A 53,733-nucleotide genomic window follows, 5' to 3' on the forward strand; every position below is an offset into this window, starting at 1 on the left:
GTTGAGGTGGGATGCCATCCCGCCAGCCACCGACCCAGGCAAGCCGAGCAGACCAGGGCCAGGGTGACAAGGTCGTACGTCCGGTAGGGCGCTCCACCTTGTCACCCTGGCCCTGGCCCGCTCCACGATGTGTGGGTCGGCGGCAGACGGGATGGCCGAGGTGGGCCGGTGACTTGCCGTAACGGCTCCATTCGGTACTGTCTACGTATGACATGGGTGATCGCCGCCGCTGTGGGGTGTTTCGGGGCGTTCGCCGTTGAGGGCCTGCAGTTTGTTGGGGCCGTTCGTAGATGTAAGGGCTGGCCCTGGAGGCGCCGGGGTGAACCTCCACTGTCACCCTTCTTGGCATCAGTAGCGATTCGCCTCGTGATTAGCGGGGGAGTTGCGGCGATTGCCTTCGAGTCTGGAATGACCACCGAAGCATTCGGGGCCTTCGCTGTAGGCGTGGCAGCGCCATTGCTTGTTGAGCAATTGGCGCGGCAGGCGCCAGCAGTCGCCTCTACTGACGCCGCAAGCCAAGCATTCTCCATCCCGTCCCAGCCAGGGGAGCGGCTTCCCGAAACCGCGCCGGAAAGCGCGAAACCGCGTAGGTCAACGAGGAGGGTAGAGTGAACAGCTTCCTCCATAACCTCATTGCGGCTCTTGCGAGGGATACCCCGGCCTATTCTCTCGGACCAGCAACCTCTGACTCCGCCGGCTACGCCTTGCTGCGAGCGTTGGCTAGACCAGTTCCGCCCCGCATGCTTCCTGAGCGTATCAGCCCTGAAACAGCGTCTGAGGAAAGCGAAAGGGATCGCTCGCTTAAGGTGCCTCGGAAGATCGCTAAGGCGTTCCTAATTGTGGTAGGCGTCGTTTGGGCGCTAGTTATCGGAATAGCTGCGGTTAGAGTAAGTGCAACGATGGCTCTGTCGCTTCTATCGCTTACGGCTTCTTTGGTTGCCCTTGCAGTCTCATTGGCGCGGCGAAGAAGGGACAGGGCGGTAGACTGGATATTCGGCGGCGGCGGGGGTGTCGAATTCGTCAACGAGCTAAAAGTTGAGCAATCGAACGTTGGGTCGACCTCTAATGTCAGTGTCAATTCGCGCGCCGAAGAAGCTCCCCAAGTTGACGACCACATACGCGCGCATTCGGATTCGGATCTGAATGAACTAGCGAATCGTCTAGCTCTCGCTTTGCAGAGGGGCTTGAGTCTGCAGGAGCGAGCTGCTATCGCGGCATTCCAAGAGGCCGGTTTCGAAGTTGAGGTCGAGGGCGTAGATGGTCCAAGTGCATTGAGTAGGGAGTACAGGGAGGCGTTGGCATTCATCCTTAGTGGCGACGTCAATGAAGGCATTAGCATGATCGAGCGAATGAATGAATTTGCACTTGCTGAGGGTGTGCGTCCACCTGTGAGGGTGGTACGCCCCTTTAGGCGACGTGTTTCCTAATGGTCGGCTACCGGCGCGACACGAGGTCCGCCCGAGGCTGTGTCACGAGGGCGGAGACCCGGCGCTACACGTCAGCAAGAAGTCAGCGAGAGGCGCGAGACGGTCCGCTATCAGGCGAGCAGGGGCCGTAGTCGGTGTGCGCGAGACGACACCGGATGCCAAGGAACAGTGCTCAACTTCTTGTGGGATTGACGTTCACACCGAAGAGGTCACTGGTTCGATCCCAGTATCGCCCACGCAGGTCAAAGGCCACTTCCCGGCTTCGGGAGGTGGCCTTTCTGCTGCCCGTACAGCAGCGAAGTACAGCAGTTCGTCATCGCGTCAGGGATTCGCCGAGACGCTTGAGGGCGTCTCTCGTCGCCTGCGAGGACACCTGCGTGTAGATCTCCATCGTCACCGAGAAGCGGGCGTGCCGGAGGATCTGCATGGCCACTCGCGGGTGCACGTCGAGGTCGGCCAGGAGGGTGGCGCAGGTCCGCCGCGCGTCGTGGACGGTGATCGGCTTCGTTGCCGCCTTGTCGCAGCGGGTCTGCCAGGAGCGCTGGAAGTTGCGCGGCTCGATGGGCGTGCCGTAGCGGGTGGTGAACACCAGGTCGTTGTCGTGCCACGCCTTACCGGCGGCTGCCCGTGCCTCGTCGCGCTGCTCGTTCCTCAGCTTGAGTGCGGCCAGGCAGATGTCGGGCAGCGGGAGGGTGGCGTCGGACGCCTGGGTCTTGGTGTCGCGGTGCAGGAGCTTCCCGCGTACGCGTTGCAGTTGCCGCCCGATGGTCAGCTCTCCGGCGTCGAGGTCGACGTCCGCCCAAGTGAGGCCGAGGGCTTCGCCTTTGCGAAGGCCGGTGACGAGGACCAGGGCGTACGCGGCGTAGAGCGGATCGGCGTCGGCGCGGGCGGATTCGAGGAAGCGGCGTGCTTCGTCGCTGGACCAGGACTTGCCCCGTCGGCGGCGGACGGTGGCGAGGGTGACCGGTACGGCCGGGTTGCGGGTGATGAGGTCTTCGGCCTGGGCGTGGGTGAGGGCGGCGCGAAGTGCGGCCCGGATGTCGCTGACCGTGCGCGTCGACGGGACCGCCTGGCAGCACCGGCCGACCGCGCAGCAGCGTCGCTTCTCCTTGCGGCGGGCGGCGTCCTTGCCCTGGGCGCAGCACTGGCAGGTGCGGGCCACCTGGTTCAGCCAGGTCTGCACGTCGCGCGCCTGGAGCCGGTCGAGCCGCTTGGTGCCGAGGCCGGGGGAGAGGTAACGGCGGACGAACGTCTCGTAGGTGGCGTAGGTGAGCGGCGCCCGGTTCGGCTCGATGATCTCGGTCAGCCAGTAGGCGAGGAAGCTGCCCACGGTCGGCACACTGGTCGCCACGGGTCCGGCCTTGGCCTGTTGGTGCAGTTTGATCCACTTGTCGTGGACGGCGTCGCGGGTCTTGCCGTAGACGTACTTGCGGGTGCGCTTCCCGTCCGGCTTGGTGACCCAGACGTACGCGGCGAAGCCGTTGCGGTAGGGGAAGATGGAGCCTTCGCCGTTGGCGCGGGCACGGGCGGGCATCAGGCGGCCTCCTGCCGGTCGATCTGGTCGCGGATGTAGTCGTCGACCCATTCGGGGAGGATGCGGCGGTACTTGCCGTCCTTGATGGAGCGCAGCTCACCGGTGGCGATCTTCATCTTGACCTTGGAGATGCCGAAGCCGAGTAGGACGGCGACCTCGGCGGGGGAGTACCAGCGCGGGGTGAGGGGTCGGGTCACGCCGCCACCCCCGACCACAGCTCGTGGGCGAGTTCCTCCCGGCCGACGCGGCTGCGTTCCCGGTGCTGGGCGGCGGCGGTGTTGGCGAGCAGCGCGTCCCCGTCGGTGAGCCATCCGGAACCGACGAAGGCCAGGGTGCCGACGGTGACGGAGCTGTCATCGGCGCGGCGGTAGGTGGCGCGGGTGTCGCGGAGCAGCCCGAAGGTGACCGAGTACCGGCGAGCCTTGGTGAGGAAGTGACCGCCGTAGCCGAGCATGTGCGCCCACCGTCGCAGCCCGCCGTAGACATCGGGTGTGGTGTCAAGGACACCTTGACGGTCGTCGGCCTGAGCGGCGGTGTCGCTGGTGCGGTGCCGGGTGGGGCGGCCGAGTCGCCAGCAGGCGTCGATGAGCCGGGCTAGGTGGTCGCCCTCCGGGTCGGCGTAGGCGTCGACCGTGCCCGAGGTGAGCCGGGTGGAGCAGTGGCCCGTGACCTCGGTGGCCTTGGTGGCGTACTTGGCCAGGTAGGCGGCCACCCTGGCGTCGGTCACGTCCCCGTCACCGGTGCCGATACGGCGCACGTCCACCTGCTCACCCCAGGCGACCGCCCAACCCTGCGGCCGGTCGGGATGCGGCGCGGTGGCGAAGACGATCTGCCGGGCGGCGGCGTGCACGGCGGCGTCGAGGTCGTCCACGGTGATCCCGGCCGGTGGCGGGACCAGGGCGTGCCGGTCACCGGGGTCGACCCCGTCGAGACGCAGCAGGACGTGGAAGTGCACCGCGCCCCGGCGCTGCATCTCGGCGACCTTCCCGTGCGACACCCGCACCGGCGGCACCCGCCGAACCCGGCCCGAGTCGGTGACGACCTCGACCCTCGGGATGCCGCGCCGGTTGCAGAGGGCGGCGAGCTGGCGTTCGACGGCCTGTTTGGTGCGTCGCCACAGCTCACCGGCGAAGACGTTCCAGACGACCTGGTGATCGTGGTCGTAGCAGTCCAGGCAGAGCGGCCGACCGAGCTGCGGATCGGCGGAGTCGTGACGGACGAAGCAGGCCCCGGGCCGCCCGTGCGGGCAGGTGACGGCGTCACGGCGGGCGTGGCAGGGGGCCGGTCGGCAGTCGCAGCGCCGCCGGTCGGTGCAGGTGTGCCGGGGTAAGTGCCGGTGGTGGACCGGCCCGAACGACGGCGCGGTGAAGGTGGCGAAGACGACCGGGTGCCGGGCCACCGTGGCGGGGACGGTCTTGCCGCCGGTCAGGCCACAGCGGACGACTTGGAAGGCGTCACCGGCGTAGACCCAGGAGCAGTCCGGGCACTGGGCGGCACGCCGGTTGCCGCACGCCTTGTAGAGCACCCGATCGGGCAGCGCGTCGGTGTGCTGCTCGCCCAGGACCCGCCCGGTGTCCCGGTCGACGGCGGTCATGGTGCCGGTCAGCCGGATCGGACGGGCACAACCTCCGGCGGTCCGGGTGTGCTCCAACCAGCCGAAATAGTCGGGGGTGGCGGCCCGGTGCAGGGCCTGGGCGTCACGACCGGCGGCGACGCCGGGACGGTGCAGGGTGGACACGATCTCTCCTCAGGGCGGGTGGCAGGGACGGGCGACGAAACGCCACCGGTGGCCGGAACGCTGTCCGTCGGTGGTGTTCGTGGTGTCTCCTGGCACCGCCGTGGAGGGCGGCTGACGCCGGAGGGCGGGTGTGGCTGACCGCCGTGGGGGTGTGGTCCTTCCGGTTGCCGTGCTGGGTGAGGCCGGAACGGGTGGGGTGCCTGTGAGTCGGTGTCCGGCGGGTTGCCGCAGGCGGACCCCACCCGTCGAGGGAATGCGAATCCGGGCCATCGTGACGGCGGGAAGGCCGTGTTGGGCCACTCAGCGGATTCCGGGCCGACATCGCGGCCAACGTGATCGAGAACCGGCGGGATCTGGCCCGCATCAGCGGCAGGAAGGCCGCTCAGCATCTCCGTGGTCAAGCCCAGCGATCCGGCAGGAAGGCCGCACTGGCGTGCTCGACGACCGCCAGAGTAGCACCGGGTGCCGACGCGTCAACCCGTCGTGAACCTCGGTGCCGAGCGAGGGCGGACCGGCTACCGGCCATGTCGGGTATCAGGATCTCGGTTACAGATCGGTCTCAGGACGTCTGTGACACCTTCGGCTAGACGATCCTGTCCGCTAGGTGGCGTGTGAGAGGCGGCCTGCCGCAGAACTGGAGGGAGCGACGTGGGCGCGAAGACAGCCCTACTGGCGTTCGCCGACGGCGACATCCGTCCGGCGCTGCGCGGCGCGACGCGGTCGGAGCGAGCCGAGACCGAGGCGTTGGTACGACAAGTCCACCCCGGCTACTTGGTCGAACCCGCTGATGACAACACATTGTTCGAAGGCACCTACCCGCCAGATGACTTCATGTACGCCACGGTGCTGGCAGGGGCAGAGCTGTACTGCGACCGACGGCTCATGCTCGATCGCCCGTCTGAGCTACCGGAGCACCTGCGCGAAGCTGGAGCGGGCCGACGAATCATCATCCACGGGATGCACTCGGGCGTGGACTGGCTCGGCTTCGCGGTATGGGAGGACGGCGTGCTGGTCAGATCGCTGAGCCTGTCGCCTGATGGTGGCATCCAGGAGAACATCGGCAAGCCCTACGACTTCGAGTTGCCGTACTGGGCCGGTGAACATCCCGTCGAGCCCGTACCAGGCTGGCACAACCAGGACCCCTACCCGCTGCCGTTTCATCCCCTCGACCTCGGCGAGGAAGCGTTACGTGCGCTGTTTGGTTTCATCATCGAGGGCCGCCCTTCCCCCGACGACATCGACGCTGATGCCGTTCATTTACATGGCTTTCGCGTGACCGACCCGTCCGGCGAGGAACAGGCAGCCCGTGAGGCCGCATACGCGTGGGCACTACAGAACATGGGACCGCCTCGGAGGTACCGCATGGGACCAGACGGAACGATGCACGAGGTCAGCCCCGACAGCTACTGATTCGCCTACCCGCAGGCCAGCACGAGCGTCACGCAGGTCCTGATACCGATCTGTCACGCACGTCCTGAGACCCGACACCGGCTACCGGCCAATGTGGGAGAACTTTCTGTACGTCTATCAAGGCGGCCCGACAAGCGGGCCGCACGCGCCGCCGCCAGGGCGCGTGGCCCGGCCCCTCTGCGTTGCGGCAGGGCCGGACCACGCCGAACGCCCGGCGGCTGGCGCGGACAGCGGGGAGCCCGAGCGGGCCGCAGCAGAACCGCAGGCCGTTGACCGATGAGGGGTTGGGCCGGCAGCCGGCCGGGCCGCGCGGCCACGAGCCCGCGCGGCGTAGGCAAGCGCACGTCGGTCCCGTCGGCGAGCTGGCGGCAGTCGCAGGGTCGCGGTTACTGCGCCTCCGGCGGGGGCGCTCCGGCTCCAGGATGGCCGGGGCTCCGTCGGCGGGTCACGGTCCGTGGGTGGCTGCGGTAGGCCATCCCGCCTGCCACCGACCCGGGCAAGCCGAGCAGACCACCACCCGACCCGCCAGCGTCCGAACCTGCGTCAAGGCCGTCTTGACGTGGCGGGCCGGGCGGAGGCCCGCTCCCCAGGAGGGCGGGTCGATGGCACACGGGATGGCGACGGGCGCACCAGCTTACTCGGCGGCTGGCTTTACAAGAGGCTCCACTGCATTCCGGCCAGGGTGATGAATGGTCGACACCGTAGGCTGGTCATAATCGAAAACAATTTCGGAGAAACCCTGGCGGTACTCGTCCGGCAATTCATTGTCGGCGACAATGAACTGTACTTTGGCCTGATTCGCGTCCGATTGAGTGACAATCCGCCGGTAAAGTGCGGCGGCTAGACTCTCTGCGGTGTTGAGCGCGAGGCGAGGGCTATCAATCATCAGGAAGGCAGGATAGGGCGTATCGCGCTGCCGGAGGGCTACCGATAGGAGTGAGGTCCAGTACGCAACTTGGGTCGCCGTAACAATACCTCCACCCTTACTCACCGTGTCGAACCTCTGCCCGTTAAGAAGTGGCAAATAGTTCGTGCGATGGATACCAGCGGACTTCACACCTGGGATCCCCAGCTCGGTCACGGTCGTCGAGAACTCATCATTGAGGTCGTCGAGAATTTCGCCCCGTCGCGTAGCCATTTGGGCCTCGGCTCTTCCGATGGCCGCTTTGGTTCTATCCCTCTCCTCGCGTTTGCTATCTTCTACCGCCGTCAGATCATTTACTCGGTCCCATTGTCGCAGAACCAGCTCGAGATGCTGCTGTTCTGTGCGGGCGGAGGCAAGGCGGTCGGATGCGTCGGTAAATGCTTGAAGGCGAGGCGTAACCCGTTCAGATGTCCGGAGGTCTAGATCTTCGGAAAGCTTGCGCACCAAGTCCTCCCGATCTTCCACAGCCTGAATCGTCATGCCGACCTGCTGATCAATAATGCCGAGCTGCTCGACCATCTCATCAAGCTGTGCAGCTAGCTGCCTGATCTCATACTGATCTAGGTCCACGTCACCAGTCACAGGGTCTGGCTGTAGGCACAGTCTGCAACTTGAGGCGGGCACGTCCCGTTCCCGAAGAGACTGCATACAACGCGGGCACGCAACAAATTCAATCTCAGCCAGTCTTGCGCCGGCATCTCGCATGCGCATCAACCGGTCGATATCAGTCTGAACGCGGCGGCGCTCTAGCTGGTATTCCCGGTGCTGGCGCGTCAGGGACACGACGTCCGACCGGGCACTTGCAAGGCTGCGCTCCGCTTCTGATAGCAGGTCGCGGAGAACTTGCGTCTCACGGTCGGTGATCGGATCTATCTCTTGAAGTAGAGCGTCACGCTCCGCTTCGGCGGCGGCTTGTTCCGCTTGAGCGGATTCATATGCACGGATGGCCTCCTCCTGGCCTGTCGTGTTACTAGCCTGGAGGAACTCAAGAACCGTCTTCGTCTCTCTTTCAGCGTCTGCAAGTTCGCCTGACAAGGTGTTCAGTTTGGAACGCATTGCGAGGACCTCGGCGTCTGTCAGGCCGAACAAAAGTTCGAAAACCGCCTTTCGCTTAGGGTCCAGATACTGGTCCTTACTGCTTGCAATGTCTCGGTTAATTTCTGACTGAGGAATGTATAGGAAAGAGAAGATGTCGGCGAAGCTGATGCGGGCGCCGGCCTTCGTACTTGCGCCCCGAGCCGCAGCCTTCATGTCGTCGGGCAAGCCAAGGGTTGACATTAAGAGCGAATTGAGGCTTGGCGAACCCCCTGTGACCCGATGATCGGTGAGGCGCTCCTGAAGGACGAGATCGATCACGCGAACAACGTCACGCTTCTCGCTATCGATGCCCCTTGTCAATCGTAACCGAGACTGCCCGATAGTCACGTCGAGGCTGACGTCCTGTACGTATTCGGCCGCTACTGGCGCAATTAGAGCGTTCCCACCGAACCCGAACTTGATCATCTCAAGCAGGGTAGTCTTTCCCACCCCTGTGGGTCCGGCGAGAACTGTCAGATCGGAGGTGAAATCATAATGAACCTCGCCCTCGGTGGTAAAGAGCGTGACGGAATTGAGTCGGAATTTGGTAGTCATCTAATCACCTGTCGATGCGGGCGATCCATGAGATCTGCCAGACGCCCGTAAATGATTTCCTTCAAAGCGTTTCCCGTCAGCCCCGAGGACGCTTCCGCTACGGCGTGGCACCTATCGGCGATCTCGGACCATTGTTCGCTTGCCTGCATTTGGCGGGCGAGATGCTTTCCGGCAGTCGTGGTTGCGAGAGCCACGCTTCCCTTTCTGCCTCGTACATAACGGAGCAACCCTCGGCCCACGAGCGCTCCTATTATGGAGTAATACCTGTCATCCCATGGGCCATACTTGTAGCGGGTCATGGGAGACTCGACGTCTGTGGGGTCGGCTTGGTCTTCAAGAGATAAGTGCAATCGAGGGTCCGCAGTTCGGAGATTCGTCAAGACCTGTGGTGCTAGCGCAGGGTACCGGAGGAGGAAGTCTAGTTTGGCAAGTTTGGTGAGCCCGTCCAGCTTTCGCGCGTGACCTGGCGCAGCACATACTGCATCAACAAGCAGTAGTATGCGCGCCTGGTGGTATGCGAGGTCCTCTCGCAGGAGCGCGAGTTCGAATCCCGCATCGAGGTCAGCCATCATGCGGCACCTCGGCGAGCACGGAGACGGGCGATTTCTTCCTCTACATCAAAGCTGTTGCTAAACCAGATTTGACAGCGGTTGGCAAGGTCAGCAGCCCCGCCGAGGAGAAGATCTTCGTCCAGCTCGCCTGGCAAGGCCTCTACGGGCAGCTTGCTGAGTCGGTCCTGAAACTCCTCCCAGAATCGGCCACCCCAGGCACCGTTGGAGGTCCGTGAACTGCTGGTGGCGGCGTCACTTACCTTTAGCAGGAGGCGACGCAAGCGACTTTGCTCTACCCGGGAAGTTGGCTCATCATTCGTTTTAGACCGCCAGTAGTCCTGATAGTCAATCCGCAACTGCTCGGCTCGCTCAATACTATTGTCGGAGCATCCACCCACCGACATTTTTACGGCTAGCCTCGTAGAGCGTGGGAGTCGCGCGAGCGGGCGGTATCCGTCGGGATAGGCGACTGCTGTCCGTATTGCTACATCGATGTCGGCGAGCGTTACGATCCGGTCGGCTAAGCGACGCTCGGCCTCGGCGGCGGTAGGAGTCTGGCTATCTGCCCGAACTGAAATGACCTCCGGAAGTGCTCCGGTAGGTCTTGGCCCGGCCGCGCGCATCCGCGCCCTGAACAGCGACAGCACGGCCTCCCAAATCGAGTCCGCGGACACTTGTATTCCGAGTCGGATTAATACAGGAGCGACATACATGCTAGGGGCGGCGTAGGCGATGTAGGTTCGCGCGGGTTGTGAGCACTGTAAGGTTAGGCCGGAAAGAAACCTCGCTACCTCGTCCCTATCCTCGCCATTGGGCTCCGGGGCGGGAGAGGTTCCTTCCCTTTTCGACTTGGCTTGGCGTTTGAATACCTCGCGAGCGAAGTTCGTGACTATTTCTGCATGTTCGCCATCAGTGTCTAGCGGTGAGCCCGCGAGCCTTTGTGCCCTCATCGCTTCGGCTGCCGCGAGAAGACCTTGGGCCGGTCCTGGTGCCAGACCGCCGGTCGTTACGAGTCGGCACGCCGGCTTGCCATCCATCGACTTCCAGCGCTCGAAGAGATGTCCGATGCCACCTTCATTGACGAGCGCGTTCATCGTGGTATAGGCGCCGTACGATGTCCCCGGATGTTTTGCTGATACGAGCTCCGCATCCTCCTCATCGAGGGCCGCCCAGTCTTCATGATATTCACATAGGATCCGGCAATCCCGGGGTGCGAGTACACCGTTCTCGCTGAGATTGTCTAGGTACAGTCGAAGGCCGTCGGCGGACGCCATGGCCGCCTGCCAGTCGAACTGGTCGTAGGTGCGGGCTCCGGCGTCATCGGTAGGCTTGGTTGTCACGACAAGACCCGCTGCGGTCACGCCGGTTACCTCTGAGACCAAGGCGGCACCTGCTCTAGTCGTTCGGGCTGGATGCACTGCTCGCCGAGGAAGCGTCTCCTCGGCGAATCACCTACTGTGGCCCACCCAATGCGACCAGGTGACCGTTTGTCGTGTAGCCGACAGACCAGAGCTGGCTATGCCGAGCCTGGAGTCGGAGCCTATGACGGCCAACACGGACTCGGGCGGCGGCGTACAGCTCCCGGGATCCGGCGGGACGAATGACCACGATGACGAGAGACGCCGCGACGCGCGCGCACCCGCAGAGTATGCCGGCAGAGTCAGCCGGCGTGCGGCCCGTATCAGCCGACAGGATCGCAGCGGGGGGTAGCTGTCGACAGCAACGGCGACAGCAACCGGCCAGGACGAGGACGGTCGGCAGCGGCCGGACGCGGACAACCGTCCGAGGTCGCGAAGGCGGTCAGACGACTTCGGACGGTCCGCACAGAGCTTACAAGCGAGGGGTCGGGTGGCCGGGTAGTGCGGGAAGCAGGTGCTACCTGTCGAGCATGGTGAGGGGGCGCGTGCGGATACTGGCGGGATGGTGGAGAAGCAGTCGACGGAGTTGACCCGGTGGACCATTCACGGCGAGCGGGTCGTGGATGACACCAGGCGGGCGCGGCTGAGCATCGCCGAGGTCGAGCTGCCTGACGGGGTCCGCTTTGAGCAGTACGTGATCCGGGCTCCCCGGTCGGCCATGGTGGCCGTCCTCGACCACCAGGAGCGACTGCTGTTGATGCGACGGCACCGGTTCGTCTTCGACCGGTGGGTGTGGGAACTGCCCGGCGGCTATGTCGATGGCGAGGAGGAGCCGGCCGCGTGTGCGGTGCGGGAGGTCGAGGAGGAAACCGGTTGGCGCCCTGTGGGGGTCGAGCCGTTGCTGTCCTTCCAGCCATGGGTTGGTACTGCCGACGCCGAGAATCTGCTGTTCCTGGCCCGGCAGGCCGAGCACATCGGCACGCCGGTGGACGTGAACGAGGCTGAGCAGGTCGCCTGGATTCCGCTAGAAGAGGCGTACCGGCTTGCGACTCAGGGCGAGATCGTGGGTGCCGGCACTGTAATCGCGGTGCTGGAGCTGGTCGCGCGGAAGGCCAGGGGAGAGCTGCGACGGTTAGCGCCGTGGGCCGAGGGTGGCGTCGACGCGACCGGTGAAGTGCCGAACCGTGGGTAGCCGCCGGCGTGGGGCGAGATGGGTTTGCAGCTCGCGCAGGTAGCGGACCGCTCTGGCGGAGCGTAACTGGGTGGTCAGGCTGAGCGCCTCCGCACCGGTGGTGCAGGCCCGCTCGACTTCGCCCTGCTGGGCATGGATGTTGGCGAGCAGGGCGAGGTTGAAGGCTCTGCCGCGTACGTAGCGGTTGTCCATGCGCAGGGATCGGGCGGCGAAGCGTTCGGCGTGGGTGTTGCGGCCGAGGGCGTGGAAGCAGTGGCCGAACTTGGCCGACAGGTATGCCTCGTCGAAGTAGCTGAGCCATTGCGGTTCGGTGCTGCGGTCGGCCCGGTCGAGGGCTTGTTCCGCCTGGTGCAGGGCGGCGGCGCAGGCTCGTTCGTTACGGGCCTTGGCCAGGGCGTGAGCTTCCATGACGTGGGCTTCGGCGGCCAGGACGGGGACCCCGGCGCGGCGGGCGGCTTGGCCGGCGGCGCGGGCGAGGTCGAGGCCGGTGGTGGTGTGGCCGAGGTAGGTGGCCTGGTGGCTCATCGCGGCGAGGATCTCCGCGCCGAGGCCGTTGTCACCGGCGGCGTGGGCGAAGTCCAGGGCGAGGGTGAGGTACCGCTGGGCGATGCCGTGTTCGGCTGTGTCGTACGCCTGCCATCCGGCGAGTTGGGCCAGTTCGGCTGCGGCGCTGAGCAGCCGTTGACCGGTGCGATGGTCGTATCGGCCGTCGATGAGCAGTGGGGTCACCTCCTGGTGGAGGTAGCGGGCCACGGTGTCGCGGGCGTGTCCGCCGCCGTACTGGTTGTCCAGCCCGCGGTAGGTCGCGGTCATCGCGCGAATGGTGTCAATCTGCGGTTGACCGACGGTATTGCGGCCGGGCTGGGTCACCGGGGCCGGATCGGGGGCCGTGAACCAGCGTAACGCCGGCAGGGTGTAGCCGGCGGAAGTGAAGGCCACCTGCCGGAGTACGTCTCGACGGTTCACGTCACCTCGCCAAAGCTCTGTGGCACTGCGTACGTCGTCTTGCCAGGTCCGGTTGGCCGGTGGCTGGCTGGGCCGGCCGGAGGTGAGCCCGGCCGGTGCGGGCGGCAGTGTGGCCTGTCGGGGTGCCAGGCCCATCGCGATTCGCGCCTGGTCGGGCATCCGGCATCCGTCGGCGATCCGCTCCAGGACGTCGATCGAGTTGACCTTGCGTCCGGCCATGATCCGGCTGACGTAGCCCTGCTCCAGCCCGACGGCGGCTCCGATCCGGCTCTGACTCGCGCCAGTGAAGCTGGTGATCCAGCGGAACAGTCCGCCGACGTCGCGGGCGGCCAGGGCGGTCAGCACCTCGCCGTGTGACCATGCGTCCTCTGGTATTCGAAGCGGATCGAGCGGCACGGCGGCTCCCAGCGTCGCATTCCGACTACCCGTGGTGTTCGAGACACGAGCGTATGGCGGCCATTCGCGCTGGTCGAGTCGTCCCATGTCACGGTGACATGTCCGCTGGCCATGGGCCCGGTCCCTGGCCTTCCGTAGCTTCTCCGCCACCTGGGGTGACGGGAGGCGAGACATGGCGGGTAAGCGCGACAAGTCGGCGGTGAGCCGGGGCGAGCAGATCCAGGAGGCCGAGCGGGAGGCGGCGAAGCAGCGGCTTCTCGCCCAGGCGGAGGCGGATCGGATTCCGGTGGAGGAGACCACCCGGGCGGTGCCGGATCGGTGGTGGCGTCGTGGGCAGCGTTGAGGTGTTGCCGGTGGGGCGGCGGGTGGCGTATTGGCGGGGTCGGCGGAGGTTGTCGCAGCAGGTGTTCGCCGACCGGCTCGGTAAGTCGAAGAGTTGGGTGGACAAGGTCGAGCGCGGCGTGCGGCGGCTGGACAAGCTGTCGACGCTTCAGGAGATCGCCCGTGTGCTCCGCGTCGATACCGCTGCCCTTGTCGGCCAGGACGCCCCACCGGTCCAGGCCAAGGGTCGCGGCGACGGGGTCGACCGGATCAGAGCAGCGTTGTCCCGCTACGAAATCCCGTTGGACAGGCTGGCAGGCCGCCCGGTGGTGCCGGTGGATCGGATGCTGCGGGATGTGGGATACGCGTGGACCACCTTCCAGTACGCCCGCTATCCGCAGGTGGTCGACTTGGTGCCGGACCTGCTCATCAACGCCCAGCGTACTTATGTTGACGATCGGGGCTCGGGTCGGTTGCCGCTGGTCGAGGCGTACCGGGTCACCGCCGCTCTGCTGGTCAAGCTCGGTGACGCCGAGCTGGCGTGGCTGGCCGTGGATCGGGCAATGCTGGCCGCCACCGGCGACCGGGATCTGGTAGCCGGCGCAGCCGTCCAGCTCGGTCAGGTGTTGCGCGCGCTCGGTCGGGCGCGGGAGGCGAGGTCGGTGATGCTCAGTGCCGCGTACCGGATCGCTCCATCTGTGATCGAGTACGGCGCACCGGGGGAGTTGTCTCTGTGCGGGACGCTGCTCATCCAGGCCGGTCAGGCGGCGGCGCAGGACGGTGACGAGTCCGCCGCCGGTGAACTGCTCGACGAGGCCGCCGGTATGGCTGAGCAGGTCGGTGACGGGTGCGACCATCACCGCACCGGGTTCGGGCCCACCGCCGTTGACCTGGCCCGCGCCGCAGTGGCCGTCGAGGTCGGCGACGCTCGTGCGGCGATCGCCCGGCACGAGAAGGCCACGGCGCGTTCCGGCTGGCGGTGGCTACCCGCCGAACACCGTGCCGCGCACCTGCTCGACGTCGCCCGCGCCCACCTACACGCCGGGGACGTGGGCAACGCGGCTCGCCTGCTGACCGAGGCCGAGCGCACCGCGCCGGCCGAGATCATGTATCGGCCCGTCGCCCGGGACATCCTCGCCGAGATTACCCGCGACCCGTGCGCCCCGACCACGATCGCCAAGCTTGCTGCCACGCTCGGGGTCGGCTGAGCAGCGATACACGCGGACAAGAAGTACAGCAGCGAAGTACAGCAACCATGCCGGCCGAACCGAGCCGAGAAGCGCCTCATCAGGCTGGTTGACCTCGCATCGAGCCCGATCCGACCCGCTCGCCGAGAGTTCACACCGAAGAGGTCACTGGTTCGATCCCAGTATCGCCCACCTTGGATGTATGCAGGTCAAAAGTCCGTCGCCGGAACCGCCGGTAACGGGCTTTTGCCTTTTGGCCCCTTAAATTGGGAGCAGATTGGGAGCACCGCCCACTGGCTCACGATCCTGACCTCGGGAAACTCGGCTCTTCTCTACGCCCTGGCAACATGCTCGTCGATGCCTGTCAACGACGTCATGGCGGCGCAGCCGGTCGGCGACAGTTCCATTTGTCCAATCGGTCGATCACCGTCTCCTCCTACGGTCGGCCTAGCTCGGTTGGGCATCCCGGTCGTGTCGTCCACGATGGTCCCTCAGCTGTACCCCACGCGGGGCGGAGCCGCGGGGCCGACAGCTGCGGCGCGGGATCGACTCCGACGGCGAACAGTAGAGCTTGCCGTGTGTCAACGAGTTGGATGCCCGCCGAGGGCCGGTACCCGGGCCAGGGGCCCCACCGCCGCAGCGGCCCTGGCGAGGACGATCGAGCTGCGGCGGTGCGCCGTCGTCCGACTCTCGTCGTGCTGCGCCGCTGATTAGCGGCGTGGCGCCGGGCACTGTCGATGTCGATGCGTTCCCGCACGTCCGAGTCCGCGCAGCGTCCTGCGGACGGAAAGTCGTCGAGTGATTGCCGGCTCGGCGCAGACGGAGCCTCCTGGCGGTGTGCAGGCACGGTTCTACCGATCGCTGTTCATTCAGCCGCAGGCGTAAGACTTGCCGCAGTGCGAACGTGCTCCTGTTCAGCCGGTTCGCTGGTCTACGGCTGCGGCACCGTGCCGCAGCACGGCGAGTCTTCGCGCCGCGCGCCGGGTGTCCGGATGCTGAGGGCCGAGGGTCTTCTCACGCCCGTCCAGGGTCGCTTGATGCAAGGTTGCCGCCTCAGAGATCCGGCCGACGGCCTCGTAGGCGACCGCTAGGTTCGACATCGAGTGCAGCGTATCCGGGTGCTCCGGCCCGAGGATGCGGGTACGGATGGCGAGGGTCGACTCGTGCAGCGCGATCGCGTCGACGTGCTGGCCGACCGCCTGGTAGCCGCCCGCCAGGTTGTTGCACGACTGGAGAGTGTCGGGGTGGTCGTCGCCGAGGGTGCGCCGACGAGCGGTGAGGGTCCGCTCGTACAGCGTGATCGCCTCCGCGTGGCGGCCCACAGCGCGGTAGCAGCCAGCCAGGTTGTTGCAGGACTGGAGGGTGTCGGGGTGGTCCGGCCCGAGGACACGGCGCCGGACGGCCAGGGTCTCCTCGCTAAGGGCTATGGCCTCCTCGTGCCGGCCCATTTCCCGGTAGCCGACCGCGATGTTGCTCGCGTTCTGCAGCGTGTCCGGGTGTTCGACACCCAGTATGCGCCGGCGAGCGGCCAGGGTGGCCTCACCGATGCCGAGGCACTCGGCGTAACGGCCGATGGACCAGTAGCCGCCGCCGAGGCCGTACCACGAGGTGAGGGTGTCGGGGTGCTCCGGGCCGAGGTGGCAGTCGCGGATCGCCAAGGATTGTTCGAACAGGTACACGGCAGTGCGGTAGCGGCCCTGGCCGCGGTGGTAGATGGCGCAGCGGTCGAACAAGGCGGCTGCGGTCAGCAGCAGCCCAGTGTCCTGGCGGAGCGCGTCGATGGTGGTGAGATGTTCGGCGAGCGCTTCGATGTGCGGTGTCAACCGCGACCACTGTCGCCAGCCGGGCACGGAGGTTTCCGGGTCACCGTCAGGTGTCGCAGCGATGATCGCGGTCGCGGCCGCCAGGGCGTGCTCCGGGCCGGTGTGGCTGGCGCGAGTCATGGTTTGGACGAGCCGGTGCACGGCGATCCCGGACGCTTTCCGGCTCACCATGCTGTAGGACGCGACGAGCGCGATCGTATCCTCGACGTCCCACGGGTCGGTGTCCGGCGTGTGGAGCAGATCCAGGGAAATTTCATCGGGTGCCAGGTACGCGACCAGGTCGAGGAGCCGGCCGGCGGAGGGATCTTCATCGGTGAGCGTCTCCACGGTGACGTGCCAGGTGCGGGCGACCGGATGGTCGTATCCGTAGAGTCGGTTGTGTGTTTCGAGGACGCGCAGTGGCCGACGGGCAAGCCGGGCCCGGTAGTCGGCGAGCGAGACGGTCGGGCGTTCGAGCAGGTAGGCCGCAGCCTGCCGGAGCGCCAGCGGGAGATCGCCCATGTCCGAGGCCAGTCCGGTGGCGTCGGCTGGTTCAGCGGTACGCCCGGACCAGCGCCTCAGTAGATCGACGCTGGCGGGGCGGGTCAGAGGGCCGAGCGGCAGGGATGTGAGGCGGAGTGCGACCCAGTCGACGTCCCGGCGGCTGGTCACGAGTATCCGGCCATCCTTGGCGGCAGCCGCCAGGGTTTCGATGGTCGCCAGGTCGTTGACGTTGTCGAGGACGACCAGCCAGTCGGCGTGGGAGGCGAGCCACTGGGTGGCCCAGTCCGCGGCGTCGGACACTCCGGCCGTGGCCGGCCATCCTGGGTTGAGCGCCCGGGTGAGGGCCGCCAGACCCGCGGCCAGGTTGTCGCCGGTGTCGGCGGTGATCCACCAGGTCAACGTGAAGCGGTCCCGCGCTGTGTGCGTGAACTGCAGCGCCAACTCCGTCTTGCCGACGCCGCCGAGCCCGTGCAGGACGATGCCGAGTGACGAGCCGTCACTGGCTGGCTCCGGGTGCAAGTGCGCCCTCAGGAAGGCGAGTTCCGTGTCGCGTCCGCAGAAGATCGGTACCGGTGGTCGGGGCAGGTTCGCCAGTCCGGACACGGGGTCGGTGCGGGTGGCGGGTTCGGGCAGCGCTGTGCCGTCCCGTAGGTCCCGCAAGTGCTCCCAGGTGGACAGGAAGTCGTCGGGGTCGCCCCCGCAACAGGTGACGTACGCGGTGACGGTGTCCCAGGTCGGCAACTGTGTTCCACTGGCAGCGCCGGCGAGCGCGGTCTGAGAGCGCCCGGACCGGCGGGCCATCGCCGCGTACGTCGGGTTGCCCGCCGCGGTGCGCAGGTGCCGCAGTCGGGCCGCGAATGCGTGCAGGGGGTCGCGTTCCGGGTTGAGGGGACGCTCGGGTCGTGGCACGGCACACCTCCTGCTGTACTGGTACGGATTGCCTTGTTGAGGTGAGTGAAAACCGTCGTGAAGGCCCGATCCCTGAACGGCTTTCGTGCGTGGGTGACGATCGTCATCCGAATCAGGCCGGTGCGTAGCGCAGCGACCAGCGGTAAGCCTGGAGCAGCCCTGTATCGAACCCGACGCTCGATCCCCACAGGAAGATCCGGAAACGTCGATACAGCGGCTCGCCCCAGCGAGCGACGATCTCATCCCGCTGCGCATCCAACCGTTGTGCCCAGGAGCGGCAGGTCAGGTGATAGTTGTGCCGGTCGTCCTCGAGGTTGAGCAGTTCGAAAGGCGAGCGGGCCAGCTGCCGCAGGTACGAGTGCAGCAGCAGCGGTGCCGAGTTCCCGGGGTAGATGTGCTTCTTGAAGAAGGTGGATAGGTGCTGCTTGCGACGCATTGCGAGGGCATCGAGGTAAACCCGACCGCCGGGACGCAACAGGCGGGCGTACGCGCGGAGGGTGGCCCGATAGTCGGGCAGGTGTTCGGTGACGCCCATATTCACGATCGCGTCAAACGGCCTGGCGGCGGTGTAACGCAGGAGATGTTCCCGTACCACGGTGACCGGCAGACCCTCCCGAGCGAACAGCCGGGTGAGGAATCGCTCGGACTCGGCGGCCAGCGTGACAGTTGTCACGTTCACCCTCCGCCGCGCCGCGTGCTCCGCAAACGCGCCCCACCCACCGCCGACATCCAGCACACGATCACCGGGACCGACCTGGATAGCGTCCAGGGCGAGGTTCAGCTTCCGGGTCACGGCGTCCTCGAGCGGCTCGTCGTCATGCGCGAACACTCCCTCCGTGTAGCAGCGGTGCCGGGTGTCCAGGAAGGTCAGGAAGAACTCCGACTCCTCGTCGTAGTGCCGGGAAATCGACCGTCGGTCATGGTCGTGGCGCCCGTGCAGCAGGGCGGGGGCCCAGCGCGCGACGAAGGCGACCGGGTGCACGTCGGAGAAGAACCGCCGCATCGTCAGGGCGCTGGCCAGGTCGCCCTCAACGTCGAGGTGTCCGTGCAGGTAGGCCAGCGCGACCTGGAGTTGGTCGAGTGAGCGCAGCGCCCGGTGGCCGACGTCGTCACGGATCACCAAGCTGAACCTGGAAGGCGCGGTCGCGGTGGCCCCGAAGGTGTGAGTGACGCCGCCGCGGGTCACGATCTCAAACGGAACCGGCTCCCGGTCTCGGAAGTACCTTTCGTACCGTCGGGCGACTACATCGATCAGCGCCTTGCTCATCTGGTCATGCTCCCACGCTCGTCCCGCCCAGCACAGCTACCGCCCAGGCGGGGACTCTCCACATCTGACGGTGACCCATCACGGTCTGTCGATCGACGACGGAGAGAGGGGGCGGTCCGACGGATTCGCTCAGACGAGAGCGAGCGCTCGCCGTCGTGGCGGGCGGTAGATCGCCGCCCGGCCTGGACAACCGGGGCGGCGCAGAAACTGGCCATGCGAACCGGTTTCACCGGCTCGGATCCCATCATCGATCCACGTCTGGCAAGGAGTCCGCCATGCGAACACGCATCCACACACTCGTCGTCGCCACCCTGATCGCCTTCGCCGGCACCTCCGTCGCGTCTGCCGCCCCGGCCCAGGCCGCGTACTGCGACGGAGCCGGATGCTTCGGCAAGAACCCCGAGGGCAACTGCACCGGCGGCATCGTCGACGACCTGCTCAGTCGCGAGTACAAGGTGGATCAGAAGGCTAGCTTTCGAATCACCCTGCGCTACTCGCGCGTCTGTCGCGCCGGCTGGATGCGGCTGACCGTCTACCCAGGCATCGGCAGTCAGAGCTACTCCGGGTCGGCGTGGAACCCGAACGGCCCAAGCGTCGGCTTCGCCGGCCACCTCGCTCCGAACACCTGGACGTACATGATCGACGCCACCCCCGGTCACAGCGTCTGTGGTGGCACCCACCTGAGCATCGACGGCGTCTACAAGGGCTGGTACGACCCGGGCTGCGTGACCCGATGAGGACCCATGGGCTGTTGAGGACGACCGCCTCGCTGCTGGCGCTGGCCTTGGCCATTCCCATGGGCCACTCGCCAGTCGACGCAGCGTCCGCGCCGGCGCCCACTACGCCCGGCTCGGCGGCGGTACGGCCCGAACCGCCCCGCATTGCTCCCGCCGATCGCGACCGTCTGCTGCCCAAGGGGTGGGCCGCCAGCAGCGATCGGATCCTGCTCACCACAGGCGACGCCGCCGGACTGCACGTACTCTCCGCCGGCATGCGCGACGGATACACCTGGCGGACGGTCGCCACGCTGGCCGAACCCGGCTTCGACGCTGACCAGTGGATCGGCAACATGTGCGTCACCGGCTCCGGTCGGCGGGCCGTCGTGACCTACGCGCCCCGCACCTTTACCAACTCCGGCGACCTGTTCGACCGCGGCGGATTCACCGCCGTGCTCGATCTGCGCACCGGCGCGGTAACTAAGCTGCCGGTCAGATCCACTCTCGCGTACTTCAGCCCGGGCTGTGGTGCCGGCGAGACCGCAGTGCTTACCTCGCTGCGGGCCTCGGCCACCGGACCTGTCCAGACCCGGCTCGCCACGGTCGACGCGGCCCGCTCGCGCGTCACCGCCCAGCACGTCCTCGACGGCGAGCTCACCTCGGCGGTGCCCGTCCGCGACGGCATCGTGGCCGCCCACGGATCAGCCCTGGTCCTACTCACCGCCACCAGGTCGGGTTCGGGCATGCGACGCGCTGGCCTGATACGCGCCACCAACGTGCCGTTCAACCTGGCCGCCGATGGGCCGGACGCCGTCGTCTACGCCGACCGGGCCGGCAGTCGGGTCCGGCTGTCCCGCGCGGCGGCGCACCCTGGCCCGGCCGCTGCCACCCTCGCCGTCGGCCGCCTCGGTCAGCTCGGCACGGCTACCCCGGTCGGTGGTCGGGTCTTCCTCACCGGCCGGCCCGATCACGTCGGAAGGCTCCCCGTCAGCATCCGTGCGGTAGCGACCGCACGGGACGCGGTCCTGTCTTCCACCGGGCAGCTCGCTGTCACCGGCGTGGTACGCGCCGACCAGCCAGACCCCCGGACCCCCATCGCAGACCCGGTCGGGTCCCGGCGCATCCGCATCGACGGCACCGTCGTGCCCACGGCCCGGGCCGTGCGCTTCGGCGTCACCCCCGCTGGCGAGTCCGCGACCGGCCGGACCACGAGCCCCGTCCTCGCCAGCGACGGGCGGCGGCAGGGAATCGCCAGCGCCTCGAGCACCGACCCGGTCGAGGACGACCGGACCTGCTCGGTGCCCCGCAACGATGCCCGCACCCAGGTCTACCAGCCCACCCCGAGGCAGGTCGAGTGGGCCACCGACCAGGCAGTCACCGGGAACCTGACGATGACCCGGCCGGCCGACTGGCGGCGATCGAATCTGCCTGCCTGGTCCCCGCAGGGGATGTTCCCGCGGCCCGCGCTGGCCGGCGGCGGCCGGGTGCCGGCGCAGTTGATGCTCGGCATCCTCACACAGGAAAGCAACCTGTGGCAGGCGTCCCCCGTGGCCCTGCCGGGAGTCACCGCCAACCCTCTCATCGGCAACTACTACGGCCGGCGGATCTACGACGACAACGACACCGACGACTGGGACATCCACTGGGACGACGCCGACTGCGGGTACGGGGTCGCCCAGGTCACCGACGGGATGCGCCGCAGCGGCCACGCCCGCGAGGGCGAGATCCTGCTGGACCCGGTGAAGCAGCGGGCTGTCGCGCTCGACTACGCCACCAACATCGCCGCCGGACTCCAGATTCTCGTCGGAAAATGGAACCAGACCCGGCAGGCCGGAATGATCGTCAACAACGGCGACCCCTCCGCCCTGGAGAACTGGTTCTTCGCCCTCTGGGCATACAACACAGGGTTCTACCCCCAAGGCGCTTCAGGGCAGCCGTGGGGCGTGGGCTGGGCCAACAACCCCGCCAACCCCCGCTACCCCGCCGACCGGCTGCCCTTCCTCGAGTACGGCTACGGCGACGCGGCCCGGCCGCAGCGCTGGCCGTACCCGGAAAAGGTCCTCGGCTGGGCCGGCCACCCGATCGAGTCGGTGGTCGCCCCGGACACGCTGATCGCCGGCTACCGGCCCGCCTGGTGGACCAGCACCGCGAACCGAGAGACGGTCAAGCCGCCCGTGGACCAGTTCTGCGACGCCAGCAACGACTGCCACCCGGGCAGCGTCTTCGAACCCGGCGCCCCGGACGTCGTCGGCGAGCCCGCCGGGCCCTGCGCGCACCGCGACACCGCCGGGCGCTATGACCTGCGCTGTTGGTTCCACACCGGCACAACCTGGAAAGACTGCGCAGCCGGGGAGTGCGGATTCGAGCTGCTCCGCTTCGACGAAAGCTATCCCGAGCAGCCGGACGGCACCAGCTACTCGCCGAAGTGCGACCTGGCCGGGCTGCCGGCCGGGGCCTTGGTCATCGACGACGTTCCCGACTCCGTGCCGAGTGTTCGCCCGGGATGCGGACACCCGTGGACCAGCCAGGGCACGTTCTCCCTGGCGTTCGCCGGCGACGCCAACGGCACGTACCCCTCGAAGGTCGACTTCCATCAGGTTGGCGGCGGTTTCGGCGGACACTTCTGGTTTGGCCACACCCGCCGGTCAGACATGGCGAACAACGAGGGCAACAGGATGGCGATCACTGGTACCTGGACGCTGAACCGCCGCGTCGACGGATGGGCCCGGGTCATGGTGCATCTACCCGACCACGGCGCCCACACCCAGCAGGCCCGCTACGACATCGAGCTCGGTAATGGGACCAGGAGCCGGGTCATTCTCCAACGCACCATGCGGCATCGCTGGGTGTCGCTCGGCGCCTTCCCGTTCGCCGGGACGCCCCAGATCCGGCTCGGCAGCGCCACCAGGGACGGCGACGGCAGCGAGGACATCGCCTTCGACGCCGTCGCAATCCAGCCCTTGCCAGGGAAGCCACGCAACGTCGTGGTGTCACTCGGCGACTCTTACGCTTCGGGCGAGGGCGCCTCGGCGACGGGCGGCACGGACTACTACCCGGAGACCGACAACAACGGCGACGACCCCGACATCCGTAACGCCTGCCACCGGTCCCGATTCGCCTGGTCCCGCCAGGCCGTTCTCCCCGATGACACCGGCCGGTCCGTGGGCACACGCGCCGACAGCTGGGACCCGCAGCTCGACCACCACCTACTCGCCTGCTCGGGCGCGAGGACGGTCAACCTGCTGCCCGGCCACGACGGTGGCCAGGGACAGTACGGGGAGGTCTCCCAGCTCGACCGAGGGTTCCTGGATGAGTACACCACCCTGGTCACCCTCTCGATCGGCGGCAATGACGCCAGGTTCGGCGACATTGTGAAGGAGTGTCTATACAAAGCAGGCATCTACTCCTGTCCGGACGCGAAGCTCGACGGTGACGACGAGACCGTGGCGGTGGCCACCGCGCGGCGGATTGCCGGCCCTGTCGAGGACGACGTCGTCCGTGTGCTCAAGAAGATCGCCGAGAAGGCCCCGAACGCCAGGATCGTGCTGATGGGTTATCCGCAGCTGCTGGATGACCTGGGCAGTTGCCTGGACCCGGTGATTGACCCGTACGAGGCGGCCTGGCTCGACCACGCCGGCCTGCTGTTGAACAACCACCTCGACGAGGCGGTGCAGCGCGCCCAGCCCGCCCAGCCCCGGATCTGGTTCTCCGATCCAACCGACGAGTTTGCCGGCAAGGCACTCTGCGGCGACCCGGAGAGCATCCACCGGGTTGTCATGGACAAGACCCCGGGCGACGAATCCGGCCTTCTCGCGCCCTCCGCCCAGTCCTTTCATCCCACTACCTCCGGCGCCGCGCTCTACGCCACCGCGCTCACCACCACCCTGGCGTCCCTGCCTCCGCTGCCCTGACCCGCCAACCGAAAGGACCGCCATGACCCGCGTGATCCGTTGCGCCCTCGTCCTCCTGCTCATCGTCGCTGGCGGCGTCGCCGGCACTGCCAGCCCTTCCTGGGCCCGGTGCTACAGCTCCACCTGCACCGGTCAGGACCCGGTCGTGCAGGGCTGCGGCGCCGATGCCAGCACCATCGACACGATCTGGGTCGGCTACCAGGTCAACCTGCGCTACTCCGACGCCTGCCACGCGGCCTGGGCGCAGGCCAAGGGGACGGCCAGCAGCCGCTACGCCGCCTCCATCGAGGGATACGCCAGCCGCACAAGCACCACGCCGCTGGTGATCCACCACACCGGAACTCCTTCACCGGAGGGCTCGTACAGCCTCATGATCGGGTACACCTACTGGGTGCAGGCTTGCCAGATCTACCTGGCATCCGGCTGGAGCACGCAGGGCTGCACCGGCCGGCACTGATCCCCGAACCCACAGCAGCCCGAGGAAGCCGGTGGCGTGGCAACATCCGCCGCGTCACCGGCGCCGCTGTCCCAGGGCGGTGGGCCCCGACCGCCTGAAGCAACGAACCAGCAAACAACCCGGAGATGCCCGGCACCGTCGCCACGCCAAGATCGTGGAGGTGCCCGGGGGAGAGTGGACCGGGCCGCGAACAGGCCGATCGGGCAGGGTGAGCAGCCCTCACCCACAGCTATTGACATTCGCTCACGTTGTGTAACAGTAGGCCCCGCGAAGGGAGTCTCGTTGCCATCCTTCGAACTGTCGGATCTCACGCTGGATCTCTCGTGGAAGGCGGCCAGCTCGGGCTCCGTTGACGGCAATCATCCGGGCCGACGGTGACCCACGGGCCATCCGGCTCGCCGAACGTCTGAACAACGGGCAGCTGGTGCGGAATGACACCAGAAACTACTGGGAGTTGCACATGCCGTTCGATGGCTGGCCGCGGTCGGGCAGCGGATCGGGTCGTCTCAGGTGCGTGGGCGTGCTCCCGGGCATGACGGAAGTCCAGTCGATCTGCGGGAGGCCCGATGAGCGCTCATGACGTCCTCGGTCCGGGCCAGAAGGGCCTCTTCATCGGCGGTAGTTGGCGCGAAGCGGAGGGCGGCGAAACGTTCGCCGTCCACGACCCGGCCGACGGCTCGGTGCTCGCGCGCGTCGCGGACGCAACTGTCGGCGACGCGATGGATGCGCTCGACGCGGCCGTCGCTGCGCAGGCCGGCTGGGCGCGTACGGCGCCCCGCCATCGCAGTGAGATCCTGCGCCGAGCGTTCGAGCTGATCAATGCGCGCGCCCACGACCTGGCCGAACTGATGAGCCTCGAGATGGGCAAGACCATCGCGGAGGCGAAGGGCGAGGTGGCGTACGGCAACGAGTTCTTCCGGTGGTTCTCCGAGGAGGCCGTGCGGATCCACGGCCGGTGGATGCAGAACCCCGCTGGCGGCTCCCGCCTGCTGACCGTCAAGAAACCCGTCGGCCCGTGCCTCTTCGTCACGCCCTGGAACTTCCCGCTCGCCATGGGTACGCGCAAGATCGGTCCGGCCGTCGCGGCTGGCTGCACCATGGTCGTCAAGCCGGCCGAGCTCACCCCGCTGGCCATGTTGGCGCTGGCGGGCATCCTCGCCGAGGCCGGTCTGCCCGACGGCGTCCTCAACGTGATTCCGACGACCCGCGCAGCCGACATCTCGACGGCCCTCATGGCCGACGATCGGCTCCGGAAGGTGTCCTTCACCGGATCCACCGCGGTGGGCCGCCAGTTGGTGAGGCAGTCCGCGGACCAGTTGCCGCGGGTCAGCATGGAACTCGGCGGTAACGCTCCGTTCATCCTCTTCGAGGACGCCGACGTCGATGCCGCCGTCGAGGGCGCGATGGTCGCGAAGATGCGCAACATGGGCGAGGCCTGCACCGCCGCAAACCGCTTCCTCGTGCACGCCGACGTGGCACAGGAGTTCGCCGAGAAGCTCGCCACCCGGATGGGGAAACTCGTCGTGGGCCGTGGGCAGGACGCCGGCGTCGATGTCGGCCCGCTCATCGAGGAGAAGGCCGTCCGGTCGGTCGACCAGCTCGTCACGGACGCCGTCCACGACGGCGCCCGCGTGCTCACCGGCGGCACCGCGCCGGATGGGCCGGGCTTCTTCTACCGCCCCACCGTGCTGATCGACGTGCACCCGGAGTCGGAGATCAACAGCCGGGAGATCTTCGGTCCAGTCGCTCCGATCGTCACCTTCACCACCGAGGAGGAGGCCGTCGCCCGGGCCAACGCGACCGAGTACGGCCTGGCCGCCTACGTCTACACCCGCGACCTGTCCCGCGCGATCCGCATGGCGGAGTCGCTGGAGTGCGGCATGGTCGGCATCAACAGCGGCCTCATCTCCAACGCCGCCGCGCCCTTCGGTGGGGTGAAGGCATCGGGGTTCGGCCGCGAGGGTGGCTTCGAGGGGATCGAGGAGTACCTCGAGACGACGTACGTCGCCCTCCCTGCCGGCTGGTAGGCGCCGCTGAGGCGGGCCGGCGCCGGCGTCGCGTCGCTCGCCACGAGGGGTGACCGACTCCGCGCGGCGGCCCCGGCGTTCTACCAGGATCCGGGCATGCCGGCGCTGCCGCTGGTCCGCTACCGCCTGGCGCTCTGACGTCCGACGCGCCGACTGGCCGTCCGGGGTGGCCAGTCGACCCGCAGCACTACGGAGAGTAGTGGCTTGCGCTCTTGCGCTTTACCTATCTTTCGATAGGCTGCGGTGCACTCGCCACCCGCGTAACGCATCCGAGGTGGTCGGCCCGAGAGGGCGGAGATGAACGAGACACCCACGCGGGACGACACGTCCCGCTCCGAGCAACAGGCCCGGTCGTCGGCTCGACCGGCCCTGACCGTACGTCCGCTGCGGCATCCCTGGCGGTGGGTCTGCGCCCTGGTGGTGCTGACCGTCGCCGCCGCGATGCTGTCCTCGCTGCTGCGGAACCCGAACGTCAACTGGCCGGTGGTGCGCGACTACCTGTTCGCCCCGGTGACGCTCGACGGCGTCGTGGTGACGCTCTACCTGACCGCCCTGGCCATGGTCATCGGCATCGTCGGGGGCACCGCGGTAGCGATCATGAGATTGTCGACGAACCCGGTCCTGTCCGGGCTCGCACGCGCCTTCATCTGGTTCTTCCGCGGCACCCCGGTACTGGTGCAGATCATTTTCTGGGGCTACCTGGGCGCGTTGTACCCGACGCTCCAACTGGGGATCCCGTTCACCGACGTGGTCTTCCTGGAGGGCCGCACCAGTGACATCATCACCCCGTTCCTGGCCGCGACGCTGGCGCTCGGCCTCAACGAGGTCGCGTACGCCGCCGAGATCGTGCGCGGCGGGATCAGTTCAGTGGAGCGCGGCCAGACCGAGGCGGCGCTGTCGCTGGCGATGACCCCCGCGGCGACGATGCGGCGGGTCGTGCTGCCCCAGGCGATGCGGGTGATCATCCCGCCGATGGGCAACGAGGTCATCACGATGCTCAAGACCACCGCCCTGGTCTCGGTCATCGCCGGCCAGGACCTGATGACGAACCTGCAGCGCATCTACTCCCAGAACTACCAGGTCATCCCGCTGCTCGTGGTGGCCGCGCTCTGGTACCTCGCGCTGACCACGTTGCTGTCCCTCCCGCAGGCCTGGCTGGAACGCCGGTTCGGCCGCGGTCACCTGGCCGCATCCCCGTCCATGTGGTCCCGGCTGCTCGGCCTGCGGGCCCGGCGTACCGCGAAGGAGGCGTGATGAGCGCGGGACCGACCCCACCGGACGTCGTCGTACGAGCCGTCGACGTCCGCAAGAGCTTCGGCCGGCTGGAGGTGCTGCGCGGCATCGATCTCCAGGTGCCTCGCGGCGGCGTGTTGTGCCTGTTGGGCCCCAGCGGTTCGGGCAAGTCCACCTTCCTGCGCTGCGTCAACCACCTGGAGAAGATCGACTCCGGCAGCCTGGAGGTGGCGGGCGAGTACATCGGCTACCGCCGCGTCGGCGACCATCTCCAGGAACTCCCGCAGCGGAAGATCGCCCGCCAGCGCACCTCGGTGGGCATGGTCTTTCAGCAGTTCAACCTCTTTCCGCACATGAAGGTGCTGGACAACGTGGTCGAGGCGCCGATCCGGGTGCGTCGTGAGTCGCGGGCCGAGGCCCGCGCGCACGGTCTGGAGCTGCTCGAACGGGTCGGCCTGGCGGACAAGGCGCAGGCGTTTCCCCGTCAACTCTCCGGTGGCCAGCAGCAGCGGGTGGCGATCGCCCGGGCACTGGCGATGCGCCCGCAACTGATGCTCTTCGACGAACCCACGAGCGCCCTTGATCCGGAGTTGGTCGGTGACGTGCTCGACGTGATGAAGCAGCTCGCCGCCGACGGCATGACGATGATCGTGGTCACCCACGAGATCAACTTCGCCCGCGAGGTCGCCGACACCGTGACCTTCATGGACGACGGCGTGGTGGTGGAGTCCGGGCCGCCAGCCCAGGTCATCGACCACCCGACCAACGCCCGCACCCGGTCGTTCCTCTCCAAAGTCCTCTGACCCCGCCGGGAGACCGCACATGCCGCAGCCCACCATCCTGACCAACGTGTCCCTGTTCGACGGCACCGGCGACGAACTCGCCGAGGGGGTCACCGTCGTCGTCGCCGACGGCCTGATCCAGGAGGTCCACACCGACGGCGCGGGCACCTCGACCGTCGGCGACCGGATCGACGGCGGCGGCGCGACGGTGCTGCCCGGACTGATCGACGCCCACGTGCACATCGGCGCCGTCGACGTCTACTTCGAGACCCAGGCCGACCGGTACAGCCCCAGCCTGATGGCGTTCAAGATGGCGCACCGGCTGCGTCACGTGCTCGACCTGGGCTACACCACCGTGCGGGACTGCGGCGGCACCGACTGGGGCTTCAAGCAGGCCGTCGAGCAGCGGATGATCCCCGGACCGCGGATCGTCATCAGCAACCGGATGCTCAGCCAGACCGGCGGGCACGGCGACATGCGCTCGCGGGCCCAGACCGAGGAACCGTGCCGCGGCGGCCACTACGGCATGGTGTTCTCCATCGCCGACGGGGTGAGCGAGGTCCGCCGCGCCGTACGCGAACAGGTCCGGATGGGCGCGGACTTCGTCAAGGTGATGGCCAGCGGCGGCGCCGCCTCACCGACCGACAAGCTCGACCGGCCGCAGTACTCCGAGGAGGAACTGCGGATCATCGTCGAGGAGGCGGAGATGGCCGGCGTCCCGGTCGCCGCGCACGCCCTCCCGTCGATCGCCATCACCCGCGCCGTGCGGGCCGGCGCGCGCACCATCGAGCACGGCAACTTCCTCGACGACGAGGCCGCCGCCCTGATGGCGGCGCACGACACCTTCCTGGTGCCCACGGTCGCCACCTACGTGATGGCCAGCCGGCACCCCGAGCGCTACGACTACCCCCCGGAGATCACCGAAAAGGTCGACAGCGCCGCCGCCGCAGCCCTGCACTCGCTGGAGGTGGCCGCCCGGCACGGGGTTCGGATGGGCTCCGGCAGCGACCTGCTCGGTGAGGAGATCGCCTGGCTCAACCACGAGTTGGAGCTCAAGGCGGACGTCCTCGGCGCCGCAGCGACCCTGCGCAGCGCCACCTCGGTCAACGCCGAGTTGATCGGCCGCGACGATCTCGGCGTCGTCGCACCGGGTCGCCGCGCCGACCTGCTGATCGTCAACGGGGACCCGCTGACCGACATCTCCGTCCTCGGCGCCCCGGGCGCCGTGCGACTGGTGATGAAGGACGGCGAAACGCACCGCAACACTCTCTGATCCTCTCCGTCAAGGAGCAGTCATGCGTCCCACCCTCCGCCTCCTGACCACCGTCGTCGCCGGCAGCATGCTGGCCACCCTCGCCCTGACCGGCTGCGGGTCCGACTCCACCGACGCGTCGGCGCCCGCCGACGCCGCCGTCACGATCAACGGCCTGACGGTACGTACCGACGCCGAGGCCGCGAAGACACTCCCGGCGCAGTACAAGACGTCGATCCGGATCGTCACCTCCGCGCCCTACCCGCCGTTCGAGTACTTCGACGCCGAGCAGAAGCTCATCGGCCTGGACGTCGACCTGGGCAACGCGATCGCCGCGACACTGGGCACCAGGGCCGAGTGGACCTCGGTCGACTACAACGCCGTCATCCCCGCGCTCCAGGCCGGCAAGCACGACATGGTGCTGGCCAGCATCGGTGACACCCCCGAGCGGGAGAAGGTGCTCGACTTCGTCAACTACTCGAAGCAGGGCCAGATCCTGCTGGTGGCCAAGGGCAACCCGGAGAAGATCAACGACATCCGGGACATGTGCGGCCGGACGCTCTCGGTCGAGGGCGGCAACGTCAACGACGGCTACTTCAAGGACCTGGACGCGTACTGCACCGGGCAGAACAAGTCGAAGATGGCCGTCAAGGAACTGCCCAAGACCTCCGACGCGCTGCTTGCGCTCAAGAGCGGGCAGGCCGCCGCGGTCTACCTCGGCGTCGCCACCGCCGCCGACCTGAAGACCAAGGCCGAGGGCGCGGCGTACGACATCGTGACGCCCGCCGACCGGCCGTTCGGATACCTGCCCCGCTGGGTCGGTGCCGGCATCCCGAAGAACGCGCCCGAGCTGCGTGACGCGGTGGCCGCCGCGCTGAAGAAGCTGCTCGCCGACGGCACGATCAAGGCCCTGTACGCCAAGTACGGCCAGGAGCGGATCCTGGTGGACACGATCGAGATCAACAAGATCGTCGACGAGCCGCTGTTCTCGTGACCGACGACAGCGGCACCCCCGCCCAGGGGACACCACCGTGGCGGTGGCCCCTGGGCGGGGTCACCGCCGAGGTCGACCGGGTCCGGGCCGGCCGCCGCGCCGCACCGTGGCCGGGCCACGCGCGGGTGGCGGTGGCCCTGTCGTTCGACGTGGACCACGAGACGCCGTGGTTGCGCGAGGGTCAGCTCTGGCCCGGGCTCCTCTCGGCCGGCGAGTACGGCTCCCGGCGCGGCCTGCCCCGGATCCTCGACCTGCTCGACCGGCTCGCTGTGCCGGCGACCTTCTTCGTTCCCGCGGTCGCCGCGTCACTGCATCCCGGGGACGTACGCGCAGTCGTCGCGGGTGGCCACGAGATCGCCGCGCACGGCTGGATCCACGAACGTCCGGAACTGCTCGACCGGGACGAGGAGGCGCACCTGCTGGCCCGCTCCCTCGACGAGTTGGAGCGACTGAGCGGAACCCGCCCGGTCGGGCAGCGCACCCCCTCGCTCGGCACCTCCCGGCACACCCTGCACGTCGCACGCGACGCCGGACTGCGTTACGACTCCTCGCTGATGGCCGACGACGACCCGTACGAACTGCTGCTCGACGGCGTACCGTCCGGGCTGGCCGAGATTCCGGTGGACTGGGCCCGCGACGACGCCGCGTTCCTGGTCATGGACCGGCACGCCGCGCTGCGGCCGGTGCCCGACCCGGGCGCGCTCGGGACGGCGTGGCGGCGCGAGTACCAGGCGGCCCGGGCCGAGCGCGGCCTGTTCCAGCTCACTCTGCACCCGGACCTGATCGGCCGGCGCGGGCCGCTCGCGGTGCTGGCCGCGTTGCTCGACCACATCTGCCAGGACGACGCGGTGTGGTTCGCCACCCACCGGGACCTGGCCGCACATACCCTCACCGCCGGAGGCCCCCGATGACCACCACCCCGGACGACCTCGGCTGGCTGCGCGATCCCGGCCGCGGGCCGGCGCTGCGCGACTTCCTGCGCCGCGAGCGGACCTTCCACGACGACCAGGCCCGGCGGTACGCCGGCCGCCAGGAGGCGCTGACCCGCCGCGCCCACGAACTGCTCCCGGCGACGGCCACCACGCCGACGTGGTCCGCCGGGGACGCGACCTTCCACTGGCACTGGCCGGACCGCGCCGAACACCCCCGACTGGTCCGCGCCCGGGCCGGCCGCCCGCCCGGAGCGGCCCCCGACGAGCAGGTCGTGCTCGACGTGGCCGAGTTGTCCGACACCGGGTTCGTCCGGCTCGGCGACGCGGCCGTCGACCCCACCGGCGAACTGCTCGCCTACACCCTCGACACCACCGGCGGCGAGGCCTACCAGCTCCGGGTCCGCGAGTTGGGCACCGGCCGGGAGCGGACGCTGTCCGACCGGGTCTACTACGGACTCCTCTGGAGCCCGGACGGGCAACGGCTGCTGTCGGTCACGCACGACGCGGCCGACCGCCCGTACCAGCTCTGGTGTCACCGTCCGAGGCACGGCGGCCCGCCGGTGCTGCTGCACCAGGAGGACGACGAGCGTTTCCACCTCGACCTGCGCACCAGCGGCGACGGCCGGTACGCCGTCCTGCGCGCCGCCGCCCGGCTGACCGCCGAGGAGTGGCTGCTCGACCTGACCACCGCCGCCGGCGAGACGCGCAGCGCTGGCGGGCGCACCGAGGGGCACGACTACTTCGTCGAACCGCTGCTGCTGCACGGGCAGCCACACCTCGTGGTCGGTGCCGAGACCGGCGACGACGGATACGCGGTCGCCCTGCACCGGGGGCACCGGGCGGACACCGATCCGATCCGGATCCTGCTGCCGCCCGCACCCACCCGACGCCCGCGCACCCTGACCGGCCACGACGGCCTAGTGGTCGGCACCGGTCGGCAGGGCGGCCAGCCGACGCTGTGGGTGCTCGACCCCGAACGTGTCGGGCCGGTCACCGAGCACACCGCCGAGCCGGGCACCACCTTCACCGTCGGCCCGTACGACAGCCCGACCGGCACCGTCTGCCTCGCCGTCCAGGGCCTACGGGAGGCACCCCGGTTCGACACCCTGGATCTCCGCACCGGCGCGGTCACCGCCCGGCTCGCCGCCGCGCCGACTGCCGTGGCGGCGCCGACGCTCGTCGAGCAGCTCACCGTCACGGCCCGCGACGGTACCCGGGTGCCGATCACCGTGCTACGCCGTCAGGACGTGCCGCTGGACGGCACCGCCCCGTGCCTGCTGTACGGCTACGGCGCGTGGGAGACCGTCATCGAACCCACGTTCGAGCCCGCCCGCCTGGCGCTGGTCGAGGCCGGCGTGGTCCACGCGCACGCGCACGTGCGCGGCGGCGGTGAGCTCGGGCGGGCCTGGTGGCGTGCCGGCCGGACGGCGGACAAGCACCGCACGTTCGACGACTTCGTGGACGTCGCCCGGCACCTGGGTGCCGGCCTGGTCGACCCCGGCCGGATCGTCGCCCGGGGACTGTCCGCCGGCGGCCTACTCACGGGCGCCGCCTACAGCCTGGCCCCGGACCTGTTCGCCGGCGTCATCGCCGAGGCGCCCTTCGTCGACCCGGTCACCACCATGTCTGACCCGACCGCGCCCCTGGTCGTGGTGGAGCGCGACGAGTGGGGCGACCCGCGCCGGGAGCGGGACCTGCGGTGGATGCTGTCCTGGTCCCCGTACGACAATCCGCCGCCACCCGGCGTGCGGCCCCGGTTGCTGATCACCTCCGCGCTCAACGATCCGCGCGTATCGGTCTGGGAACCCGCGCGCTGGGCCGCGCGGCTCCGCGCCGACGAGACCGACCCGACCGCCGTGCTGTTCCGCGTCGACCTGACCGCCCGCGGGCACTGGGCGCCGCCCGGCCGAGGCGAAACAGCGGCCTTCCACGCCGCCCTCCTCGCCTGGGCGGCTGACACGATGGACCTGCCGATGCCCGGTGGCACGGCCACCGGCCACCGGTTGACGTCGCACGGGCAGGAAGGACTTCGACAGTGACCACGTCCAAGCAGGCGGCGCCCCGACCTACGCGGGGCGCCGCGACCCGGCAGAAGATCCTGGTGGAGGCGTCCCGGCAGTTCGCCGTCCGCGGCTACTACGGCACGGCCACCCGGGACATCGCCGAGGCGGTGGGCGTACGCCAGCCGTCGCTGTTCTTCCACTTCCCCAACAAGCAGGCGATCGTGGAGGAGTTGCTGCGATACAGCCTGGAGCGGCCCACCGAGGTCGCCCGGCAGGTGCTCGCGCTGCCGCAACCGGCGGCGATGCGCATCTACCGGTACGTGTGGTTCGACACCCATCACCTGCTCGCGTCGCCCTACGACCTGACCGGCGTGCACCGGGACGAGCTGATGGACGCGCCCGACTTCCACGAGTGGCGGGAGAAGGCCCACAAGCTGCGCCGGGACATCCAGGAACTGGTCCGGGCGGGGCACGTCGACGGCTCGCTGCGGCCGGTCGACCCGGTGCTGGCCCAGGAACTCATCTCCGGCATGAACCTGAACACGATCCGGATGGCCCACGCCGGTCGACCGACGCCACGGGTGGACGTGCCCACGTTCGTCGCCGAGTTCACGCTGCGCGCCGTCCTCGCCGATGTGACCACACTGCCGGAGGTCGCGGTCGGTGCGATGGCCCTGCCGCTGGATCCCGCGTCCTGAGAGGACGCCGGGGCCTGCGGATCGAGTCGCGGGACACGTGGGGCGGTATCTCCGACAAGCTCGACCGGGACCGGGACCGGGACCGGGACCGGGACCGGGACCGGTCGCGTCACGGCGACCGCGCACGGCGGGCGGACCGCCGACGGCGCCGGTGCGGGGTGGCCGCGGTCGACGGCCGGCCGGGCACACCACCGGTGGGATCGTCGGCGATCAGTCAACCCGGTTGAGAACCTGGTCTCGAGCGGCGGAGTACCGTTCGCGGATCGCAGGTACGGCGTCCGCCTCGTGCCTCTCCACCCGCCCGACGGTCCATGCGGGTGGTTGCTGCCCGCCCGACAACAGCCATGCCGCCTGCCGGGCGGCACCGTCAGCGACGTGCTCGCCGGCCGTTGGTACGAGTACGGGCCGGCCGAAGACGGTAGGCGCGATTTGGCGTACCGCCTCCGAGCGGGCCCCGCCGCCGACCAGGAGGATCCGTTCGACCGTCGTACCCTGCGCGATCATCGCGTCCAGCCCGTCGGCGAGTGCGCACAGCATCCCCTCAACGGCGGCGCGGGCCAGGTGCGAGGGGGTCGAGGTCCGCAGGGTCAAGCCGTGCACGGCGCCGGTGGCATGCGGACGGTTCGGTGTGCGCTCACCCTCCAGGTAGGGCACCAGGACCAGCCCGTCGGCACCAGGCGGGGCGGACAACGCCAGCGTGGACAGCTCTGCATGGTCCACCCGCAGCATGGTCGCGGTGGCGTCCAGCACCCGGGCGGCGTTGAGCGTACACACCAGCGGCAGGAAGCGGCCGGTCATGTCGGCGTACCCGGCCACGATCCCGCTCGGGTCGATGGCGGGCACGTCGGCCACGGTGGACACGATGCCCGAAGTGCCGATCGACACGACCACGTCGCCCGGCTCGGCGCCGGCACCCAGCGCCGCCGCTGCGCAGTCGCCGCCACCAGCGCCCAACGGTGCGCCGGTGCGCAGCTGCCCCGCCTGACCGGTCGGTCCGAGCACCTCCGGCAGCAGCAGGTCATCACGGCCGAACGCCAGCCCGACCAGATCGCATCGGTACGTGCCGGTTGCGGCCGACCAGTATCCGGTCCCACTGGCCTCGCTGCGGTCCGTACACAGCGCGGCCAACCCGGCCGCGCCGGCCAGCCGCCAGGTCAGCCAGTCATGCGGCAGACACACCGCTTGCGTACGTGCGGCGTTGTCCGGCTCCGCCGAGGCCAGCCAGCGCAGCTTTGTGACGGTGAAGCTGGCCACGGGCACCAGCCCGACAGCATCGGCCCAGGCTCGCGACCCGGCCTCTCCACCTCCAAGATCCGAAATGAGGTCAAGGGCAGCTCCGGCCGAGCGGGTGTCGTTCCACAGCACAGCGTCGCGGACAACCATGCCGTCCGCGTCCAGGCACACCATTCCTTGCATCTGCCCGGCGACCGAGACCGCCGCCACGTCGTCCAGTCCGCCGGCCCGCTCGACCGCGCCGAACAACGCGGCCTCCCACGCGGCGGGCGGCACGGCCGTGCCTACTGGGTGCGGTACGCGGCCCTCACGCGCGAGCTCTCCGGTTTCGGCGTCGCGGATCACGACCTTGCACGACTGGGTCGAGGAGTCGACCCCGGCGACAAGCGGCACGGTTCTCCCAATGGGTGGCGACAGGGCCACTGACACAGCTGGCTCAGCGGCCGGGTGGTCGACGGTGAGATGATTGCGTCCGCGAAGCGGAGCCTCCGGCATGTACCGAAACAGCGGACTCGAATATGCATACCTTGCTAGGAGCATCACGTAACGTCTTGAGCTGCAGGTTGTCAAGCAAGACCTCGGCGGCGTGACCTACCAGAGAACACCGAAGTGGACGCTCCTATGCCGCGTCAAGTGGTGAGGGCGGGTTTTCGAGGCGTCGGTAGAGGTCTCGGGCGACGTGGCGTCTGAGGCAGCGTTTGATCTCTCGGTCGGTTTTGCCTTGAGTTCGGCGGCGCTCGGCGTAGGTGCGGGTGTGTTCGTCACGTTGTAGGCGGGTCAGGACGATGGTGTGCAGGGCGCGGTTGAGCTGGCGGTCGCCGGAGCGGTTGAGGCGGTAGCGGACGGTCTTGCCGGAGGATGCCGGGATGGGTGCGGCGCCGGCGAGCATGGCGAACGCGGCGTCGTTGCGGCACCGTCCGGGGTCGGACCGTGCGGTGAGGATCGTGGCGGCGACGATCGGTCCCACGCCGGTCAATTGCAGCAGGTCTGGGCGCCAGGACCGGACGATCGCGCGGATCGCTTTTTCGTGTTCGGTGGCTTCGGCTTCGAGGAAGCGGACGCGGCGGGCGAGGTCCCGCAGCACGGTCAGGCTGGTGAACACGTCGATGCCGGCGCTGGTGGTGGGGCGTAGTCGGGTGGCGGTGGTGAGCATGAGTCGGGTGCTCTGGCCGCGGAAGCGGGCTCGCACCGCTTCGGGAGCGGTGATCACCATCGCGTGTAGTTGCCGTTGGGCGGTGGCGCTGGCTTCCACGGCGGCGCGACGGGCGGTCAGGCGCATCTGTAGTGCCGCCCGCTGCGCACCGGTTCTAGGCTGCGCCAGCCGGGTGCGGGCCAGGGCGTCGCGGGCGGCGCGTTCGGCGTCGATCGGGTCGGACTTCGCTGCGCCACGACGGGCTGGGCGCTGCGGTCGGTCCAGCTCGACGACCAACTCACCGGCGTCGGCCAGGTGGCGGGCCAGGCCGGCGCCGTATCCGCCGGAGCCTTCCAGGGCCCAGGCCCGCAGCCCTGAGTGCTCGTCGGCCAAGGCCACCAGTTCGGCGTAGCCGTCGGGGTCAGCGCTGACCGTGGCTCTGGCCAGGACCCCGCCGGTGCGGGTGTCCAGCAGCGCAGCGGTGTGGGTGTCTGTGTGGGTGTCGACGCCGATGACGACCTCGACCAGATCTGCCAGCATGGACATGCGTTCTCTCCTCACCGTGGGGGACTCGATGGTCCGGTCCGGTGCGGAGATGGCAGGACTGTGATGAGACACGCCAGCCGCTAACTGGCGGTCAAGCTCCTGATCAGGCCAACCGTCTCCCGCCGGGCCGGCGCCGGCAGCAGCAGACGGACAAGTCCCGCCAAAGACACAAAGCCAGTCAGGGTTAGAGTCACCTCTGCTGCTGCCAGCCATCAGCCCATCACTTCCGGAGAGACCCGGCTAGCCTCACAGGCTGACCCGGCTAGCCTCACAGTCAGCGTTGGCTGCTCCCCGCCTGCCTCCTGCCGGCTTGTCGTCCCGGGCCCACCTACGCCAATCGCAGGCCCATCCTGCATCGACGTGCGGCGCTAGATCATTGTGGCGGATTCTTGTCGGGGTTCCAGCAGTTGAGACGCGAATCCCACGGGCAGTCCTCTGGCCAGGGCTTCCTGGGCGGTGACCTCAACCGGTGCTCCAGCCGGCGACGGCTGCTGACGCCGACCCGGCTGCCCATCAGTGGACCGTCACCTGTCGCACGCCTGGGTAAAGCCCGTACGTGTCGGTCCCGGCTTCCGTGTCCGGGTGGCCGAGCTTTCGGAGGATCTTCCGGGCTGCGGCGCGGGCGCGGTTCCCCGCGGCGGCGTCGGCCATCGCGTAGTGCGTGTCGGCGAGCCGGTCGAGCACCCGTGCCTCGAAGTAGTGGTCGCCGATATTCCGGAACAGGTCCAGCGCGTTGCCGTAGCACGCCGCGGATCGCTCGTACCGGTCCAGCCTGTGGTGGGCGAAGCCCAGGTTGCACCATGCGCGGCCCTCCCACGCGCGGTCGCCGAGCTGCCGCAGGCGGCGCAGCGCCAGTTCGCTGTAGGTGATGGACCGCTCGTAGTCGCCGAGCTGGGCGTGGTACCAGCCGATGTTGTTGAGCGCGTGGGCCTGCCCGCGCTCGTGGCCCGCGGTTCGGTAGAGGTCCAGCGCCCGCCGCGAGTCATCGAGCGCATCCTGGTAGTGCCGCCGCGGCTCGTGTATCCAGCCCCGGCACAGGTGGACGTACGCGAGCCCGACGGTGTCGTCGAGACTGCCGTATAGCTGCCACGCAGCGTCGAGGTGCGACGCCGTTCTGTCGGGGCGGCCGCTGCACGCGTAAACCTCGGCGAGCCAGCAGTGCGCGCGGGCTTGGGCGCACTGGTCGTGCCTGCCACGGGCCGCGTTCAGCGCAGCGATGGCGATGGCTCGCCAGTCGTGCCAGAAGCCGCTGCGCCGCAGGAACGCGCCGACTGCGTCGGCCAGGTCACCGGTACGGGGGTCGAGGTCGGCCGAGGCGGACCGCACCAGCGCGACCAGTACCCGATGCTCGCGGGCGAACCAGTCCAATACCGCGCCGTCGTCAGCGAACCGGTCCGGCGTGACACCGAGGCCGGGCTGGGCCTCCAAAGGCGGGCGGTCGAGGCGGCCGATAAGTATTTTGGCCGCGTGCGCGCTGTGCAGGTAGTGGTCCAGCAGGCGGCCTGCGGCGGCGTTCCGGCGTTCCGGCGGTTCCTCTTCGATGGCGAGTTCGCTGGCGTACGCGCGGAGCAGGTCATGGCAGGCGAAGCGGTCGGGAACGTGTTCGGCCAGCAGGTGAGCATCGGTCAGCTCCCTTATGAGCCGCCGTATTTCATGAACCGGGACACCGGCGAGGCTGGCGGCGGCTGAACCGGTCAGGTCCGAGCCCGGGTGCAGGCCCATGAGCCGGAACAGCGTGGCTGCGGCGGTTGTGAGCGCCCGGTACGACACGGCGAACACTGCTCGCAGGTCGGTGGTCGGGCCGTCCCCGGCAAGTGCATCCAACCGTCCCCGGACGTCGCGCAGTTCGTCGGCCAGCGCCGCGAGTGGCAGCCCGGGCCGGGTCGCGGCCCGGGCGGCAGCGAGGGCAATCGCCAGTGGTAGCCGCTCGCACCGGGTAACGATGTCGTCCGCGGCGGCGGGCTCCGCCGCGAGCCGCGCCGCGCCGAGCCGGTCCTCCAGCAGTTGGCGCGCGTCCGCAGCGGTCAGTAGGTCCAGGGCGAGCGGTTGGGCGCCGTCAGCGGCGACAAGCCCGGTGAGCTGGCGCCGGCTGGTTACGACGACTGCGCACCCGTCCGACCCGGGCAGCAGCGGGCGGACCTGGTCGGCGTCGCGCGCGTTGTCCAGCAGGATCAGCATCCGCCGGCCCGCAAGCAGGCTGCGGTAGAGGCCTGTCTGCGTGGCCAGATCGGCGGGGATGCCCGCCGGACGCACGCCGAGCGCGGCCAGAAACGTGCGCAACGCCGCGTCCGGGGCCACCGGTCCGCCGGTCGGACTGCACCCTTGCAGGTCGATGTACAGGTGACCGTCCGGGAATCGGTCGATGTGGTCGTGCGCCCACCGCAGCGCCAGCCATGTCTTGCCGACGCCGCCCGGACCGACGATCAGCGCAACGGCGACCGCCCCGCGCGGCGCCAGCATCTCCGTGAGGCGGGCCAGCTCCGGCGCGCGTCCCACAAACGGCGCTGGGCGGGCCGCCAACTGGCGCGGCACCGGGGCATGCTCCGGATCCGCTCTGGACACGACCGGCACCGGCTCACCGACCGTCACTCCCTCGGGGGCACCGGCCATCGGCGCACCGGCCAGTATCCGCTGGTGCAGGGCCTGAAGCTCAGGGCCCGGGTCCGCACCGATCTCCTCGGTCAACAGGCGGCGGGTACGTCGGAACTGGCCCAGCGCGTCCGCCTGCCGCCCGCTGCGGTACAGCGCCAGCATCAGTTGGCCGGCTGCCCGTTCGCGCAGCGGATGCGCCGCGACGTGCGCGGTCAGCTCAGTGACCACGTCGGTGTGGTTCCCGGCGGCGAGTTCGGCGTCGAACTGCTCCTCGACGGTGATGAGCCGCTGCTCCGTCAGCGCGAGTGCGGCGGTGGCGATGCCCGGCGTACGCGGTACGTCGGCGTACGGGACGCCACGCCACAGCCGCTGCGCCTGCCGGTACCGGTCAACCGCCTGCCCGGGCTGCTTGGCCCGAGCCGCCGCCCGAGCCTCGGCGACCTGCTCCGCGAACCGGTGCAGGTCGGTTTCGGCGTCGGCGACGTGCAACAGGTAGCCGGGTTTGCGGGTGACCAGTCGCTTCGCCGCGCCGGGCCCGGACAGCCCGGTCCGCAGCGCCCGCCGCAGCCGCGACAGGTATCCGCGGACCAGGGCCCGGGAGTCGGCCGGCGGCCCGTCGGGCCACAGCTCGTCAACGAACTCCTCAAGGCTGACCAGGTGACCGGGTCGAATCAGCAGAATCGCGCACACCTGCCGCACCCGGGGCGGGCCCACCGCCAGCGTCTGCCCGCGGTCGCTGATCTCCAGCGGTCCGAGAACGCCGAACTTCATGGCCGACCTCCCCCGAGGGGCCATCCACCAGGTGCCATACCCGCCACCGCCGGCACCGACCACGTTTTGACCACGTTCCGGTTACCGCCGCGTGACACGGTCGTCTCGAGGCCGGCTGAGGTTCCGGAACGGAAGACGAGGAAACGGACGTGGACAGAGAAGCATCTCGAGCGGCTCACCGTCTCGTGTCACCCAGTCATCTGACCACAGGATCGATGGCCATGGAAGCGACCGTTTCCTGGCCGCGCGCTCATCTTCTGATTGCGTCCGGCGCCGGGCCGTGCACAGCTTTCCGTTCGTCACCGTTAACGCCTGAACGTTTCCGGGAGCCAGACGTCGACTCCTTCCCCCGCCGAAGGTTTCGACGGAGAAACACCGAATGGCGGCAATTAGCCACCGGCAGGGCGTGGCGCACGCCACCCGCGAGTGCCGGTGGCCATCCCAGAGGAGGTAGCTCATGTTCCGAAAGGCGTTCATCGCGTCGCTGGCGACCATCGTCGCCGCGGGTGCGGTCGTGGCTCTGGCCGACGCTCCGGCTTCCGCGGCCGACCAACCAACCTTTTGCGGCAGCTGGCTGCAGCAGCCTTCCAAGGCCTCAAGCATCAAGGCCGTGACCGGCACGAGGGGGTTGGTGAACTACTACCCCGGAAATGAGAACGAGTACATCCAGGTCAACGAGGGCAGCTACAGCGGGCACTGGTACGCCTGGGCGAAGCTCTACAACAGCGGCTCGAACTCGTCGGACACCGTCGCCTTGATCTGGAAGTACACCCCCAACGGGGGGCTCTACCAGTGCGGCAACCGGTCGGGCGACAGCGGCTGGGCGCTCGACTACACGGCCGGTGTCCGGGACACCCAGTCCTCCCGGGTGCAGGCCAAGTTCAAGACCGGCGACGGGAGCGTCGAGTACGGCCCGGCGGTGGCCTGGCGGTAGCGAAGATCCGATGATCCGGGTCGCCGACCAGGTCGGCGACCCGGATCCCGCCCGAGCGAGGACGAGATGCCCGCACTGACCCGTGCGGCCTGCCTGGTGAGTCTGGCCGCCGCCCTCATCACCGGCTGCTCGGCCGCCGAACCCGGCGCCGAGCCAGCCGTCCCGGTCGTCGCGCAGGTTGCGAATGCCGCCGCCGAGCTGCGACTGCCGCTGGACGAGTACGAGTTGACGCCGAGTGGAAACCAACAGGTGCAGCGAGCCGTGTTCGACCGGCTGCGATCTTGCCTGACCACCTTCGACCTGGCCGTTACCCTGCCCGAAGCCCGGGTGGCGACCTATCCCGCACACGCCACCCAGCTCAACTGGTTGGGCGGCCACGACGTGACCCGGTACGGCTACCAGGGCCCGCCAGGGTTCGTCGAGGAGATGTCCGCGGCGGCCCGACGGGGCAGCCGGCCGATCGTGGTACCTCCCGAGGCCGTTGCCGTGTTCTACGGCGACACCGCCGTCCACCACGGCCGGCGGGTGCCGGCCAAGGGGTGCGACGGGGAGAGTCAACGAGCCGTCAACGGAGGCATCGATCCGACCTCGATCGACGGCCTCGCACCCGGCGTCTCCCCGGAAAAGGGCATCGAGTGGCTGGAACAGCAGGCCGCAGACCAGGCCCGAGCCGACCGGCGGTACCTGCACGTCGTCGACCGGTGGCGTGCATGCATGGAACGCCAGGGTCATCACTACGCCACCCCGGACGACGCCCAGGGCGACCCCCGATGGAACCGGGAGGAGGACGGCGGGCCATCACCGTCGCCCGACGAGGTCGCCACGGCCACCGCCGACCGATCCTGCCGGGACGCCACCAACATGTCCGGAGTGCTCAGGAATCTCATCGCGCAGCGGGAGGACCAGATCATCCGGACCCGCCCCGACACCGTGCGGCAGGTCTCGGCCCTGCTGCACCGACGCGCCGAGAACGCCGCCGCCCTCCTGCACGAACCGCTGGCCGGCTAGCCGACGCCCGACCGGACAGCCTCCGCGCACGTCGGACGATCCGGCACCCCAGCCAGTGGCACACCTGTTGCTGCATGATCAGCACCGAGAGGCTTCGTCATGTCCGTACCCCATCGCGTCATCGCCGGCTTCTTCAGCGTTCTCCTTCTCCTGCTTTCCGCCCAGGTGCCGCCCGGCTCCGCCGCTGCGGCCACCGTGGCGACACCCACGGCGGCGGCGTCTTCCGGGGCTGCGGTGCCGCCACCGTCCCCGCCACCGCAGATCAGACCCGACCAGCGAAACAGCCTGCTCGGCGTCGGCTGGCGTACCTCGAAGGACCGCGCCTGGGCGCTGTCCGGCGATGCCACCGGGCTGCACGTGCTCGTCGCGAAGGCCGCCGAGGGCTACACCTGGCGGACCGCGACGACCCTCACCGAGCCGGGCTTCGAGACCGACCGGTGGATCGGCAACGCCTGCGTGACCGGGTCCGGGCGCCGGCTGGTGGTCGCGTACGCGCCACGGACCTTCACCAACGACGCGAACCTGTTCTCGCGCGGCGCGTTCACGGCCGTGGTGGATCTCGACAGCGGAGCCGTGCGGAAACTCTCGACGCTGTCCACGCTTGCCTACTACAGCCCTGGCTGCGGCATCGCCGAGACCGCCGTCTTCACCCAGGCGGCAGGCGAGAGCACGCGTACCCGGCTGGTGCCTGTCGACGCCGTGACCGGGCGGGTCATGGCGCGGCCGACCGTCCTGGACGGGCAGGTGACCTCCGCCGTACCGGTCGGCACGACGATCGTGGCGGCGGACCGGAACCGGCTGATCCGGATCACCGCCGGCGGGCGGCGTACCACTCTCGCCAGGACCCGGGCCGTGCCGTTCCGGCTCACCGCGACGGCCGGCGGCGGCGTCGCGTTCCTCGACCGGGCCGGCGACACGGCGTTGGTCGCGCACCTCGACCCGGCGGCGGTCCGCGCGGCCGCAGGCAAACCGGCCCGGACCCTGTTCAGCGGCCCACTGACCGGTCTGGACCTGACCCGCGACGCGGTGGGACACGCCTATGTCACCGGCACCGCACGGCCGGCCACCGCCCAGGCGCCAGGCACCGCGAAACGAACCCCGGCCGGACCCACCGGCGCGGTGACGGCGCTGGCCGACGCACCCAAGGACGCGGCGGTCTCCACCCGAGGCGCAGCCGTGCTCGCGTCCGTGGCGCCGGCCGGCGCAGCCGATCCCCGCGACCGCCCTGCGGACCCGCGGGCGGACCGCGCCGCCGACCTCACGCTGCGGATCCGCGCCACGGGCAGGCAGGCCACGTTCACGGTCACTCCTGGCGCCCAGAACCTGGACCACGCCCGTACCGGCAGCCGCCCGCATCCGACCTTGACCCCGGCCGCTGCGCCGTCGAAGAACCGGGATGGACAGCAGCCCCGGGCCCTGGCCGACGGCGGATCACCGACCGATCCGGTGGAGGCCGAACGGACCTGTTCGGTGCCGCGCAACGACCCACGCAACCAGGCTCTGCAACCCAAGCCCCGGCAGGTGGAGTGGGCCGTCGACCAAGCCGTCACCGGTGCGCTGACCGTGCGGCGCGAGGCGAACTGGAAGAACCTGGGCATGCCCGCCTACACCCCGCAAGGGCTGTTTCCGCCCGGGGACCTCTACGGCGGCGGCTACGTGCCGCCCCAGGTCCTGCTCGGTATCGCCGCGCAGGAGTCGAACCTGTGGCAGACCACCGGCCGTGCGCTGCCCGGAATGACGGCGAACCCGCTGATCGGCAACTTCTACGGCCGGGAGATCTACGACGACGACACCGCGAACGACTGGGACGTTCGCTGGGACAAGGCCGACTGCGGTTACGGCGTTATGCAGATCACCGACGGGATGCGGCTGGCCGGGCGGGAGGGCGACAGCCCGGCGGCGCTGCCGTACCAGACCCAGCGGGCCGTCGCGCTGGACTTCGCCGCCAACGTCGCCGCGGGGCTGAAGCTGCTGATCACCAAGTGGAACCAGACCAGAGCCGCCGGCATGTACGTCAACAACGGCGACCCGAAATTCATCGAGAACTGGTTCTTCGCGATCTGGGCGTACAACTCCGGGTTCCACCCCGACGCCGGCGACGGGTCACCGTGGGGGGTGGGCTGGCTCAACAACCCGGTCAACCCGAACTACCCGGCCAACCGCGACGCCTTCCTGGACAAGACCATGGCCGACGCCGCGCACCCGCTGTACTGGCCCTACCAGGAGAAGGTGCTCGGCTTCGCGGGCCACCCGATCGAACTGCCGGAGGGACCAAACACGCTCGTGCCGGCATTCCGCCCCGCCATCTGGAACGGCGGCGACATCCAGGGCCCGATCAACCGCACCAACGTCAAACCGCCCGCCACCAAGTTCTGCGACGCCACGAACGACTGCGTACCAGGTGGCTCCTACCAGCCCACCGACCCCGACGTGTCCGGTGAACCCGCGGGGCCATGTGCACACCGCAACGCCAGCGGACAGTACGACCTGAAATGCTGGTACCACAAGCCGGCGGTGTGGAAGACCGACTGCCCGGCCACCTGCGGCATCGAGCTGCTGCGCTTCAACCCCGGATACGCCTACCAGGAAGACGGGACCTCGTACCCGCCGCGCTGCGACGTGTCCGGGCTGCCCAGCACGGCCCTGGTCGTGGACGACGTGCCCAGAAGCGTCCCGTCCGTCCGGCCGGGCTGCGCGGCGAGCTTCACCGAGGGCGGTACGTTCTCGCTGAACTTCGGCGCCGACGGCAACGGCAGGTTCCCGTCGAAGGTCGACTTCCACCAGTTCGGCGCCGGATTCAACGGCCACTTCTACTCGTCGTTCACCCGGGGCCCGAACTACCAACCCAGCGGATTCGAGAGCAAGCTACGGGTCCAGGGCACCTGGCGGCTGTCCGCGGCGCAGCACCAGTGGATGCGGCTCAAGGTGTTCATCCCCGACGTCGGGGCATGGACCCGGCAGGCCCGCTACGACATCGACCTCGGCAACGGGCAACGCCGGTTCCGGGTGGTCAACCAGGCATGGCAGGCACACACCTGGGTCGACCTCGGCGTCTTCAAGTTCGACGGCGTCCCGGGCGTCACCCTGAGCACCCGCACCGCCGACGGCATCGGCGCCGACACGGTCGTCTTCGACGCGATGGCGTTCATCCCGACCACCGCCCCGACCTCGCAGTACGTCGCCCTGGGCGACTCGTACAGCTCCGGGGAGGGACTGGGGCCGTTCCACGCCAACAGTGACTACCGGCGGTCCGACAACACCTCGGTGAGTGCCTGCCACCGGTCGGTGTCCGGGGCCTACCCCACCCAGGTCAAGCTTCCCGGGCACAGCGCCACGATCGCCCAGGAGGCTGCCGACGGCACCGCATCGTTCGCGTTCCTCGCCTGTTCCGGGGCGCTGACCACGAACGTCACCAGGGTCGCCTACAACAATCCGCCGAAGCAGAGCGACCTCGACGGCCACACCGACTGGGGCTGGGCGCCCGGCGACTTCGGGTTCGCCGGGGAGTTCCAGTACGGCGAACTGCCGCAGGTCGAACAGGGCTGGCTCGACCAGGACACCACGCACGTCACGTTGACGATCGGCGGCAACGACGCCCGGTTCGCCGAGGTCGTCCGAAGCTGCGTCGCGTCCCTGGATGACTGCTACACCGACGGGCACAAGCTCACCCGGGCCAACGAGGTCGTCGACCCGGAACCGCTGCGGGTGTACGAGAAGAAGCTCATGCGGGAGTGGTTGCCCACGCACCTGAAGGCCGCCTACCGGGCGGTTCACAACAGCGCGCCGAACGCGACAATCACCGTCCTCGGCTATCCGCAACTGTTCGAGGACCGCCAGAGCTACTGGAACTGCCAGGGCATCTCCACCGACGAGGCACAGTTCCTGAACACCCTCGCGGACCTGCTCAACACCACTATCGCCCATGCGATCTCCGAGGTTCACGACGAGGGCGTCGACATCCGCTTCGTCAACGTTACCCAGCGGTGGCGCGACAGCCACCAGAACTGGACCTGCAGCGGCGCCACCACCCCGTGGGTGAACGCCGGGATCCCCGCCTGCACCAACGGCAGCGGCCTGGAGACCCCGTGCAAGGCCAGCTACCACCCGACACTGGCCGGGCAGACCCAACTCGCCGACGTGGTGAACCTGGCCCTGCGCGGCACCGGTTCCGCAGCCACCGTGCAGCGGCGGATCCTCGACTACGTCGCCACCAAGACCCCCAGGCCGGATGACCCCACCGGCGGCCAACGCTGGATCGTCTCGGCGGCGCAGGCCCTGGAGATCGCACAGCGCTGCCTGGACCTGACCAAGATCGGCGGCGTGCTGGGCGATCCGTGCATGACCGAGCCGATGCTGGTGGTGACTACCAGGGACGCGGACCGGCCGGCGCGCACCGACGCTGAGGCGATCGAGCGGCTGCCCTGGTGGGTGCACCTCAATTACACCAGCAGGGAAACGCGGGAACGATGGGTGGTCCGGGGAGACTGGTACAACAAGGCGCAGTACAAACCGAACGGCTGCAGCATGAACACGAGGCCGACCGATTATCAGTGCGATGAGTACCCCTTCTTCTCCAGTGAGTTCGGTGCCGCCTGGGACCCGTTCGATCGCTACGACTCGGAGAGCTCAAGCCGCGTCAACTGGGCCCCGAAGAAGGAGAACCAAATCATCGAGGGAGCCGTGCTCGGCGGGATGTACACCGCGTGCTCGGTCGACAGCAGCGTCTACAGCTCCACCGGTTCGCTGATGATCCTCGGCGACCCCTACCTCACCATTCCGGTGATCGCCGGCAATCCCGCCGACAAGCCCTCGACCTTCTACGTCTGCTGATTCCGCGGACGCTCCCACCAACTGTCCAGGAGGACACCATGCGAAGACTCCGCCACACCCTGGCCCTCGCCGCCGCGGTACTGACCGCACTGACCGTGGCCATCGTGATTCCCACCGCCGCGCAGGCTGCCCCACCGTTCGACCCGGCCAACGGAAACTGGTCCCGCTGGACGTTCCACTCGGGCGGCAACTATGACCTGGTAATTGACGCCAGCAGATCCGGCGGAGACGGCGCCGCGGTGCAGCTGTACGGCGACCACCTCGGCTCGAACCAGGTCTGGTTCCAGGAGGCCGCGTCCGGAGGCGGGCAATACCTACACCCAGGGTACGACCGGTGGCTCTGCCTGGGCCGCACCGGTAACGGTTGGGGCGACCGGGTCGAGGTCCAGAACTGCAACGGAACGGTGAGCCAGCTGTGGAATCTTCCTCGTTACAGCCAGCAGCAGTACTTCATCAAGCCGTTCGACGACTCGAACGTCTGCCTCGACGTGCCGAGTAGCAACTTCAGCCAGGGAGTCGACCTCCAACTGTGGGGATGCAACTACAGCAACGCCCAGGCATGGGCCACCGCGAGGTGCTACGCCGGGAGCTGCGATCGGGAGTGGCCAGACATCCAGGACTGCGACACCGCGGGCGCCCGCGAGGTGGGCGACGTCAGCGAGGTCGGCAAACGGGTCGTGCTGCTCTACTCGGCCGGCTGCCAGGCATACTGGGCGAAGATGAGCTACAGTTCGGGCGGGACCGTGACTTCTTCTGTTGATCTCATCCTGCGACGCTACGGCTCAGACGGCACAGTGGAACTGCGCTTCGGGGTCAGACCTGGCGAGTCCCGCTGGTCGTCCCTGCTCGGCAAGCGGCAGGCCGGGGACTCGTTCGAAGCGTGCTCGGACAAGCCACTCGTTCCGTCCGAGCCGATATTCTGCACCGGTGTGCATTCCTGAACCCGCACGTAGCGCTCGGCCGCCCTCGGTTCCACGAGCGACCCGTGGGCGGCCGGACGGGCTCGGCGCCATCGGTTCCGACACGGTCAGTGGCGAACCGTCCTGACCAGGGCGTGTTGCTCGGAGACCTCTTCGGCGTGCCCGAAAGCCTCAGCGCCGAAGACTCCGCCTCATGGGTCGGCGGTATCCGCTCATGCCGATGAGCGGATACCGCCGACCCGTTGAAGCGTGGAGCGCTCGGGACCCAAGGTCCACTTCCTAATTGTTCTGCCGTATTACTGGGGTGGTCGGACCGAGTTCTGCGACTTGGCCTGCTGGCGGCAGGAGTGCTGTCCTGCTCGATTGTCATCGAGGTGGCAATCGCCGGAGTGGGCGAAGCTTTGCAGATCTCGTCCGATGCCCTGGTCCGCGGTGCTTCTGAGAGGATGCGGCTCGATGTGCCGCGGCGTGGGGGTGGCGGCGCCGTGGAACGTGCTGCGGGGGTGGCGGATGCCTTCCGAGAAGATGTGGGTCGACTATGAGGACGGGGCGCATCTGTCCCGATCGGCGAAGAAGCCCGGTTCCTTCAGCCCGTTGACCCGTGACGGCGGCACGAACAACCTGGGTCACGTCACTCTCCGCCCGATCGACGGGGAGGAGTTCTGCCAGTCGGTACCGCGGGAACGCAATGAACTCGAGAACTTCCTACGCGAGGTTGCTCTTGAGGTTGCTGTCGCGGTGACGCTGAAGGTCCTGGAAGCGGCGAAGCCGCACGTCGAAAAGTGGGTGGCCGAAACCGCCGTCCCGGCCGCCACCTCGGCGGTAGCGTCGGCCGTTCCGGCTGTCGGGTCGGCTGTGGCGTCGGCTGGCTCTGCCGTGGGCTCGGCTGCGGTATCGGTTGGCTCCGCTATCGGGTCGGCTGTGGCGTCGGCTGGCTCCGCTGTCGGCGCGGCTGCCGTGTCGGCCGGGTCCGCCGTGGGTTCGGCCGCAGTATCGGTTGGCGCCGCGGCGGTGTCGGCCGGCTCAGCTGTCGGGTCAACCGCGTCATCAACGTGGAACAGGCTGACTCGAAAACAGGGCAAGCCGGTGGAAGCCGCACCAGCAGACGCTGCGCCGGTGGAAACCGGTGTGGTGGTGAGGGTTACGTCCACGGACGCGTCGCATGATGTGGCTGCCGGTATCGAGGCGTACAAGGCGGGTATGAGCCGGGCGGAAGCGCGGCAACGAATCGTCGCGGCGCTGGCTGCCCGTCTTTTCAGCGAGCAGCAGATGGCGATCGTACGCAATGCGCGGATAGAAGACGGCGGCGATATACCGGAACTGGACAGCGCCACCCTGGCATTGACGCAGAGCGTCCAGCTTATACTGCAGAATGCCCCCGCGCTGCTCGGCGAAGACGCAGTTGCGGATCTTCGAAAGATCCTCGATCCTGCGCGCGCCGAAGAAGACGAGCAACCCGAACGACGCATATGAAGCGCGCGGCCCGTCATCGAGCCACTTCCACGGCGCTCGCTTGGCTGGCGGATGCGGAGTGCTCCCGTACCGGTCCGGTCAACGTCCCTGAGAGACCTGTACGCAGTTGCACTGGATGGGTGGCCACCGGTGACGACTCCCGGTTGGTCTCGGCTACGCCCCACTGTGGCCAGATTATCTGCATAGTGTCGCAGTGCGCGGATCTGCCGCTGATCGGGCGCGCGTTCGGTCACCTCGGCGTTACCGCTGTCGAGCACCATCCTGATCAAGAACGCCCGATCTGAGTCCCATCGCACTCGTGGTCAACTGTCGGACCTGATCCGATGAAAGCCAGCTGGCGACAGCTACCAAGCTGCCGATCTCCTGGCTCGCTTCGTAAGGCCCACCCCTCGGGGAGACATCGTCGACCGACAGCCCCGCGATCACCAAGAGGTCGGCTACCGGCAGTTGCATCGCGGGCGCAATGTCTTGGAGAACTTCCACGCTTGGCGGGATAGCACCACTGATGAGTTGCCGGATCGTCGCTTCAGCTCGGCCAGAGGCACGGCTCATCACTTGTGGAGTGAGACGGCGGTTTGCCATGAGGCCACGCAGGATCAATGCGAAGTCGCGGCTCATCTGGACAGGTTACCGCGGTGGGCCATGCTGGTTGATCAACACGGCGCATCCCGGCTCACTGTCATGCTCTTCGCGCCGCTGTGGAGCGTTGCCGTCGATGGGGTCGGGTGGCGTCCCGGCTCGTCGGTGGCCTGCGGGTACGGTTTCAGGGTGCTTGTCGGCGCTGCGCGACCGTTGATCTTTGTCGATGTCGATGGTGTGCTCATCCCGTTCCGGGCCCGGTCGACGGGCGCACGCCGTTTCAGCAGCAGGGTAGGTGACGCTGCTGGCGGCTTTGGCAATCCGCTGCTGGATCGGCTTGATCCAGCTGATGGCGGGAGTCTGCTTGCGCTGCCGGGCGAGTTGGTTTGGGCGAGCACGTGGATGGCGGAGGCGAACGAGGTCGTCGCGCCGCGGCTTGGCCTTCCGGTGCTTGCGGTCGTGGACTGGCCTGACGACGACGAGGACGCGGGGCGCGATGTGCATTGGAAGACTGTGCACCTGGCGCGGTGGGCGGCCGGACGTGCGTTCGTTTGGCTCGATGATGAGATCACGGACGCCGATCGGCGTTGGGTTGCCGCGCACCATTCGCAGCCGGCGCTGCTGCACCGCGTCGATCCGATCCACGGACTGGCCGACGCCGACCTTGCCGCAGTGCGTAGGTGGCTCGAGAAGCGCGAAGCGACACGTTGATCAGCTACGCGGATATGCCGCTGGCCGCACGCCCGATCAGCGTTCGCTCGTCCTGACGATCGGAGCTGATGGCTCGGCTGCTTTCAGTCCTCGAGTGGATCCCAGTGGTTGCTGTAGCGCAGCAGTGATTGGGCCAGGTCCGGGTGAGCGGCCGCCCACACGGTGTCGAACAGGAACCACTGCTGGTACCCGAACGACTGACCACAGTGCATAGTGACTTGGGCGAGATGTTCATCGACCTTGATGCGCGATGCATCGGGGCGTCGGCCGTCGACATATCGGCCCGTTGTGAGAAGCGCCATGGCTTCGCCGTGGGCGGCGCCGTGCTCCTTCGGCAGGTTGGGCCACGGTTCGGCGTTGAGGTTGAAGCCGGGCCATCTGTTACACCGGTCCAGCGCCGGGGTGATGGCGTCTTCTTCGGGCGCGATGAGCGCTCGCAGGACCAGCAGCTCGGGTGGCCATGCTGCACCGCTGTCGGGGTCCGCGGTCCGGAGATGTCCGGCCAGTTCCCACAACCCGACCCCCGGGAATACCAGCGGCTGGGCGCGGGCGAGGCTTTCGCCGTCGTAGAACGTGAGGAACACCGCGTACGTGCTGGCGTTACCGGTACTGGCGGGCGTAACGACTGTTACCGGCACATCGGCGGCGAGCGACGTCAACTCACCTTCCCCAGCAGGCAACGGCCACGACTGGAACAGGTATGCCAACCGGTCGGGGGCGGCCGCGACCACCTCGTCATCGAGGAAGAAGTAGGCCAGTTCCACCTCGTCGTCATCGGTCCGTACCCGAAGGCTGTGATCGTCGAGGCGGATGAAGTCCTCGTCACCCTCGACGTACAAGTGCTCATGCAGGAGCTCGCGCAGCTCGCTGGTCGTTGCCGGCCGAGACAGGCCGTGCTTCCGAGCCGCCTCGAAGACCGAATCGAGGCCGTAGACGTCACCGCCCAGCTCGCTCTCGACCCAGGACTCCGGATCGTCGCAGTCCCAGCCTCGCCGGAACCAATTCAGCACGGTCTCGTCCGGCAGCCGCCGGACCCGCTTGCTCAACTGGCCCTCGTAGTGGGAGCGATACACGAAATGCACGGCATGACGGTACTGCAGCCGGTCACGCAGATGTCCACGGCCGGAGCCACTCGTCTGCCGCGGACCGTGCGCCGCGCAGCGTCACGATTGCATGAGTCAGGTGCCGTCCGGTCGCGCCGATGACAGGGCGGGGGGATCGCCGATTGCGCTACGGATTGGCGGTCTGCCGGATGAACGACAAGACCCTTGGCAGGACGTAACAGAACTCGCCGCCACCCCACGAGTCCACGAGGCCACCGGCTCGTTCCATCGCGTCCCAAAATGGCTCAGTCGAGCGGATGATGTCCTCTGCAGTAGCCGGATCGATGTCGATGGCAGCGCAGACAGCCGCCGTCAGTTCCGCGCGAGATTCGGCGGGCATGTCCTGCAACGGATCATGAGGCATCCGCAGAAGCTACCTCAGGTGAGGTGCACGCTCATGCCGCTGATAAGGCGTGGCATTCCTGAGCACGTCCGGTTGACGAGCGGGCCGTGGGAGCGGGTCGGGAGCGACTGAGCCTCACGGTCGCTGGCCGGGCGCCGACGCCAGCCAAGGCCGCTCGGGTAAGCGGCCACGATCTCGGACGAACGACCTGTAGGACGCCGTTCCAGCCTGGCTGCAGCAACCCGGTCACGGGCCCGGGATCGGGGGAGCAGGTTGGGAGCAACAGGGTGCACTGAACGGCCCTCAACCGCACGGAACGGCATCTGGCTGCACGCAACTGCACCCACCCCTGCCTGTGGCTTCTCGTTTCCGCTAGTCAGAGTGGGTGCGGCGTCCTGCTTCACACCGAAGAGGTCACTGGTTCGATCCCAGTATTGCCCACGATGAATATAGGCAGGTCAGGGGCCCGTAACCGGAAACGCCGGTGACGGCTCCTGACCTATTGCCCCTTGAATTGGGAGCAGATTGGGAGCAGCGGCCCCGGGCGAGCGGCGACGTTGCCCAGGCGGGCCACACGCTGGCGTGCCGCGGCCCGTCTCTAGGTGCTGGTCGGCTTCGGCGGCACTTGTATGCACACAAGACTTTATGGACTGCCCCGGCGCTCGGATTCCGGTCGGCTTCGGCTTGAGCCCGCGCCGCCCGTATCGCTAGCACGGTTGAAGCTGGTCGCGCCGATACCTCCCCATTCGTCGAGCGTGATCGACTGATCACCCTGACCGCGACACCACTGGCCGACGCGGGCCCGGGCGCAAAGGACAGACCGCGAGACCGGCTGCGGCTCGGCACCCGGATGGCGCTGCCCGATGGCCGGCGCGGACGCAGAACTAGCGCTCGCCGCCGCAGTGGCCCCCCGGGCGGCAGGTGCACCTTGGGCTGCCGATCGCCGCAGAGGACAAGGCGGCATGGCGAGGCGGACACGCCCCCGCGTAGAAGACTGTCCTCGACGAGGACGGCGAGGAATACACGGTCGACACCGGCACCGACGCCATCGCCGTGCTGGACGCCGTCGACGCGGCCAGGCTGCCTGAGCAGATCGATGCGGTGATTGCCACGGCTGTGGCGGCGGACAAGGAGTACCGGCGGTTGGTCAAGGAGAGGGTCCGGCTGTACGACGAGCGGCTCCGGTTGGAGAGCCGGCGCTTTCCCGGCCGGGGTGAGGAGAAGATCCGCGCGGACTGGAAGGTGGAGCACGCGCTGAAGCCGAAGACGGACCCGACCCGGTCGAACACTCCCGGGCTGTCCCGCGCCTAGGGCCTGTGTCGAAGTCGGTCACAGCCATTCGTTGATGGCGGCGACGTGCACGGTGGCCGCGTAGCGCACGGCGAGTTTGTCGAAGCGGGTGGCCACGGAGCGGTGGCGTTTGAGGCGGTTGAT

Annotated in this window: 35 protein-coding genes and 3 pseudogenes; 22 read left to right on the plus strand and 16 right to left on the minus strand. The window is 68.5% G+C overall.

Annotated elements, in window-relative coordinates:
- Positions 1–1,740 precede the first annotated feature (1,740 nt).
- From C8054_RS28120 to C8054_RS31850, 3 genes are read right to left on the minus strand one after another with little or no spacing between them, the layout of a single operon-like run.
- Complete coding sequence (locus tag C8054_RS28120) at positions 1,741–2,961, minus strand: site-specific integrase (protein ID WP_107162120.1); 1,221 nt, start codon at positions 2,959–2,961, stop codon at positions 1,741–1,743.
- Entirely contained in the window at positions 2,961–3,158 is a 198-nt protein-coding gene (locus tag C8054_RS32925) for an excisionase family DNA-binding protein (protein ID WP_233220221.1), read from the minus strand. The genes C8054_RS28120 and C8054_RS32925 overlap by 1 nt, the downstream gene beginning before the upstream one ends.
- On the minus strand, positions 3,155–4,699 hold the full coding sequence (locus C8054_RS31850; protein WP_146179995.1) for a replication initiator: 1,545 nt from the start codon (positions 4,697–4,699) through the stop codon (positions 3,155–3,157). Before C8054_RS31850 ends, C8054_RS32925 begins: the two co-directional genes overlap by 4 nt.
- A gap of 648 nt (positions 4,700–5,347) precedes the next feature.
- Here C8054_RS31850 and C8054_RS28135 point away from each other — a divergent pair.
- Complete coding sequence (locus tag C8054_RS28135; RefSeq protein WP_107162125.1) at positions 5,348–6,109, plus strand: hypothetical protein; 762 nt, start codon at positions 5,348–5,350, stop codon at positions 6,107–6,109.
- Between the two features lie 1,344 nt (positions 6,110–7,453).
- On the opposite strand, the gene C8054_RS33390 is transcribed toward C8054_RS28135, so the two are convergent.
- The 3 genes and pseudogenes from C8054_RS33390 to C8054_RS31855 all read right to left on the minus strand — a co-directional run bounded on the left by C8054_RS33390 (position 7,454) and on the right by C8054_RS31855 (position 10,578).
- Complete coding sequence (locus C8054_RS33390; RefSeq protein ID WP_368854616.1) at positions 7,454–7,501, minus strand: hypothetical protein; 48 nt, start codon at positions 7,499–7,501, stop codon at positions 7,454–7,456.
- Positions 7,502–7,895: 394 nt separating this feature from the next.
- Positions 7,896–8,666 (minus strand): annotated as a pseudogene (locus C8054_RS33395) (AAA family ATPase); the annotation flags it as partial.
- A 568-nt stretch (positions 8,667–9,234) separates the two neighbouring features.
- The gene (locus C8054_RS31855; protein ID WP_146179996.1) at positions 9,235–10,578 is read right to left on the minus strand and encodes a hypothetical protein; all 1,344 of its coding nucleotides are present in this window, start codon (positions 10,576–10,578) and stop codon (positions 9,235–9,237) included.
- A gap of 559 nt (positions 10,579–11,137) precedes the next feature.
- Here C8054_RS31855 and C8054_RS28150 point away from each other — a divergent pair.
- A pseudogene (locus C8054_RS28150) lies at positions 11,138–11,701 on the plus strand (NUDIX hydrolase); the annotation flags it as partial.
- A gap of 6 nt (positions 11,702–11,707) precedes the next feature.
- On the opposite strand, the gene C8054_RS28155 reads toward C8054_RS28150, so the two are convergent.
- Positions 11,708–13,129 carry a helix-turn-helix domain-containing protein gene (locus tag C8054_RS28155; RefSeq protein ID WP_107162131.1) on the minus strand — a complete coding sequence of 474 codons (1,422 nt, stop codon included), beginning with the start codon at positions 13,127–13,129 and terminating at the stop codon, positions 11,708–11,710.
- A gap of 172 nt (positions 13,130–13,301) precedes the next feature.
- Between C8054_RS28155 and C8054_RS32405 the strand changes: the two genes are divergently transcribed.
- Complete coding sequence (locus tag C8054_RS32405) at positions 13,302–13,472, plus strand: hypothetical protein (RefSeq protein ID WP_199199955.1); 171 nt, start codon at positions 13,302–13,304, stop codon at positions 13,470–13,472.
- Positions 13,473–13,494: 22 nt separating this feature from the next.
- Positions 13,495–14,658 (plus strand): helix-turn-helix domain-containing protein, encoded by a 1,164-nt coding sequence (locus tag C8054_RS28160; RefSeq protein ID WP_255563045.1) that lies wholly within the window; start codon positions 13,495–13,497, stop codon positions 14,656–14,658.
- An 893-nt stretch (positions 14,659–15,551) separates the two neighbouring features.
- Here the strand turns inward: C8054_RS28160 and C8054_RS28165 are convergent.
- The gene (locus tag C8054_RS28165; RefSeq protein ID WP_158273902.1) at positions 15,552–17,852 is read right to left on the minus strand and encodes a tetratricopeptide repeat protein; all 2,301 of its coding nucleotides are present in this window, start codon (positions 17,850–17,852) and stop codon (positions 15,552–15,554) included.
- A 112-nt stretch (positions 17,853–17,964) separates the two neighbouring features.
- Complete coding sequence (locus tag C8054_RS28170; protein WP_107162135.1) at positions 17,965–19,119, minus strand: class I SAM-dependent methyltransferase; 1,155 nt, start codon at positions 19,117–19,119, stop codon at positions 17,965–17,967.
- A 275-nt stretch (positions 19,120–19,394) separates the two neighbouring features.
- Here C8054_RS28170 and C8054_RS28175 point away from each other — a divergent pair, with 275 nt between their 5' ends.
- The 11 genes from C8054_RS28175 to C8054_RS28225 all read left to right on the plus strand — a co-directional run bounded on the left by C8054_RS28175 (position 19,395) and on the right by C8054_RS28225 (position 34,124).
- A complete protein-coding gene (locus tag C8054_RS28175; protein WP_107162137.1) occupies positions 19,395–19,856 on the plus strand; it encodes a DUF2690 domain-containing protein in 462 nt (153 codons plus the stop codon).
- Between the two features lie 14 nt (positions 19,857–19,870).
- On the plus strand, positions 19,871–23,746 hold the full coding sequence (locus tag C8054_RS28180; protein ID WP_146179997.1) for a GDSL-type esterase/lipase family protein: 3,876 nt from the start codon (positions 19,871–19,873) through the stop codon (positions 23,744–23,746).
- Positions 23,747–23,768: 22 nt separating this feature from the next.
- Positions 23,769–24,203 (plus strand): DUF2690 domain-containing protein, encoded by a 435-nt coding sequence (locus C8054_RS28185; protein WP_107162141.1) that lies wholly within the window; start codon positions 23,769–23,771, stop codon positions 24,201–24,203.
- A 566-nt stretch (positions 24,204–24,769) separates the two neighbouring features.
- On the plus strand, positions 24,770–26,230 hold the full coding sequence (locus C8054_RS28190; RefSeq protein ID WP_107162144.1) for an NAD-dependent succinate-semialdehyde dehydrogenase: 1,461 nt from the start codon (positions 24,770–24,772) through the stop codon (positions 26,228–26,230).
- 297 nt (positions 26,231–26,527) lie between these two features.
- A complete protein-coding gene (locus C8054_RS28195; protein WP_199199956.1) occupies positions 26,528–27,484 on the plus strand; it encodes an amino acid ABC transporter permease in 957 nt (318 codons plus the stop codon).
- Positions 27,484–28,266 (plus strand): amino acid ABC transporter ATP-binding protein, encoded by a 783-nt coding sequence (locus tag C8054_RS28200; RefSeq protein ID WP_107162147.1) that lies wholly within the window; start codon positions 27,484–27,486, stop codon positions 28,264–28,266. The genes C8054_RS28195 and C8054_RS28200 overlap by 1 nt, the downstream gene beginning before the upstream one ends.
- A 19-nt stretch (positions 28,267–28,285) precedes the next feature.
- Positions 28,286–29,518 (plus strand): amidohydrolase family protein, encoded by a 1,233-nt coding sequence (locus C8054_RS28205; protein ID WP_107162149.1) that lies wholly within the window; start codon positions 28,286–28,288, stop codon positions 29,516–29,518.
- Positions 29,519–29,540: 22 nt separating this feature from the next.
- On the plus strand, positions 29,541–30,491 hold the full coding sequence (locus C8054_RS28210; RefSeq protein ID WP_107162151.1) for an ABC transporter substrate-binding protein: 951 nt from the start codon (positions 29,541–29,543) through the stop codon (positions 30,489–30,491).
- The gene (locus tag C8054_RS28215) at positions 30,488–31,402 is read left to right on the plus strand and encodes a polysaccharide deacetylase (protein ID WP_199199957.1); all 915 of its coding nucleotides are present in this window, start codon (positions 30,488–30,490) and stop codon (positions 31,400–31,402) included. Before C8054_RS28210 ends, C8054_RS28215 begins: the two co-directional genes overlap by 4 nt.
- Positions 31,399–33,462, plus strand: a complete 2,064-nt coding sequence (locus C8054_RS28220) for a prolyl oligopeptidase family serine peptidase (RefSeq protein WP_107162153.1) — start codon at positions 31,399–31,401, stop codon at positions 33,460–33,462. Before C8054_RS28215 ends, C8054_RS28220 begins: the two co-directional genes overlap by 4 nt.
- Positions 33,459–34,124 carry a TetR/AcrR family transcriptional regulator gene (locus C8054_RS28225; RefSeq protein WP_107162155.1) on the plus strand — a complete coding sequence of 222 codons (666 nt, stop codon included), beginning with the start codon at positions 33,459–33,461 and terminating at the stop codon, positions 34,122–34,124. Before C8054_RS28220 ends, C8054_RS28225 begins: the two co-directional genes overlap by 4 nt.
- A gap of 210 nt (positions 34,125–34,334) precedes the next feature.
- Here C8054_RS28225 and C8054_RS28230 read toward each other — a convergent pair whose 3' ends face one another.
- The 3 genes from C8054_RS28230 to C8054_RS28240 form a co-directional block, all read right to left on the minus strand.
- Complete coding sequence (locus tag C8054_RS28230) at positions 34,335–35,750, minus strand: FGGY-family carbohydrate kinase (protein WP_107162192.1); 1,416 nt, start codon at positions 35,748–35,750, stop codon at positions 34,335–34,337.
- Positions 35,751–35,976: 226 nt separating this feature from the next.
- Positions 35,977–37,035 (minus strand): IS110 family transposase, encoded by a 1,059-nt coding sequence (locus tag C8054_RS28235; protein WP_107162193.1) that lies wholly within the window; start codon positions 37,033–37,035, stop codon positions 35,977–35,979.
- 513 nt (positions 37,036–37,548) lie between these two features.
- A complete protein-coding gene (locus C8054_RS28240) occupies positions 37,549–40,398 on the minus strand; it encodes a BTAD domain-containing putative transcriptional regulator (RefSeq protein WP_158273903.1) in 2,850 nt (949 codons plus the stop codon).
- 610 nt (positions 40,399–41,008) lie between these two features.
- Between C8054_RS28240 and C8054_RS28245 the strand changes: the two genes are divergently transcribed.
- From C8054_RS28245 to C8054_RS28265, 5 genes are all read left to right on the plus strand, one after another.
- On the plus strand, positions 41,009–41,332 hold the full coding sequence (locus tag C8054_RS28245; RefSeq protein WP_146179999.1) for a hypothetical protein: 324 nt from the start codon (positions 41,009–41,011) through the stop codon (positions 41,330–41,332).
- 66 nt (positions 41,333–41,398) lie between these two features.
- On the plus strand, positions 41,399–42,340 hold the full coding sequence (locus C8054_RS28250; RefSeq protein WP_107162196.1) for a hypothetical protein: 942 nt from the start codon (positions 41,399–41,401) through the stop codon (positions 42,338–42,340).
- Between the two features lie 99 nt (positions 42,341–42,439).
- Entirely contained in the window at positions 42,440–47,170 is a 4,731-nt protein-coding gene (locus tag C8054_RS28255; RefSeq protein ID WP_107162197.1) for an SGNH/GDSL hydrolase family protein, read from the plus strand.
- 38 nt (positions 47,171–47,208) lie between these two features.
- Complete coding sequence (locus C8054_RS28260; RefSeq protein WP_107162198.1) at positions 47,209–48,111, plus strand: DUF2690 domain-containing protein; 903 nt, start codon at positions 47,209–47,211, stop codon at positions 48,109–48,111.
- 489 nt (positions 48,112–48,600) lie between these two features.
- Positions 48,601–49,563 carry a hypothetical protein gene (locus C8054_RS28265; RefSeq protein ID WP_146180000.1) on the plus strand — a complete coding sequence of 321 codons (963 nt, stop codon included), beginning with the start codon at positions 48,601–48,603 and terminating at the stop codon, positions 49,561–49,563.
- 240 nt (positions 49,564–49,803) lie between these two features.
- Here the strand turns inward: C8054_RS28265 and C8054_RS28270 are convergent, their stop codons facing one another.
- Positions 49,804–50,181, minus strand: coding sequence for a helix-turn-helix domain-containing protein (locus C8054_RS28270; RefSeq protein WP_107162200.1), 378 nt, complete (start codon positions 50,179–50,181; stop codon positions 49,804–49,806).
- A 174-nt stretch (positions 50,182–50,355) separates the two neighbouring features.
- On the opposite strand from C8054_RS28270, the gene C8054_RS28275 reads away from it, so the two are divergent.
- A complete protein-coding gene (locus C8054_RS28275; protein WP_306766835.1) occupies positions 50,356–50,853 on the plus strand; it encodes an HAD domain-containing protein in 498 nt (165 codons plus the stop codon).
- 83 nt (positions 50,854–50,936) lie between these two features.
- Here C8054_RS28275 and C8054_RS28280 read toward each other — a convergent pair whose 3' ends face one another.
- Both C8054_RS28280 and C8054_RS28285 read right to left on the minus strand, forming a co-directional pair.
- Complete coding sequence (locus tag C8054_RS28280) at positions 50,937–51,935, minus strand: hypothetical protein (RefSeq protein ID WP_107162201.1); 999 nt, start codon at positions 51,933–51,935, stop codon at positions 50,937–50,939.
- Between the two features lie 148 nt (positions 51,936–52,083).
- Positions 52,084–52,320, minus strand: a complete 237-nt coding sequence (locus C8054_RS28285) for a hypothetical protein (protein WP_107162202.1) — start codon at positions 52,318–52,320, stop codon at positions 52,084–52,086.
- Positions 52,321–53,400: 1,080 nt separating this feature from the next.
- Between C8054_RS28285 and C8054_RS28290 the strand changes: the two genes are divergently transcribed.
- Positions 53,401–53,610: a hypothetical protein gene (locus tag C8054_RS28290; protein ID WP_146180001.1), complete on the plus strand. Its 210-nt coding sequence runs from the start codon at positions 53,401–53,403 to the stop codon at positions 53,608–53,610.
- Positions 53,611–53,628: 18 nt separating this feature from the next.
- On the opposite strand, the pseudogene C8054_RS28295 reads toward C8054_RS28290, so the two are convergent.
- Positions 53,629–53,733, minus strand: a pseudogene (locus tag C8054_RS28295) (IS5/IS1182 family transposase); the annotation flags it as partial.

This window comes from Micromonospora sp. RP3T (assembly GCF_003027925.1).
In the GTDB taxonomy this organism is placed as follows: Bacteria; Actinomycetota; Actinomycetes; order Mycobacteriales; family Micromonosporaceae; genus Micromonospora.

Excerpts from the sequence above, each read along its gene's own strand:
- C8054_RS28235 (WP_107162193.1), bottom strand. The coding sequence starts at position 37,035 with ATGTCCATGCTGGCAGATCTGGTCGAGGTCGTCATCGGCGTCGACACC.
- C8054_RS28250 (WP_107162196.1), top strand. The coding sequence starts at position 41,399 with ATGCCCGCACTGACCCGTGCGGCCTGCCTGGTGAGTCTGGCCGCCGCC.
- C8054_RS28255 (WP_107162197.1), top strand. The coding sequence starts at position 42,440 with ATGTCCGTACCCCATCGCGTCATCGCCGGCTTCTTCAGCGTTCTCCTT.
- C8054_RS28205 (WP_107162149.1), top strand. The coding sequence starts at position 28,286 with ATGCCGCAGCCCACCATCCTGACCAACGTGTCCCTGTTCGACGGCACC.
- C8054_RS28240 (WP_158273903.1), bottom strand. The coding sequence starts at position 40,398 with ATGAAGTTCGGCGTTCTCGGACCGCTGGAGATCAGCGACCGCGGGCAG.
- C8054_RS28175 (WP_107162137.1), top strand. The coding sequence starts at position 19,395 with ATGCGAACACGCATCCACACACTCGTCGTCGCCACCCTGATCGCCTTC.
- C8054_RS32405 (WP_199199955.1), top strand. The coding sequence starts at position 13,302 with ATGGCGGGTAAGCGCGACAAGTCGGCGGTGAGCCGGGGCGAGCAGATC.
- C8054_RS28285 (WP_107162202.1), bottom strand. The coding sequence starts at position 52,320 with ATGCCTCATGATCCGTTGCAGGACATGCCCGCCGAATCTCGCGCGGAA.
- C8054_RS28190 (WP_107162144.1), top strand. The coding sequence starts at position 24,770 with ATGAGCGCTCATGACGTCCTCGGTCCGGGCCAGAAGGGCCTCTTCATC.
- C8054_RS28120 (WP_107162120.1), bottom strand. The coding sequence starts at position 2,961 with ATGCCCGCCCGTGCCCGCGCCAACGGCGAAGGCTCCATCTTCCCCTAC.
- C8054_RS28170 (WP_107162135.1), bottom strand. The coding sequence starts at position 19,119 with ATGAGCAAGGCGCTGATCGATGTAGTCGCCCGACGGTACGAAAGGTAC.
- C8054_RS28195 (WP_199199956.1), top strand. The coding sequence starts at position 26,528 with ATGAACGAGACACCCACGCGGGACGACACGTCCCGCTCCGAGCAACAG.
- C8054_RS28200 (WP_107162147.1), top strand. The coding sequence starts at position 27,484 with ATGAGCGCGGGACCGACCCCACCGGACGTCGTCGTACGAGCCGTCGAC.
- C8054_RS28185 (WP_107162141.1), top strand. The coding sequence starts at position 23,769 with ATGACCCGCGTGATCCGTTGCGCCCTCGTCCTCCTGCTCATCGTCGCT.
- C8054_RS28220 (WP_107162153.1), top strand. The coding sequence starts at position 31,399 with ATGACCACCACCCCGGACGACCTCGGCTGGCTGCGCGATCCCGGCCGC.
- C8054_RS28210 (WP_107162151.1), top strand. The coding sequence starts at position 29,541 with ATGCGTCCCACCCTCCGCCTCCTGACCACCGTCGTCGCCGGCAGCATG.
- C8054_RS28260 (WP_107162198.1), top strand. The coding sequence starts at position 47,209 with ATGCGAAGACTCCGCCACACCCTGGCCCTCGCCGCCGCGGTACTGACC.
- C8054_RS28265 (WP_146180000.1), top strand. The coding sequence starts at position 48,601 with ATGCCTTCCGAGAAGATGTGGGTCGACTATGAGGACGGGGCGCATCTG.
- C8054_RS28270 (WP_107162200.1), bottom strand. The coding sequence starts at position 50,181 with ATGAGCCGCGACTTCGCATTGATCCTGCGTGGCCTCATGGCAAACCGC.